This window comes from Butyrivibrio sp. FC2001, from assembly GCF_000424125.1.
In the GTDB taxonomy this organism is placed as follows: domain Bacteria; phylum Bacillota; class Clostridia; order Lachnospirales; family Lachnospiraceae; genus Butyrivibrio.
The window spans coordinates 759,348-817,018 of the sequence record NZ_KE384132.1; the positions used below are offsets into that span (position 1 = coordinate 759,348).

Annotated in this window: 49 protein-coding genes and 1 tRNA gene (2 of these 50 cut by a window edge); 9 read left to right on the forward strand and 41 right to left on the reverse strand. The window is 42.5% G+C overall.

Annotation, left to right across the window (positions count from 1 at the left end):
• The 11 genes from ftsY to G601_RS0117055 all read right to left on the reverse strand — a co-directional run.
• Positions 1-66, reverse strand: partial view of a signal recognition particle-docking protein FtsY gene (gene ftsY / locus G601_RS0117005; RefSeq protein ID WP_026666048.1) — the beginning only. Its footprint begins 849 nt before the window's first position; only the first 66 of its 915 coding nucleotides appear in the window; it begins with the start codon at positions 64-66; the stop codon falls past the left edge of the window.
• Positions 66-3,623 (reverse strand): chromosome segregation protein SMC, encoded by a 3,558-nt coding sequence (smc, locus tag G601_RS0117010; protein WP_026666049.1) that lies wholly within the window; start codon positions 3,621-3,623, stop codon positions 66-68. Before smc ends, ftsY begins: the two co-directional genes overlap by 1 nt.
• Before the next feature lies 1 nt (position 3,624).
• Positions 3,625-4,317, reverse strand: coding sequence for a ribonuclease III (rnc, locus tag G601_RS0117015; protein ID WP_026666050.1), 693 nt, complete (start codon positions 4,315-4,317; stop codon positions 3,625-3,627).
• 107 nt (positions 4,318-4,424) lie between these two features.
• Positions 4,425-4,661, reverse strand: a complete 237-nt coding sequence (acpP, locus tag G601_RS0117020) for an acyl carrier protein (protein WP_026490933.1) — start codon at positions 4,659-4,661, stop codon at positions 4,425-4,427.
• A 107-nt stretch (positions 4,662-4,768) separates the two neighbouring features.
• Positions 4,769-5,779: a phosphate acyltransferase PlsX gene (gene plsX, locus G601_RS0117025; protein ID WP_026490934.1), complete on the reverse strand. Its 1,011-nt coding sequence runs from the start codon at positions 5,777-5,779 to the stop codon at positions 4,769-4,771.
• A 128-nt stretch (positions 5,780-5,907) separates the two neighbouring features.
• A complete protein-coding gene (gene rpmF, locus G601_RS0117030) occupies positions 5,908-6,090 on the reverse strand; it encodes a 50S ribosomal protein L32 (RefSeq protein ID WP_026490935.1) in 183 nt (60 codons plus the stop codon).
• Between the two features lie 150 nt (positions 6,091-6,240).
• The gene (locus G601_RS25355; RefSeq protein ID WP_051205976.1) at positions 6,241-6,852 is read right to left on the reverse strand and encodes a hypothetical protein; all 612 of its coding nucleotides are present in this window, start codon (positions 6,850-6,852) and stop codon (positions 6,241-6,243) included.
• 38 nt (positions 6,853-6,890) lie between these two features.
• Positions 6,891-8,090 carry an ABC transporter permease gene (locus G601_RS0117040; RefSeq protein ID WP_026666051.1) on the reverse strand — a complete coding sequence of 400 codons (1,200 nt, stop codon included), beginning with the start codon at positions 8,088-8,090 and terminating at the stop codon, positions 6,891-6,893.
• Positions 8,083-8,778 (reverse strand): ABC transporter ATP-binding protein, encoded by a 696-nt coding sequence (locus G601_RS0117045; RefSeq protein WP_026490937.1) that lies wholly within the window; start codon positions 8,776-8,778, stop codon positions 8,083-8,085. The genes G601_RS0117040 and G601_RS0117045 overlap by 8 nt, the downstream gene beginning before the upstream one ends.
• Positions 8,775-10,478, reverse strand: a complete 1,704-nt coding sequence (locus G601_RS0117050; RefSeq protein ID WP_026490938.1) for an efflux RND transporter periplasmic adaptor subunit — start codon at positions 10,476-10,478, stop codon at positions 8,775-8,777. Before G601_RS0117050 ends, G601_RS0117045 begins: the two co-directional genes overlap by 4 nt.
• Before the next feature lie 121 nt (positions 10,479-10,599).
• Positions 10,600-11,793: an acetate kinase gene (locus tag G601_RS0117055; protein ID WP_026666052.1), complete on the reverse strand. Its 1,194-nt coding sequence runs from the start codon at positions 11,791-11,793 to the stop codon at positions 10,600-10,602.
• Positions 11,794-11,822: 29 nt separating this feature from the next.
• Here G601_RS0117055 and G601_RS0117060 point away from each other — a divergent pair, with 29 nt between their 5' ends.
• Positions 11,823-13,148, forward strand: coding sequence for a tRNA(Met) cytidine acetate ligase (locus tag G601_RS0117060; RefSeq protein ID WP_026666053.1), 1,326 nt, complete (start codon positions 11,823-11,825; stop codon positions 13,146-13,148).
• Here the strand turns inward: G601_RS0117060 and G601_RS0117065 are convergent.
• Positions 13,117-14,481, reverse strand: a complete 1,365-nt coding sequence (locus G601_RS0117065) for a hypothetical protein (protein ID WP_026490941.1) — start codon at positions 14,479-14,481, stop codon at positions 13,117-13,119. The two genes, G601_RS0117060 and G601_RS0117065, sit on opposite strands and share 32 nt — an antisense overlap.
• Positions 14,482-14,597: 116 nt before the next feature.
• The gene (locus G601_RS25360; RefSeq protein ID WP_051205978.1) at positions 14,598-16,514 is read right to left on the reverse strand and encodes a putative bifunctional diguanylate cyclase/phosphodiesterase; all 1,917 of its coding nucleotides are present in this window, start codon (positions 16,512-16,514) and stop codon (positions 14,598-14,600) included.
• A 305-nt stretch (positions 16,515-16,819) separates the two neighbouring features.
• Between G601_RS25360 and G601_RS25365 the strand changes: the two genes are divergently transcribed.
• Both G601_RS25365 and G601_RS26545 read left to right on the forward strand, forming a co-directional pair.
• Positions 16,820-18,931 (forward strand): Crp/Fnr family transcriptional regulator, encoded by a 2,112-nt coding sequence (locus G601_RS25365; RefSeq protein WP_026666054.1) that lies wholly within the window; start codon positions 16,820-16,822, stop codon positions 18,929-18,931.
• A 29-nt stretch (positions 18,932-18,960) separates the two neighbouring features.
• Positions 18,961-19,131 (forward strand): DUF6472 family protein, encoded by a 171-nt coding sequence (locus tag G601_RS26545; protein WP_196812495.1) that lies wholly within the window; start codon positions 18,961-18,963, stop codon positions 19,129-19,131.
• A gap of 38 nt (positions 19,132-19,169) precedes the next feature.
• Here the strand turns inward: G601_RS26545 and G601_RS0117085 are convergent, their stop codons facing one another.
• The 8 genes from G601_RS0117085 to mscL form a co-directional block, all read right to left on the reverse strand.
• Positions 19,170-20,123 carry an ABC transporter permease gene (locus G601_RS0117085; protein ID WP_026490943.1) on the reverse strand — a complete coding sequence of 318 codons (954 nt, stop codon included), beginning with the start codon at positions 20,121-20,123 and terminating at the stop codon, positions 19,170-19,172.
• A gap of 8 nt (positions 20,124-20,131) precedes the next feature.
• Positions 20,132-21,628, reverse strand: a complete 1,497-nt coding sequence (locus G601_RS0117090) for a sugar ABC transporter ATP-binding protein (protein ID WP_026666055.1) — start codon at positions 21,626-21,628, stop codon at positions 20,132-20,134.
• Between the two features lie 11 nt (positions 21,629-21,639).
• Positions 21,640-22,587, reverse strand: coding sequence for an ABC transporter permease (locus G601_RS0117095; RefSeq protein WP_026490945.1), 948 nt, complete (start codon positions 22,585-22,587; stop codon positions 21,640-21,642).
• A gap of 129 nt (positions 22,588-22,716) precedes the next feature.
• The gene (locus tag G601_RS0117100) at positions 22,717-23,901 is read right to left on the reverse strand and encodes a sugar ABC transporter substrate-binding protein (protein WP_026490946.1); all 1,185 of its coding nucleotides are present in this window, start codon (positions 23,899-23,901) and stop codon (positions 22,717-22,719) included.
• Positions 23,902-23,979: 78 nt separating this feature from the next.
• Positions 23,980-24,432 (reverse strand): hypothetical protein, encoded by a 453-nt coding sequence (locus tag G601_RS0117105; protein ID WP_026490947.1) that lies wholly within the window; start codon positions 24,430-24,432, stop codon positions 23,980-23,982.
• 126 nt (positions 24,433-24,558) lie between these two features.
• Entirely contained in the window at positions 24,559-26,148 is a 1,590-nt protein-coding gene (locus G601_RS0117115; protein WP_026666056.1) for a response regulator transcription factor, read from the reverse strand.
• Positions 26,117-27,940 (reverse strand): cache domain-containing sensor histidine kinase, encoded by a 1,824-nt coding sequence (locus G601_RS23885; protein ID WP_051205980.1) that lies wholly within the window; start codon positions 27,938-27,940, stop codon positions 26,117-26,119. Before G601_RS23885 ends, G601_RS0117115 begins: the two co-directional genes overlap by 32 nt.
• 213 nt (positions 27,941-28,153) lie before the next feature.
• Entirely contained in the window at positions 28,154-28,615 is a 462-nt protein-coding gene (mscL, locus tag G601_RS0117125; protein WP_026490949.1) for a large conductance mechanosensitive channel protein MscL, read from the reverse strand.
• Between the two features lie 156 nt (positions 28,616-28,771).
• On the opposite strand from mscL, the gene G601_RS0117130 reads away from it, so the two are divergent.
• A tRNA-Gly gene (locus G601_RS0117130) sits at positions 28,772-28,842 on the forward strand.
• Positions 28,843-29,096: 254 nt separating this feature from the next.
• Here the strand turns inward: G601_RS0117130 and G601_RS23890 are convergent.
• From G601_RS23890 to G601_RS0117150, 3 genes are all read right to left on the reverse strand, one after another.
• The gene (locus G601_RS23890) at positions 29,097-29,699 is read right to left on the reverse strand and encodes a 4'-phosphopantetheinyl transferase family protein (RefSeq protein WP_051200566.1); all 603 of its coding nucleotides are present in this window, start codon (positions 29,697-29,699) and stop codon (positions 29,097-29,099) included.
• 411 nt (positions 29,700-30,110) lie between these two features.
• A complete protein-coding gene (locus tag G601_RS0117140; protein WP_026666057.1) occupies positions 30,111-30,851 on the reverse strand; it encodes a hypothetical protein in 741 nt (246 codons plus the stop codon).
• Between the two features lie 101 nt (positions 30,852-30,952).
• The gene (locus tag G601_RS0117150) at positions 30,953-31,990 is read right to left on the reverse strand and encodes a DUF3089 domain-containing protein (RefSeq protein WP_035790854.1); all 1,038 of its coding nucleotides are present in this window, start codon (positions 31,988-31,990) and stop codon (positions 30,953-30,955) included.
• 349 nt (positions 31,991-32,339) lie between these two features.
• Here G601_RS0117150 and G601_RS25370 point away from each other — a divergent pair, with 349 nt between their 5' ends.
• Positions 32,340-33,605, forward strand: a complete 1,266-nt coding sequence (locus G601_RS25370) for a hypothetical protein (protein ID WP_051205983.1) — start codon at positions 32,340-32,342, stop codon at positions 33,603-33,605.
• 91 nt (positions 33,606-33,696) lie between these two features.
• On the opposite strand, the gene G601_RS0117160 is transcribed toward G601_RS25370, so the two are convergent.
• The 12 genes from G601_RS0117160 to G601_RS0117215 form a co-directional block, all read right to left on the reverse strand.
• A complete protein-coding gene (locus G601_RS0117160) occupies positions 33,697-35,526 on the reverse strand; it encodes an amylosucrase (RefSeq protein ID WP_026490952.1) in 1,830 nt (609 codons plus the stop codon).
• Between the two features lie 345 nt (positions 35,527-35,871).
• A complete protein-coding gene (locus G601_RS0117165) occupies positions 35,872-36,345 on the reverse strand; it encodes an LPXTG cell wall anchor domain-containing protein (protein ID WP_155834559.1) in 474 nt (157 codons plus the stop codon).
• 23 nt (positions 36,346-36,368) lie between these two features.
• Positions 36,369-37,175: a class B sortase gene (locus G601_RS23900; RefSeq protein ID WP_051200571.1), complete on the reverse strand. Its 807-nt coding sequence runs from the start codon at positions 37,173-37,175 to the stop codon at positions 36,369-36,371.
• Positions 37,176-37,241: 66 nt separating this feature from the next.
• Positions 37,242-38,417 carry a pectin acetylesterase-family hydrolase gene (locus tag G601_RS0117175; RefSeq protein ID WP_026666060.1) on the reverse strand — a complete coding sequence of 392 codons (1,176 nt, stop codon included), beginning with the start codon at positions 38,415-38,417 and terminating at the stop codon, positions 37,242-37,244.
• The gene (locus tag G601_RS0117180) at positions 38,414-39,133 is read right to left on the reverse strand and encodes a DUF6320 domain-containing protein (protein WP_026490955.1); all 720 of its coding nucleotides are present in this window, start codon (positions 39,131-39,133) and stop codon (positions 38,414-38,416) included. The genes G601_RS0117175 and G601_RS0117180 overlap by 4 nt, the downstream gene beginning before the upstream one ends.
• Complete coding sequence (locus tag G601_RS0117185) at positions 39,133-40,434, reverse strand: hypothetical protein (protein WP_026490956.1); 1,302 nt, start codon at positions 40,432-40,434, stop codon at positions 39,133-39,135. The genes G601_RS0117180 and G601_RS0117185 overlap by 1 nt, the downstream gene beginning before the upstream one ends.
• A 19-nt stretch (positions 40,435-40,453) precedes the next feature.
• Complete coding sequence (locus tag G601_RS23905) at positions 40,454-43,138, reverse strand: right-handed parallel beta-helix repeat-containing protein (RefSeq protein ID WP_081673580.1); 2,685 nt, start codon at positions 43,136-43,138, stop codon at positions 40,454-40,456.
• 97 nt (positions 43,139-43,235) lie between these two features.
• A complete protein-coding gene (locus G601_RS25375) occupies positions 43,236-44,387 on the reverse strand; it encodes a GGDEF domain-containing protein (RefSeq protein ID WP_051200574.1) in 1,152 nt (383 codons plus the stop codon).
• 41 nt (positions 44,388-44,428) lie between these two features.
• Positions 44,429-44,701, reverse strand: a complete 273-nt coding sequence (locus G601_RS0117200; protein WP_026490957.1) for a hypothetical protein — start codon at positions 44,699-44,701, stop codon at positions 44,429-44,431.
• Between the two features lie 117 nt (positions 44,702-44,818).
• Positions 44,819-45,517 carry a YggS family pyridoxal phosphate-dependent enzyme gene (locus tag G601_RS0117205; RefSeq protein WP_035790856.1) on the reverse strand — a complete coding sequence of 233 codons (699 nt, stop codon included), beginning with the start codon at positions 45,515-45,517 and terminating at the stop codon, positions 44,819-44,821.
• A gap of 100 nt (positions 45,518-45,617) precedes the next feature.
• Complete coding sequence (locus G601_RS0117210; protein WP_026490959.1) at positions 45,618-46,226, reverse strand: NUDIX hydrolase; 609 nt, start codon at positions 46,224-46,226, stop codon at positions 45,618-45,620.
• A 14-nt stretch (positions 46,227-46,240) separates the two neighbouring features.
• Entirely contained in the window at positions 46,241-46,837 is a 597-nt protein-coding gene (locus G601_RS0117215; protein WP_026666062.1) for a manganese efflux pump MntP, read from the reverse strand.
• A 125-nt stretch (positions 46,838-46,962) separates the two neighbouring features.
• Between G601_RS0117215 and G601_RS0117220 the strand changes: the two genes are divergently transcribed.
• Complete coding sequence (locus G601_RS0117220) at positions 46,963-48,072, forward strand: cation diffusion facilitator family transporter (RefSeq protein WP_026666063.1); 1,110 nt, start codon at positions 46,963-46,965, stop codon at positions 48,070-48,072.
• 51 nt (positions 48,073-48,123) lie between these two features.
• Here the strand turns inward: G601_RS0117220 and G601_RS0117225 are convergent, their stop codons facing one another.
• Complete coding sequence (locus G601_RS0117225) at positions 48,124-48,348, reverse strand: hypothetical protein (protein ID WP_026490962.1); 225 nt, start codon at positions 48,346-48,348, stop codon at positions 48,124-48,126.
• A 165-nt stretch (positions 48,349-48,513) separates the two neighbouring features.
• Between G601_RS0117225 and G601_RS23915 the strand changes: the two genes are divergently transcribed.
• Both G601_RS23915 and G601_RS0117235 read left to right on the forward strand, forming a co-directional pair.
• The gene (locus tag G601_RS23915) at positions 48,514-48,768 is read left to right on the forward strand and encodes a DUF6465 family protein (RefSeq protein ID WP_035790860.1); all 255 of its coding nucleotides are present in this window, start codon (positions 48,514-48,516) and stop codon (positions 48,766-48,768) included.
• Positions 48,769-48,780: 12 nt separating this feature from the next.
• Positions 48,781-49,545, forward strand: coding sequence for a ParA family protein (locus G601_RS0117235; protein ID WP_026666064.1), 765 nt, complete (start codon positions 48,781-48,783; stop codon positions 49,543-49,545).
• Between the two features lie 75 nt (positions 49,546-49,620).
• Here the strand turns inward: G601_RS0117235 and G601_RS0117240 are convergent, their stop codons facing one another.
• Positions 49,621-50,982: a sodium-dependent transporter gene (locus G601_RS0117240; RefSeq protein WP_026666065.1), complete on the reverse strand. Its 1,362-nt coding sequence runs from the start codon at positions 50,980-50,982 to the stop codon at positions 49,621-49,623.
• Between the two features lie 81 nt (positions 50,983-51,063).
• Here G601_RS0117240 and G601_RS0117245 point away from each other — a divergent pair, with 81 nt between their 5' ends.
• Positions 51,064-51,807, forward strand: a complete 744-nt coding sequence (locus G601_RS0117245; protein WP_026490965.1) for a helix-turn-helix domain-containing protein — start codon at positions 51,064-51,066, stop codon at positions 51,805-51,807.
• A 19-nt stretch (positions 51,808-51,826) separates the two neighbouring features.
• On the opposite strand, the gene G601_RS0117250 is transcribed toward G601_RS0117245, so the two are convergent.
• The 3 genes from G601_RS0117250 to G601_RS0117260 form a co-directional block, all read right to left on the reverse strand.
• The gene (locus tag G601_RS0117250) at positions 51,827-53,599 is read right to left on the reverse strand and encodes an MATE family efflux transporter (protein WP_026666066.1); all 1,773 of its coding nucleotides are present in this window, start codon (positions 53,597-53,599) and stop codon (positions 51,827-51,829) included.
• A gap of 198 nt (positions 53,600-53,797) precedes the next feature.
• Positions 53,798-57,364, reverse strand: a complete 3,567-nt coding sequence (locus G601_RS25380; protein ID WP_051205987.1) for a carbohydrate binding domain-containing protein — start codon at positions 57,362-57,364, stop codon at positions 53,798-53,800.
• Between the two features lie 176 nt (positions 57,365-57,540).
• Positions 57,541-57,671, reverse strand: partial view of a DUF3298 and DUF4163 domain-containing protein gene (locus G601_RS0117260; RefSeq protein ID WP_026666067.1) — the 3' end only. It continues 1,729 nt past the right edge of the window; only the last 131 of its 1,860 coding nucleotides appear in the window; its start codon lies beyond the right edge, outside the window — the gene reads right to left on this strand; it ends in the stop codon at positions 57,541-57,543.

The window sequence follows — 57,671 nt, forward strand, 5'->3', positions numbered from 1 at the left end:
CTTGACCACACCTTCTTTAGTTTTAGTAAGACCATTTGACAGCCTTGCAAAAAAGCCATTTGCCATTAGTCAGTTAGCTCCTTATCAATCAAATTAACGCTGACAAGCGTGGATACGCCCTTCTCCTGCATGGTAATACCGTAGAGTCTGTCAGCACTTTCCATTGTACCACGCCTATGGGTAATTACAACAAACTGCGTGGACTTAAGTTTATGCAGATAATGTGCGAATCTTACGACGTTATTCTCATCAAGCGCAGCCTCGATCTCGTCAAGCAGACAGAAGGGGGAAGGCTTGAGGTTCTGAATAGCAAACAAAAGTGCAATTGCTGCCAGAGCCTTCTCACCACCGGAGAGCTGCATCATGTTAACAAGCTTCTTTCCCGGGGGCTGAGCGTTGATTCTGATTCCTGCCTCAAGGATGTCAACATCCTCAACGAGCTCCAGAGTTCCCTTACCGCCTCCAAACATCTCCTTGAATACCTTATCAAACTCTGTCTGGATCTTGGTGAACTCCTCCATGAACTGCTTTCTCATGGATTCATCGAGCTCTGCGATAATCTCTCTAAGCTGCTGCTCGGCTGCAACAAGGTCATCGTGCTGGGTCTTCATAAAGGTGTATCTCTCCATGAGTACCCTGTAGTCCTCGATAGCGTTTACATTTACGTCCCCAAGTTTTCTTATTGCATCCTTTAAGCTGCTAATCTGCTTCTTCATGGCAGAAACATCTGTCATGTTCTCATCACGCATGGATGCTGCATCTGTAAGGGTAATCTCATACTCATCCCACATGTAATTGATCTGAGTTTCGATTGCTTCCTTAGCGCGCTCGCATCTTGCGCCAAGTCTTGTAACCTCTTTATCGAGGCCGTTCATTGTCTGATTAAGCTCTTCTGTAAGCTTGAAGAAATTCTTCTGGGAAGCTGTGAGCTCTTCCTTCCTTGCTCTCTTTTCATCAAGCTCCTTGCTGACATCAGTCTGCACATCCTTGGAGCTCTCGATCGTGAGCTTGATCTCTTCAATATCCTTCTTCCTCTGAGTAAGGATTTCGTCATTCTTCTTAATGGATTCAAGTATCTCATCAAGAGCTGCCTTCTCAGTATCAATCTCACCGTTTATACGATCGAGATTCTGCTGTTCGAAGGTCTCCTTCTGAAGGATCTTCTCATATTCAATATCCCAGGAGGAAACATTCTCTGATTCCTTTTCCTCCTCAGCATGAAGAGCTTCAAGCCTGGCCTGATACTCAGTAACCTTGGCCGACTCATCCTTCTCGGTCTTCTCTGAGAGCTCGAGAGCATTCTTATACTCATCGCGCTCGGTCTTTATTTCAACCATGAGCTGCTCGATGTTCTCGCTCTCAGCCTTAAGGTCTGAATAGTCACCCTTCTGCTGGTTCTGTCTCTCCTTCTCATTCTCAACATTTATTCTTGCAGTATTCTGCTCGATAAATTTGCTCTGGAGAGCAGTTCTCAGCTCCTCTATTGCTGTACGAAGCTCATTTCTGCGCTTCTTGGTATCATCAATCTCCTTCTGGAAAAGAGCGATGTCATCCTTGCACTTCTTAATGCTCTTCTCAAGGTCCTCCATCTCACGTCTTCTACCAAGGAGATTGGAGTTATTACGGAAGGTACCACCACTTATGGCACCGCCGGGAACAAGAAGCTCTCCTTCAAGGGTAACCATTCTGATTGTGTACTTATATTTTCTTGCGATAAGAACCGCGTTATCTACTGTATCTACAACTACGATTCTTCCAAGCATCGCCTTTGCAACGCTTCTGTATTTATCCTCTGTATCTACAAGCTCATCAGCCATGCCGAGGACGCCCTTTTCATTAAGAGCCTCCTGAGCCTTGAATTCCTGGGGCTCACGAATACTTGTCAGAGGAAGAAAGGTCGCACGACCTGCCCTTGATTTCTTAAGGTATTCGATCATATCCTTAGCAGTATCCTCATCATCGGTAACGATGTTCTGGATATTACCGCCAAGAGCGATCTCAATAGCCGTCTCATACTTGGGCTGTGTCTTAATGATATCTGCAACAACACCGATGATTCCCGGGTTGTCATCCTTTTTCTCCATGACCTTCTTAACACTGCCGCCGTATCCCTCATAGCGCTCTGTAAGGTTACTGAGTGCTTCAAGCTTGGACTTCTGCTGTGTGTAAAGGTTCTGTACATCACGAAGCTTGGTATCCTTCTGAGTGAGCTTATCCCTTATTCCATCAAGCTCATTCTGAGAATCCTTCTGCTTCATATTCATTGTGCGGATTTCTTCAGTGATCTGATCGAATTCAGCCTGGAGCTTCTTGATTATCTCCTCCTGCTGTGACTCATCGGAACGGGCCTTGACCAGCTTACCTGTAAGCTCCGCCTTGCGAATGTTTATCTGCTCCTGTCTTGTATCAAGGGAGCTGAGCTTGGACTTTATAGTAGAGCGGTCAGACAGAGTCTGAATGATCTTGCTCTTGCAGTTCTCGATCTCATTGTTGATATCGCTTATTTGCGCGATGATTCCGTCCAGCTTCTTTCTTGCTTCCTGTCTGTCAGCAGAGAGAGCTTCAAGCTCCTTGTCGATCTCATTCTTTCCAAGAAGGACCTTCTCCTTTTCCTTCTCCTTATCAGCGATCTTAGCTTCCTCGTCAGCCTTTCTCTTGGCAAAGTGCTCCGCATCACTTGTAGCGAAACGAATCTGCTCATTCATGATACCGATCTGACCTTCGAGTTTTTCTCTCATTACGGAAGTATCGGTGATCTTGGCTCTTGCCTCTTCAATATCATGATCAAGTGTCTCAAGCTCAGTCTGAATCTCCTCGTACTGATGCTTGGTATCCTCGTATTTTGCCTTAGCTTCATCCAGGTTCTTGGATGCTATCTTGAGGTTAGCCTCTGAATCCTCCAGGTTCTTTTTCTGAGCCTGATTATCCAAAAGGAACATATTAACATCAAGAGTCTTAAGCTCTTCCTTGTGCTTTAAGTAAACCTTTGCAACCTCAGACTGCTTCTCCAAAGGCTCTACCTGTTTCTCAAGCTCAGAGAGAATGTCGTTTACACGAGTGAGGTTCTGCTTTTCCTGCTCAAGCTTTTTAACCGCAGTATCCTTGCGGGACTTGAACTTAACGATACCTGCAGCCTCATCAAAAAGGTTACGTCTGTCCTCAGGCTTACTGGACAAAATCTGATCGATCTGACCCTGTCCGATGATAGAGTAGCCCTCTTTACCGATACCGGTATCAAAGAACAGCTCATTTACATCCTTAAGTCTGCAAGTATTGCCATTAATCATATATTCACTCTCTCCGGAGCGATAAAGCCTTCTGGAGACAGTTACTTCATCATATTCGATAGGAAGCGCATGATCTGAATTATCAAGCGTGATAGCGACATAAGCGTAGCCCAAGGGTTTCCTGAGCTCCGTTCCTGCAAAGATTACGTCTGTCATGGTACCGCCACGAAGCTGCTTGATTCTCTGTTCTCCGAGAACCCATCTTACAGCGTCCGCGACGTTACTCTTACCTGAACCGTTAGGTCCAACAATTCCTGATATTCCGTTGTGGAATTCAAGTTTTATCTTATTTGCAAATGACTTAAAGCCATGAATTTCGATGCTTTTTAAATACATGCTACTCTTTTTTCAATTCCAGGATTGCCTGATATGCAGCCTTCTGCTCGGCTGACTTCTTGGTCCTTCCTGACCCCTCTCCCAATTTTTTATCACCTACGTAGACCGCAGCCTCAAATATTTTATCATGTTCAGGACCTTTTTCGCCACAAATTTCATAGCGCAGCTCTAAAGCACTGTCTCTCTGGACAATTTCCTGAAGCACAGACTTGCTGTCGTAGAAGATCTGCTTTTCCTCGGGGTTGTTCAAAATAAATTTCTCTATATGAGCCCTGGCAGCATCAATTCCGCTGTCAAGGTAAATAGCTCCAATAATAGCCTCCATAACATCAGCTATGATGGACTCTCTGTGGCGACCGCCTGTAGCCTCTTCGCCCTTACCCAGAATGAGATACTTTTCAAGATGAACTTCTGCAGCACAATATGCAAGAGCAGGCTCACATACCATGGATGCTCTCATCTTTGTCATCTCACCCTCTTTTTTATCCGGGTATTTCATATATAAGTAGTCACTTGAAACAAGCTCAAGGACAGCGTCACCGAGGAACTCAAGTCTCTCGTAATCCCCGCGCTTGTTTATTTTCTGCTCATTGGCATAAGAGCTGTGTGTCAGTGCCTGAAGCAAAAGATTTTTATCCTTAAAATGATATCCGATGCTATTCTGTAATTCATCAAGTTCATTATCGCCTATCATAGTTATCTCCTATACAAGAAATATCTTTTTATAAACAAAATGATATGATGCAGAGCAAACAAAGCCCTGCCTCATACCACCATCATTTCGAAAAAATCATTTATAGATCAGCCTTCATTTCTGGCTTTCTTCAGAAGCTCTACTGCCTCACCAACTGTTGAAATCTTCTCAGCAAGTTCAGCGTCGATTTTTACATCAAACTCATCCTCGATTCCCATGATGATCTGGAAAACATCAAGTGAATCAGCACCAAGATCGTCAGTGAATGTTGAATCCATTGTGATCTCGTTCACATCAACATTAAGTACATTGGCAATAACTTCCTTAAGCTTTTCGAATTCCATAACTTCTCCATTCCTTCTATAACGAATTCACAGATGTAAATCTGTGTTCTAAAACTATAATACGATTTGCAGTATCTTTACAAGTACTTTCTTTAAATAATTGCCGATTATGAATCTGCTGTGATGGATTCTCTGATCTTCTCAGCAATATTCTGCTCTTTGAAGGTTACGCACTGTAAAATACTGTTCTTAACCTCGATCGCGTTAGCGCTTCCGTGGGTCTTAACAACAAGTCCCTCAAGACCAAGCATGGGTGCTCCGCCGTAGCGATCCATATCATAGTCCTTAAGAACTGACTTAAGTGCGGGCTTGATCAAAAGTCCGCCGATCTTGGATCTAAGGTCACTCATAAGTCCCTTCTTAACAACCTTAAGAAGTGTCTTGGCAACGCCTTCATACATCTTAAGAACAACGTTACCGGTAAATGCCTCGCAGACAATTACATCAGCTGCTCCGCTGGGAATATCCCTGGCCTCTACAGAACCGATGAAGTTGATATCGGGACAATTCTTAAGAAGCGGGAAGGTCTCTTTAACAAGAGCGTTACCCTTCTCCTCCTCAGCACCAATATTCACGATGCCGACTCTGGGATTGGCGATTCCACATACATTCTGCATGTAGATTGTTCCCATCTTGGCAAACTGAACCAGGTGTGAAGGTCTTGCATCAACATTAGCCCCACAGTCAATCAAAAGTGATACGCCGTTTTCAGTAGGAATAAGTGGTGCAAGAGGTGATCTCTCCACTCCCTTTATTCTTCCGACTATAACCTGTCCGCCTACAAGAGTAGCTCCTGTACTACCTGCGGAAACATAAGCATCGCACTCTCCGTGCTTTACAAGGAACATGGCCTTAACTATAGAAGAATCCTTCTTAGTTCTGATAGCCATAACCGGAGGCTCAGCCATCTCGATTACTTCCTCTGCATTAACAACTTCCATTCTATCTTTATCATAAGAATATTTTGAAAGCTCGTCCTTAACTATCTGTTCCTTACCAACAAGAAAAATCTTGAGTTTATCGGATTCGTTAAGTGCATCAACTGCGCCCTTTACTATTTCAAAAGGGGCATTATCTCCTCCCATTGCGTCTACCGCAACTCTTACTAATTCTGCCATCATTACTCCCCAAAAAGTATTAGTTTTCTGTTAAAACATCCACTGAAAAGTTTACTAGAAAATAGCATAAAAAGCAACAAACCCGAGACTTTAAAAAGTCTCGGGTTTGAAAAAGATCTAATTGATTATCAATCTTCGTTAGCTACAACGCTCTTCTTGTTGTAGTAGCCACATTTCTTGCAAACCTTGTGAGGCTGCATAAGCGCGCCACAGTGGCTGCACTTAACCAGTGTGGGAGCAGTCATTTTCCAGTTTGCTCTTCTCTGGTCTCTGTGACCCTTTGAAGATTTATTCTTCGGGCAGATAGACATTCGGTAACACCTCCTTACAGCGTTATATCAATAACCACGAAAGTGATCATTCATTGCATTTGTTAACACACTTAAAATATTATATGCACACTTGCCTTTATTGTCAACAAAGATTTTATTAATTCTATATTCAAGGCCTGTCTGTGGAAACTATCTTCCTTCGTAACGACCAAAGAGAAGGTAATGTCTGTAATACTGGGAAAGGTTGTCACCATAGGCTGCAGACACGTCAGTGTTCTTGGTTCTGTAGCTTGCAGGATTAAATGTAGCGTTACCCTGACGACCTTCCTTCATACCATACTTCACAAAATGAGTAAGAAGTGCATTAGCATCATTACCGATGGCAGCCTGAAGGTCCGCATTGTTATTATAATAATATGTAGCATCAAATACTCCTGCAAGATCCGCTGCGGTAAGGGCCTCTCCTGTCACACATTTATATGTATAGGAAGAAATAAGGCCGTCCTTATACAACATTTTCATCGCCTCAGCAGGGACATTCATTGTCTTATCAAAATAGAAATGATTAACAGCACCTTCATTTATCTGCTCATATTTAAGAGCAAGTCTGAGCTGTCTGTAAACACCGTTTGCATCGGTATTTTTAGTCATTGCAGGTGCAAGGAGTTCCTCTCCTGTGTAGCACTTTTTAAGATCTGCGGCACTGGCGCTTATAGAAAAGGCTGTGCTTGCAATACCAAATGACATAGTGATCCCAAGAACCGATATCCCCAGCTTTTTTAAGATTTTCATTGATTTCATACCTTATCTCCTCCACTTTCTATGTATTAACAATATCATCATTCACTTCTAAGTGCATCAATAGGATTGAGCTGGCTTGCTCTCTTGGCAGGCATCCATCCAAAGATAATGCCGACTGCCGCTGAGAATCCCGTTCCAAGAGCTATTGCACTGTACGAAATTCGAAAATCGATTTTCATTAGTACAGCTCCAACAAATGCAATAAGCAGGCCCAGGCCTATTCCAATTATTCCTCCTATCATGGACAGAACAATCGATTCAATAAGAAACTGCATCTGTATTCTCACAGGCTCAGCTCCAAGAGCCTTTCTTAATCCAATCTCCTTCGTTCTCTCAGAGACTGATACCAGCATCATGTTCATGATACCAATTCCACCTACCACAAGGGCTATAGATGCGATTCCCGCCAGCATGGCAGTCATCATATCCGTAACGGTACTCATGGTATCCATGAGGCTCTCCATATTAATAATGGAATAGCTGTTATCTGCATCATTGTATATGCCATCAAGAACAGATCTCAGATTATCCTCGGCAGTAGTACTTTCATAGCCTTCAGCAATGTAAACCTCTACGCTGGATACGTTCTGCTTTCCGCTCATTCTAAGAACATTCTTATAAGGAACTATTACAGTACCATCCCTGTCGCTGGTGTCATACATGGCACTGAAAAGGCTCTCATCGTCTTTTCTTACACCTACAACTATGTACTCATAGCCATTTAGCTTAAACTGTCTGCCAAGTACATCCGGCGTCTTGAAAACATTTTTGGCAAAATCAGCATCAACAATGCACACCTTGACGTCACCGTTCATATCGTCATTATTAAATATGCGTCCTCTGTCGAGAATGTCATTATGTTCAAAGTAAACTACATCATATCCGGAAATTGAGACCTTATCATAAACCTCATTTCCAAGGCTTGCTGCGCCGTTCATCGAAGCTGTGGGAGCTATTCCCGAAACACCCTCCGTGCCCCTCAGTCTGTCGAGGTCACTCTCAGAAAGTCCCTGTTTTAGAGCGGTTCCAACTGCATTTACATTAAGGGTTCCCGCACCAAGATCTGAAAGCTTCCCGATAACCGAGTCGGTTGCTCCCTTTACCATAGTGACAAGTCCGATTACAGAGGCAACACCTATCACTATACCAAGCATAGTCAGAAATGATCTTAGCTTGTTTGCTTTTATATTCTGCAAAGACATCCTAAAGCTTTGCTTAACTACTGATAAATTAAGCATCTGTCAGATCTCCTTCACTCAGCTCTCCATCAAGAATCCTTACAATTCTTGATGCATGCTCTGCTATATGTCTGTCATGGGTTATCATTATTATAGTTCTGCCCTCTTCATTTAGCTGATGGAAAAGCTCAATGATCTGGGCACCGGTCTTTTGATCCAGGGCTCCCGTGGGCTCATCTGCAAGAAGTATAGTCGGGTTAGCCGCAAGTGCTCTTGCTATGGCAACTCTCTGCTGCTGTCCTCCGGATAGCTGATTGGGAAAATACTCCATTTTATCCCCCAGCTGAACCTTTTCAAGCATCTCTCTTACTCTCTCCCTTCGCTGCTTTTCAGGCATATTGGCATAGATAAGAGGGAGCTCGACATTTTCAAAGGCAGTCTGTCTCTGCAGAAGCTGAAACTGCTGAAAAATGAATCCAACCTCCTTATTCCTGATCTGGGCAAGGGATGCTTCATCCTGATCTGCAATCTTTTTGCCACTGAGATAATATTCACCCTCTGTAGGAACATCAAGACAGCCTATTATGTTCATAAGCGTAGACTTACCGGAACCTGAAGGGCCAAGAATAGCAAGGAACTCACCTCTGTCAACGGTAAGGTCAATCCCCTTAAGAACTCTCGAGGTACCACTTCCAAGAACATAGTCCTTTATGATTCCTTTCATTCTGAGAATCTCATTATCACTCATCGTCTTCCACCCATCCGGCCCATGCCATAGGCTCCATACATAGCATTCTGATTCTCAAGAATTACTTCACCCTCTGATAATCCTTCTACTATCTGCACATAGGTTCCATCTGTTGCACCTGTGGTAACAGTCTTCTTTACAGGATTTTTCCCGTCTCCCTTTACAAGAACATAGGAAGAACCATCCTCATTATCACTTACGGCTGCACTGGGCACTGCGAGCACCTGCTTAAGATCATTAACAGCAAGGCGGATTTCCACGCTCATTCCGCTTTTAATATCATCATCAGCATCAAAATCAACCTCTGCCTCAAAGTAGGAAACGCCATTTTCTATTGTTGCTGTCTTGGATATATGGTTAAGGGCGCCGGTATATTTCTTATCAAGCGCATTAACATCGATCTCGACCTCTTTACCCTCTGTTACTCCCAGGGTGTCATACTCATTGATCTTGATATCGACCTTCATCTTGTCAAAATTGGTAATGACCGCAAGCTTTGTTGATAATGTTGTTGCATCGCCCACCTTAACAGGGACATCTGTAATTATTCCGCTTGTTGCCGCCTTAACCTCACAGTCATTTAACTGTCTCTGATAATTCTCAAGTCTGACCTCATTTACGCTGTCATCACCCTGAAGCTTTGCCTGCTCTATCTTAAGGGCATAGGCTTCAAGCTGCTGACGTGAGCTTGTAACTGCAGCGTTGTAGTTATCAACAGCGTTAAGATAGCTCTGCTGTGCCTGCAGAAGCTGATCAAAAAAATTGGTAAGACTGTTCTGCTCGTTTATCTTTGCAGCCTCATAGCTTGCAAGAGTATCGTTATAGCTGGTCCATGCATTTTCAAGCAAAAGCGATGCCTGATCCTTTTGATTATTAGCTGAATCAACAACATCCTGCGCTGATTCAACCGCCTTCTTGGCAGCATCTCTTGCTGATCTTGCGCTCTCTAAGGCAGTCTTATTAGCTGCACTTTTATCTGATTTATATTTATCCTTTGCATCGGATACGTCATCCTTTGCATCCTCGTAGTCCTTCTTTGCATCGGAAAGCTTACCATCAGCATCGGAAACATTGCCCTCCGCCTGCTCAAGGGAAAGCTGGTTATTTCTTACGTTATTGTAGGAGTTATCAAGACTTGCAATAGCATTAAGCATGGTTCCTGATAAGCCCTGATTATTCAGTTCAACCTCATTGTTATAGTTCTCCTGAGCTGAAACGAGCTGCGCGTATGAGTTATCTATAGCCTGCTCAGCGCTGAGTATTGTTGAATTGAGGTCGTTATCAAGATTGTATTTATAATCGCTGTAGCTCTTCTGAGCCTCCTTAAGAGACAGGGAAGCTGATTCCTCGGTTGATGTCATGGTAGCTTCAAGTTCCTTCACAGACTCCTCAATAGAGCTGGGATCAAGCTTCATTATCACATCGCCCTTTTTAACCTCATCTCCCTCTTCCACAAGAATTTCCTTTACCTTGGGTCCGGCAACATCGGGATAAACATTCATCTCATCAACCGGTGCTATGGTTCCCGTAAAGCTGTGATAGGTCTTTATATCGCGGAGCTGGGCTGTATCCTCAATGAACATCCCGTTATCTCCGCTCTTGGGCATAAGAAAAAGCCCGGCAACAAGCGCAATAGCAGCGACTATCACAACGGGCTTAAACCATTTCTTTTTTCTGATATCCAAAACTTTTTTCAACATTGCTAACTAAACCTCCCCACAAAAGCATTGCATTTCTATTATATCCGAGAAATAGAGTGTGTACAATATAAAACGCTCCCTTTGGACAAGTCCTTAGGGAGCGTATCTTGATCATTTTATATTATTTGCAAAGCTCGTTAGTGTCTCTTGCGATTGCAAGCTCTTCGTTTGTAGGAACTACGAGAACTTTAATCTTTGAATCAGGAGTTGATACCTCCTTATCCTTACCATGAACCTCGTTAGCCTCCTTATCAAGCTTAACGCCAAGGAAACCAAGTCTCTCACATATAATGCTTCTTACAAGAGGTCCGTTCTCACCTACACCTGCTGTAAAGCAGATGCAGTCTACACCGTCCATAGCTGCTGCATAGGAGCCAATGTATTTTGCTACTCTGTAGCAGAAGGTGTTGATCGCACGGATGCAGCCCTTGTCGCCCTTGAAGTAACCGTCCTCAAGATCTCTGAAGTCTGAAGATACATCTCCTGAAAGGCCGTAAACGCCGGACTTTTTGTTGAGAATATTCTCTGCCTCAGCAACATCACAGCCCTCTTTTTTCATAATGAACTCAACAACTGAAGGGTCAATGTCACCACTTCTGGTACCCATGATAAGACCTTCAAGGGGAGTAAGACCCATGGAAGTATCTACGCACTTACCGTTCTTAACTGCTGATACGGATGCACCGTTACCAAGGTGGCATACGATTGTCTTAAGCTCGCTGTAATCCTTACCAAGCATCTCAGCTGCTCTCTTACTTACATAAGAATGGCTTGTTCCGTGGAAGCCGTATCTGCGGATCTTGTACTTTTCATATAAAGAGTAAGGAATACCGTAAAGGTAAGCCTCCTCAGGCATTGTCTGATGGAATGCTGTGTCGAATACTGCAACCATAGGTACTCCGGGCATTGACTTCTGGCATGCTCTGATACCGATCAGGTTAGCAGGATTGTGAAGAGGTGCAAGATCTGAAACCTCCTCGATAGCCTTGATAACTTCCTCGTCGATGACAACTGACTTAGTGAACTTCTCACCGCCGTGTACGATTCTGTGACCTACAGCTCCGATCTCATCAAGAGAAGCGATAACGCCTGTGTCCTTGTTTGTAAGAGCCTCGATAACAAGCTCGATTGCACGGTTGTGATCCGGAATAGCTGTGTCATTTGTAATCTTATCGCCATCACCGGGAGTGAACACTATTCTGCCATCGATGCCGATTCTCTCACAAATACCTTTCCCCAATACATTCTCTGTTTCTGAATCAATAAGCTGGAATTTAAGTGATGAGCTTCCGCAATTGATAACCAGTATTTTCATTATGAAACCTCCATGATAATATATTTTTTATGAAGACTGTAGGAATTATTGCCGAATTTAATCCATTCCACAAAGGACATGAATATCTGATCCGTACTCTGAAAAAAGAGACCGGGTCTGATTATGCTGTCATCGTAATGAGTGGGGATTATACTCAGCGAGGAGCTCCCGCAATCCTCGATAAATATACAAGAACAAAAATGGCCCTTCTGGGAGGAGCCGACCTTGTATTAGAATTGCCTATTTATTATAGCACATCCAGCGCAGAATTTTTCGCCGGAGGTGCCGTTTCTATATTAAATAATATCGGAGTGACAAACTGCCTTGGATTTGGCTCAGAATCAGGGGATATTTCCGCCATAAAAAAAGTGGCCGGGGTGCTTGCTGATGAGCCTGAAGGGTTCTCCGGTCTTCTTAAGGATAACCTTAGAAGCGGCATGAACTACGCTGCCGCAAGGGCCGCTGCTCTAAATAAATATTTATCTAAAGAAAGCGAAAGTGATACAGTAATCACTTCACTTATTTCAAACCCCAATGACATTCTTGCAACAGAATATGTGAAGGCCCTGATTCTTCAAAAGAGCACTGTCACACCTTACGCCATTAAGCGTGTAGGCGCTTCTTATGATGCCGAAGCACTCTCTTCCGACAGTGCCGGGTTTTCTTCCGCGAAGGCTATAAGAGCTGCTCTTGAAGGTAACGCTCCTGATACAGACGCGGGCGTTAATAATCAGGATCTTCTTTCAAGTGAGGACTCCTTAAGAGCCCTCTCTAACATGCCGGAGGAAGTATGTGCATATATTAAAGCTCTACATTCTGAGGGAGAATTAAAGCTCACCACACTGGATGATTTTTCAGAGCTTCTTCACTACAAGCTCATCTTAGAGAAAAATGCTGGCTATACCAGATATCTTGATGTAAATTCCGATCTCTCTGATAAAATAGCCGGAGCCATCAATGGCTTTACCACTTTTTCAGATTTTGTAATGAAGCTTAAGTCCAAGAACCTTACCTACACAAGGATAAACAGAGCACTTCTACACATTCTCCTTGGTATGGCTTCAGATAAGCTTGATGTCTACAGCGCAGACAGAAGCGCCTTTACTTCCTATGCACGAATACTTGGCTTTAACAAAACCGCTTCACCCTTACTAAAAAAAATACAGGAATGCTCTCGCATTCCTGTTATATCTACTCTCTCTGATGCATATAAGGCTCTTGACGAAAAGGCCTATATGCTTCTTAGCGATACCGTTTCGGCATCAAATATTTATGACCTCGTAAGAGGGTGCTCGCCGATTAACGAATATTCAAAGGCGCCCATCATTCTGGTTTCTGATATGCATAAGGACTAAACGCCTGAACATTCTCACTTCCGTAAAGGGCATCTTCATCAATGTCAAAGCTCGGAACAGCATTAAGTGCACTTGTGCCTGCTGTTTCAGCCTTCATCTGATTTTTCTTTATCTCCTTAACATACTCAATCTCATATCCGATGGTTTTTGCAAGGAACAACAGACCTCCAAGCTCCTGAACATCATAATCCTGATAGGCAATTCTGGCGTTCTCTTCAATCTTTTCCCTGACCATTGTCTTAGGATATGCCTTTAAGAGATCAACTGCCATGGGGAAATATGCTTCATCGACATCATTTAAGCACTGAAAGAGGAAATCCATTCCGGGCAGTCTCAGCTCTCTGTCGAGGCTTTTCAGAATGCGTATTCCGTTGCAGACAGCATATTCATTCTGGTAGTTTTCCATAGTTGTATAGGTCTGAAGTATTACCTTATTTTTTCTTACAGCCTTCACCGCCTTTGCTATCTCAGCATCAGTTAAGACTCTTTCAAAAATATCATCATCTATATGTCCGCTTTTGGTAACAGGTTCAAAGATCAGTGGCCTCTCTTTTCCATCAATAACCTCCGTTCTGTTTCCGGCATTAAGCTTCTCCCACTGATAACGAACTGAGCCCCAGTCCGCCTTGGAAAGCTCTTCCTTTGGACGATCAAGAGCTGTTTCAAATTTGTTCCTTGCCTTTATGGGCATTTTCTTAAAGTACTCGCCTCTGCTCTCAAAAAATGCTTCTATATCTGCCTTTACTGAAGGAAGCTTACCTCTAAGCGGAAGGCTTATCATCGTTCCGTCAATAGCATAGAGCATATTCATTTCTTTGTTATATCCACAGATAAGGTCAATCGGATAGTAGCCACCAAGAATGCAAACCCACTTATCATCCTCGCTTACCTTAATAGATTTTATCTTCTTACCATTTTCATCAACAAATGGATGAAAGGTCTGACTCGCTATGATATCGGAAATCTGACTTTGTCTGTACATCCTGCCAAAATGCGGCATCTTGCCGTCTGCACTTACTATTAAGTCATAATCGTTTGTTTTCCTGGGTAATACATCTTCAACGGGAAGTTCCTTTTCATTCTCCTCCATTCCCATATGATCGGTATCCATAGCAATAAACGTCCATACAGAAATCATGGGAACAAAGAAACAGAAGGATATAATACCTACCTCATCGCTATTGGTAACCATGCTGAGCAGCACTGAAATAATCGACGAACTAATGGCTGCAAAGGTTTCCACGCCTACAACAGTCTTTAAAATAATCCTGCTTATCCTATTCCTTTCGGCATAGCTTACCCTCTCGGCCTTTTTTACTAAATAATCAAACATAATAAAACTCCAACTTACTAATACAAACTCTACGATTATAGCAGATATAGCTTCATTAATCGAGACCACAAAAAGGGCCGCAAAGCTGCGACCCTGAGTATCAGTATATGAAGTTTTCACCCTGCGGTGACCTGATCCGGAAAGATTTCAGACGGCATGGGCTTTGCAAAATAGAAGCCCTGGATCATCTCGCAGTGAAGCTTTCTGATGTAATCGTACTGCTCCTGAGTTTCAACGCCCTCTACCACGATCTTAAGGCCAAGGCGCTTAGCCATTTGAACTACGGATTCAAGGACGATCATGCCCTTTTCGCTATTCTCGATGTTCCTTAAGAAATACATATCAATCTTAACTATATCAACAGGCATATCCTTGAACATATTGAGATTGGAATAGCCGCTTCCAAAGTCATCCATCATGATAATAAAGCCATTTTCACGGAGCTTATTTAGCATATTTATGATGTTTTCCATGTTGTCGTTAAATGCACTCTCTGTAAGCTCGATCTTAATAAGGCTGTGATCGATATCATATTTGTCAACAATCCTTACAATCTCTTCAACTATACCGTGGTGATCAACATCAACTCTTGAGAAGTTAACTGACACGGGAACCACATCCATTCCCTGATTCATCCACTCCCTGAGTATCCTGCAGACCTCCTCCAGAACATAAAGGTCAAGCTCAGTAATAAAGCCGTTCTTTTCAAGAATCGGAATAAAGTCCCCGGGATTTATCATCTGATTTTTGCCATCTATCCAGCGTACAAGCGCCTCTGCGCTAACTCTTCTGCGGGACATGGTATCACATACGGGCTGCAGATATACCTTGAACTCTTTATCCTGGATTGCTCCTCTTACGCGCTGCTCAACCGATTTTCTATGCTCGTCCTCACGTCTTATGTCAGCATCATAAAAGGCAACATTGGTCTTAAAGTTACCGGAAACCCACTTCAAAGCATAGCCTGCATGATCAAGCATTTTATCAATGTCTTTATCACCCTCTTCGAGCCTGTAAACACCAGCATAGAAGGAAACCGCATAATCAAGACCTGTCATAGGATTAATTATGGCATCCGACAGATCCATATCACTGATGGTGTTAACGGTTATCTCCTCATGGGTCAGAATTGCAAAGGTATCACCACCAATTCTTCCGCACACGGATTTTTTCTCTGCAGTATCGACACAGCTCTTAACGCTCTCAGCCAAAAGCAAAAGAATCCTGTCCCCATTTTCCATACCGGTTCTCTCATTGAGCTCCTGCATGTGATATACCTGGATCTTCACCATGGCATAGCCAACCATATCCTGCTTATGCATAAGCTCATCGCAGGAACGTATAAAGCCTATTTTGTTATTTAGTCCCGTTAGCTCATCAACTGTGACATCGACAAAGCAGAACACAACAATCGTCATCGCTACAGCCAAAGCTATGATAAGTCCCGTTAGAGACTGCTCCGGTAAAAATCCCTGATAAATAAGGTTAAAGATCGTGATAAAGAAAACAGTGAAAAGAAGTCTTCTTCTGACGCGGCCAAGATACCTTTTATGCCTGAAGGCACAAACGCCGACCATGCTCGCACAGATAATATAGTAGATAAATGTGACAGGAACACCAATACCGCGACTGTATTCCAGCGTTACCCTGTCCAGCTTAAAGAACAAATCAAAGAAAATATTGCCAAAGGTCGCAAGGAACATCATTATGCCAAGTCCGATGTTCATTTTCCAGGTATTACTGCTCTCACCGCATAGCTCATAAAAGTACCTGGTAGCACTGTAAGGAATCATGTAAAGCACGACAAAGTACGCAATAAGAGCAATATACGTCACATAAAAAGTCTGGGGATTACCTATATTAAGTAGAATTATAGTGAGAGAATCAAGGATGTTGTAGGCAATTGCGCAGCAAATTAAAAGCTTTAAACTAAAGCCAAAATTTTTCATAAGCTTAGGACGGATCCATGCGCATATTAAGCTGGTAAATATTACCATTATTCCGGCAACATCAAACTGATATGAAAACTGCATATATATTCCTCAAGCAACTTATCGCTTTATGGAAAAATAAATGAAGCATTTTTCCTGATAAAAAGCAAAAAAGATGATGGCCCCGTAACGGTTCATCATCTCTCCTCCACCTATAACTATAATATATTATCTGTAATTTAATTTATCAAGGGATTTTTTGATTGATAATAGGATTTTTCGCAGCAGTTTGAAATATATTTACCAAACTTTAATAAATAGCTATCAAAAAATCGTCTATAATATTTTTAATGGTAACTTTAGTTTTGATGGGTTATTATGCACTTTTTTAGGTGTAAAGGAGCATTATGGGGCTTATAACACTTAATCCAAATCAGGTACTCCATAAAACCGGCGACAAGGTCGAAACCCTTGAAATTGTCGTAAAAGGATCTGTCTCCGTAATCATGGAAGGTGAGTCCATCGTTGTCGGTGTAGGTGGCATACTGGGAGCTCCCGAGCATCCCGGCGCAGAATATGTCTATACCTACACAGCACTGGAGGAAACCTCTGTATTTTCATATCCCTTCACTTCTATCGATGACATATTCAAGATCATAGCTTCCAATCCAAAAATATCGCCTATTCTTGCTGCACAGACAGTAAAAATAGCGGTTCTGAGTCTTGATAAGTATAATGAAGATTTTGAAAAAATCCTGGCAGAATACAATCAGCTTGATATAGATCTGGCTGATTATCCCATGATGGCTGTTTCTGTGGGAATGGATGTTGAAGATTTCCCTGAACTTGAAGACATTGAGCCACCTGTAAGGACTCAGGCTCTCTCCGACTGGCAGGAAAAATTCTACCGCACATTAAATGACAACGAAGAGATCATGAAAAAGACCTGCTATGCCCGCTCCGCCGATATTTCAAACGGCTTTATCATGTATGCCCTAGAAGCAATATCTTTTACCGCAGCATGCAGAGAACAGCTTGCTGAGTATAAGCGCGAGTTCCAGAGACAGACTAATAAATTCCGCTCAGCTATGCAGCTTATCAGAGCTAAATCCGATGACATGAAGCGAAACGGCGCAGAGGGCGAGGCTACCCATATTGACATCAAGGATGCACTCAACACCATCCTTCAGTATGCAGATGCTGACGAGACTTCTACCGAGAACTTCCGCAGCATCATCATGGAATTCAAAAATACCAAGAACAGGTATGATACCTCTGACGAGAGTAGAGCTTTAAGAAGAAGTGTTGCAAAGGACTACTACACCATTTACACCTCAGCTTTCCTGCGCAGTCTTAGCGACTCTTCCATTCCTTCAGAGGTCATGATGTTCTTGATGTTCGGCTTTGTGGATGAAGATCTCGCCGGACTTGAGAACACAAGACAGCTCTATGCTCTTATGAAAACCTATAAGCCTGATCCCGAAGGTCGCGTTGTTACTGTGTATGAATGGCTAAAAAAGGTTTATTCCATGGAGCTTGAGCCCTCAAGAAACGAATTTGATGAGGACTATTTCACTGCTCTTCGCACCCTTAAAACCAGCGGCGACATAACCGAAGATCAGATGGAGATGATGAAAACAGATCCCCTTGAGCGGTTAAAGTTCGAGATAAAGAACCTTCTCGCTCTCGGTAACAGAATGAGCTTTGGACGCCCGTCCATGTTTGTGCCTGTATTTGATCAGGAAAATGTCATAAGGCCTCTTGACGTTGCCTACGTAAATACCGAGAAGATCAACGACTTTTATAAATATATCAGATCCATCGATTTTTCACTGTTCTGCAGACAGAGTATCTTTTCAGATCCGGAAATCGGCGTAACCCAGGCATTTATCGATGAAGACGTAACTCCGTATATGATACTTATGCCCAATATGGGAAGCCGCGCTTCTCTCTGGCAGGAAATCGAGGGTAAAAAAAGAAGTACTCCTGCAAGATTTATTATTTCGATTTTTAACACAGAAACCTTTGAAGATGTTATGATACGTCTATGCGGCGAATTCCGCTGGGAGATGTGCAAGACCATACAGGGAGTTCATTGGAACGATGTTACGGATCCTTCCCTTACCTCCATGTACTGCGATTATCTCCAGTTCTATAAAAAGAACCACTCTCTTTCTACAGAGATGAAGGAGAAGCTAAGAACTGACCTTAAGAAGTTCAACAACAACTACAAGAATCTGTTCGTCTCAGAATATATGTGCTATATAAAATTTGAGGCAAACCAGTCACCAAGACTAAATAAGATTTCAAGAGAGATCATTTTCACCTACTGTCCTTTCTCTGCTGAGCTCCGCGAGAAGTTCGCAGATAATCCTCAGTACGGAGAGCTCATTAAGAAATACACGGCTCATATTAACGGACTGATAAGGCCGATCTCCAACATGATAAGAAGGATTCAGAATGACGGCTTCGAGGTGCCACAGGTTCTTAAGGATCAGTATGAATATCTGAAAAAATAATGTTTTAGGAAGGATTTTTATTTATGCAAATGCGCTGTGACGAATGTACTTACTACGAGTACGACGAGGATGATGAGGCCTACTACTGCGGAGTCGATATGGATGAAGACGACTACGCAAGGCTGATGGGTAATTCCAAAAGCGAATGCCCATACTTCCGCAATAACAACGAATATGAGGTTGTTAAACACCAGATGTAAAAAAGCGTACCTGCCCTTTTCGAGCAGGTACGTTTCTTTTATTTTACGATCATTCCGGTTTCCCGATCAGCGAATACTGCAACCATGATAAGGAATACGATACCCATTATAAGCTGCTGGGTCTTGGGCTCAATACCAAGCATTACAAGACCGGCAGTCAGGATTTTGTAGGTCAGTGCGCCAAGGATGATGTTGTAGAACTTAACCTTTGCACCACCGTTTACCGGCATTCCGCCAAGAACCAGAGCGATCATGATCTGTGTCTCAAGCTGATTACCAGCTGTTGATGTAACGGAGCCAACCTTGATACTGTTTATGAAGGCTGCGAGTCCTGTGATCATACCTGCTGCAGCATATACGAGCATCTTGGTTCTCTCTACTCTTACACCTGCGAATCTCGCAGCTGTTTCTCCTGCACCGATTGCCTTAAGTCTGTTACCAAGACCTGTGTACTGGAATACCGCGAAGGCTACCACCAGTATTATCAGTGTAAAGGTCAGATTAAAGGGCATTGTGTTGTAGGATGTGATATTTGACACACCATACACCGGTGTCTTCGTTGTGGCGTAAGCAACAATACCTCTTAAAAGATACATGTTACAGATTGTAACGATAAAGGATGTGATCTTGCGCTTTACATTGAAAAATCCGTTTACAAGACCGATGATTCCTCCTGTCAGAACTCCGCATATGATCGCAAGGATGATGTTAACGTTAGATAAAAAGCAAACAACAACCGAGCACACACCGAGCATTGACCCTTGTGAGAAATCAAGACCACCCATGGTCATTACCATGAATACTCCCACACATGCTATCAGAAGCACATAGGACTGTGATAATAAAAGTTTGAGATTCCCCGCTGTAAACAGCTGGCCCCCTGTAAGAACCGCAAACAAAACAACTATAAATATAAAGCCTGCAAAGGGCATTACATTTCTTATAAAAGCACGCTCCGTGAAGGGAACTGCTACCTTTTTACCGTTTTCCATAAATCCTCCTAAACCATCTTGGCAATGAGATCTGTATCCTTAAGATCTTCTGATCTCATAAACTCTCCGTTCTGCTTTCCGTCCTTCATAATGATGATTCGGTCAGCCATTCCCAGAAGCTCTGAAATCTCTTCAGAGATCATGATGATTGACTTTCCGTCTTTTCTCATGTGACTCATCATCTGGTAAATCGTAGCCTTTACCTTGACGTCAATGCCTCGGGTAGGTGAATCGAGGATGATAATGTCGGAATTCTTTCCTATCCATCTTGCCAGAACAACCTTCTGCTTATTACCTCCTGAAAGAGCTGACATAAACTGATGAACACCTTCCATCTTTGTACTCATCTGCTTTGCATATTTTTCAGCAAAGGCCTTCTCGTCCCTGGCGTGAAGGATATGGTTCCTTTTAAGCTCCTCAAGAGACGGCAGACAGATGTTGTCCTGAATCGTGTCGTTAATTACAAGTGACTCGTTATCTCTGTCCTTGGAGGCGTAGGCGATGCTGTTATCTATGGCAGTTTTTATGTCATTTATCTCTGTTCCGTTTGCAAGATAGACATTGCCCTCTCTGTCATAGGAAGCACCGAATAGTGCTTTTCCAACCTCATGCATTCCACACTCGGACAGGCCTCCTATTCCAATGATCTCTCCCTTGTGGAGCTCGATGTTAAAGTCATCTATCTCTCCGGGAACAGTCAGGTGCTCGCCCCTTAGAACAACCTCATCTGATATCTTAGTGCCGTAGTCTGTTCGATAATAGTTATTACTCATCTCACGGCCTACCATGAGCTTTTTAAGATCGTCAGTGTCAACCTCGCTGCTTTTTACTGTATCGATGAGGACGCCGTCTCTAAGTACGCTTATGTTGTCAGACTGCTCAATTACTTCGTCAAGGTCATGAGATATGAAAATAACACATCTTCCGTCATCCTTTGTCTGCTTCATAACCTTGAAAAGCTCTTTACGTCCCTTTTCTCCAAGGGCTGTAGTCGTCTCATCAACCACGAGGATCTGAGGCTTAAAGTGAGTTGCCTTAACAATCTCTATGAGCTTTCTGTCCTCGAAGTTATATTTATCGATGACGTCCGTAGCTTTGATGTAATTAAAGCCGTAGGAGTTTAAAAGCTCCTGAGCCTTCCTGTTCATTGCGTTAGTATTTTTAACACAGAGGCTTGTAAATTCCTTTTCTTTTCCAAGAAAGATATTCTCAGCAACGGTAAGGCCGGACAGGGTTCCTATCTCCTGAACTATTATGGCAACGCCCTGGTAGTTTCCATCCACCTGATTCTTTGCATTTACCTCTGTTCCATTCAAGGTAAAGGTTCCGGAATCCTTGTGATAAATTCCCGTAAGACAGGATGTGAAGGTAGACTTTCCTGATCCGTTTTCGCCTATCAGCGCATGCACTTCTCCCTTGTAGAAGTCGAGAGTGACATGGTCGATAGCATGAGTAACACCAAAATTTTTGTCGATTTTCTCGGCATGAAGTAAAACTTCGCTCATGTCTTTCTCCTTTACTTAACTACTGCGCCCTTAACAGGCTTGATTGTCATTGTTACGATTGCAAGAAGAACGATACCGGTTACGATGTTCTGAACTGTTGTGGGTGCTCCGAGAGCAACGAAGCCCTGGAAAAGGAGCTGGATAATAAACTCGCCGACAACAATTGCAACTACCGGATGCCCGTACTTTTTAAATGCAAGGCCGAAGAAGGTTCCCATAAGAGGCGGGAAGTTTCGGCTCATTGACTGAAGGTTGGATGCACTTGTCATGGAAGTTCCGTAGGAAATTGTAAGGATTGATTCCACGCCTACGAAGAATCCACAAAGGACAAAGGCAACTACCTTGTATCTGTCAACGTCCACACCCATGTTTTTCGCAACAACCTCGTTAGAGCCTATTGCATAGGTGTATGTTCCTATCTTGGTATACTTTAAAATGAAACCGCATAAGAAAAATGCTAAAAGAGCAAGTATAAGATTTCCCGGATAATCGCCGAAGGCTCTGTACTGCGGAGCAAGTATTGCCTCCTTGCCGTTTGTCGCAAAGATCGATAACGCCTCGTAAACCAGTGATAAGCCTGCTGTTACGATAAGGGATGAAATTCTGAATTTAATATATACAAGTCCGTTGAGGAGACCTACAAGCACTCCGCTTATCATGGGAGCAATGAGGAGTCCTGCATAACCGAAACGTTCGCTCATATTTACTGCAAGCACCGATGAAAGCACGATGTTTGCGCCGACACTCATATCGAAGGGACCCATTACACAGATAAAATACAGTCCGCAACCACCTACTGCATAATACAGGGCGGTCTTAAGATAAGTCTGTAATTTGTTAAAATCTCCGAAAGTCTGTGGTGCCAGAGCTTTAAAGAAAGCCCAGAAGACAAAAGCTATCAAAGCCAGAAGAAGCATTCCATACCACTGGCTCTGTTTGAATTTTTGAAACTTACTCATAAAATCCTCCCGCAAGAGTCACGAATTATATGTCTCTTTTTTCATAGGATACACCGTATCTTCTGGATGGCAGAAAATACGGCATATCCAATTTAAATCTTTATAGATATGGCTTTTATACTAAAATTCTTAGTTGCTGTGACGTGTGATAACATCGTCAATTGAAAGATTTGTAGCTGCCTTGTTGAGCTCATCAAAGCTGTAGTCTGCCATTGCTGCAAGCTCTTCATCTGTATAAGGATCATCCTTTACGAAATACTTCTCGTAATTTGCATAATCATCAGGAGATGATACATACAGATACGGGAAAAGGATCTCATAACCGAAGGTTCCTTCTTCCTTCACATAGTTGCCCTTAACTGCGTTAAGAACGAGATAGTATGCGAAAAGAGGATCACAGAAGTGTCCGCCTGACTCTGCGAACATTCCGCCAGACTTAAGCTGATCTGCGAGGTCATCAAGGAAGTCTGTTGATACAACGTCGATCTTGCCTGTAAGACCTTCGTTTGCATAAGCACCGATAGAACCTACAAGAGGATCACCGCCGCCACCTGCAACGATAAGAGCGTCCATACCGGGATTTGAGTTGTAAAGTGACATAGCTGCTGCAGCACCTTCTTCAGAAGATGTGTTAGCGTAAACGGGCTCAGTCATTGTAGCCTGATCATCGGGATGAGCTGAATTCCACTCTTCGATTGCCTGCTGATATCCCTGCCATCTAAGCTGGAATGTAGCATCACCAACTGTCCATGCTTCAAGACCGATGGTTCTGTCGCCCTTTTCAAGAAGGAGATTTACAAGTGTGTAGCCGTTTGTAACCTCATCCTCATGAACAGCACCAACATAGTACTTGGAGTTACATGCTGTCTTATAAACCTCAGGGCTGTTTTCCTGGGAAATGATACGGAAGAACTGTGCGATATATACGCCATTCTCTGTACATGTATTGATTGCTGATGTCATCTCGGAATCAGCTGAGTTACAGATGATAATACCCTTACAGCCTGCTGCACAAAGCTGCTCAACAGAAGCTGTAACCTGCTCTGATACGTGTCCCTGGTCAACATACTGAACTTCAACGCCTGTAGCCTTTGCAGCCTTATCAACGATCTTTTTGCACTGGCTTCCGAGAACGTCTGTAGAACTCCAGATTGAAACACCGATCTTAATGTCGGATGAACCTGAGCCTGAACCAGCATCAGATGCCCCGCCGGTACCACCGCCACCTGCAGCTTTTCCGCATCCTGTCATCAGAGATGATGCCACAACACCTGCCATGAGCAGTGCTCCCAACTTCCTAAAATTCTTTTTCATAGATCTGTTGCCCTCCTTTTAGAAATAAAAACATATATTTGACCGGTCCGTGCCATCCGCGGAACCGATTTGATACCTTTACTTCTTTAACCCCTTAACCTCAAAGGTCTTGCTCTTCTCATTTCCAAAGACAACTCCTGCAGACTGTGCCGCAGTGTCGTCATAGGATACTGAAACTATTACCTGCTCCCCATTTGAAAGACCTGAGTTTTTATCGATATTGAAAGATATTGAAGAAACTGCATTGATATATTTTGTAAGCTCTGAGAGATCCTCTATCTCATCGAGCTCCTTTATCCTGTCCTCTCCGCCTACCATCTCTGTCTCTAATCCGTCGTAGTCCACATTCACATAGGCGGTTCCCTCGCCATTATTCCCATCAAATGTGACTGTGACATAATCGAGGATATTGGTTATTCCATCCTCTGTATCTATTCCCTGATATTTCTGAGCTCCACAGCCGGAAGTCATCAGCATGAATGCGATTCCCGCGCCGGCAATAAAAGCTGTAATTTTCCTGATTCTAAACACCTTTGTTTCCTCCCATATAGAAAATAACCTCGCAAACTAACTCGTTTACGAGGTTATTGTAACAATTATATTTTTCTGTCATTAGCACAATTTCGAAAAACTTACTATCACTATTTTGAAAATCTGCTAGCACAAAACTTTTTTCCTGTATTCCGTGGGGCTGGTTCCCTCAAACCTTCTGAACACACGGCTAAAGTAATTGTAGTCATCATAGCCAACTTTAAACGAGATAACTTCAAGCTTATTTCCCTTATCCTTCATGAGCTGTTTTGCCTGATCCATTCTGCATCTTGTAATGAAAGCCGTGATAGTCTCATTGTATTTTTGTGAAAACTTCCTTGATAGATAGCTTGGCTCCACAAAGAACATTTCCGCAAGGTCAGACAAGGACAGATGCTCCATATAGTGCTGCTTGATATAATCATGGACGCTCTCAACCTGACGACTAATGGAATTATCCTCCACCGCACCGACACCTGACGCAATGCTGAGGGCCAGTTCAATATTTTCAAGGACTATTCCCTTATTAAGGGACCTGAGGCCGTAGTTTATCGCGTCCTGAACCTCCTCATAGGTTCTGCCGTCACTTCCTTTGTCACTGTCTGCAATGGTGTTTATAACTCTTGTGGTAAACTGCGTAACATCCAAAAGACTCCAACCGGAGATGTCACATTTTTTAAGTCCGGCTGTTTCCATGATCGCGAACTTGGCCTGTCTTGTATCATGGTTATTGATATGACCTGAAATCAGTGACTCAAGCCTTCCGGAATACTTATCCTGAGACACATTTGTCTTCTTACTTCCCCTGCACATAACAATGCTGTGCTCTTTTCCAAATGGTCTTGTAACAAGCTCTGCGATCATCTCCCTGTACACAGTGGCTATATCATCAAGAGAGCTTGCTCTGTCATGAATTACTGCCGTGACAGGCCCCTGCTTCTCAATTGGAAAGGCTTCCAGAATCTTATTCGCAATGAGCTTTAGTCTACCCGGTGTGGCGTTAAGCTCTATTATGAATTCATTTACCTTATCCGTGTAGTTAAAGACGATTGTTCTCTCGTTTCCAATGATTTCCCTGAGCTTTGCCTTCAGGTCATAGGACATCCTTAAGACATCCTTTTCATAGCTCTGTTTCAATATCTCGACATCGTGGAACTTAACGAGAATCGTCGACATCTCTGAAAAGACTCTGGTGCTTGGAACATGGAATTCCTTGCCGGGTCTAAAGAGCTTCCCGTTTAAAAGTGATGAAAACTCATCGTCCTCTAAAAATGATGACACATAGTTTTCCCTTAAAAGGCTGTCCTCCTTTACTGCCATCTCAGCCCTTCTCTCCTCTAAGGTCTTAAGAGCTTTGCTTAAGGAATCAACAAGCTGCTCCCTGCTCACGGGCTTAAGAAGATAGTCTATTCCCCCTGACATGAATACGCCCTTTACCTTTTTGAAGTCGTCATAGCCGCTTACAGCAAGGGTTATGATATCCGGGTAATCCTTATGGATCCTGTCTAAAAGCTCAAGGCCGCTTAAAAACGGCATGTTTATATCAGTTATGACAATGTCCGGCTTTTCCTCAGGTATTCTCTCCAAAACCTCATCGCCATCGCAGGCAGGTTCAAGAAAATCAATCGAGTAGTCCTCCCACGGTAGCATTCTTCTTATATTTTCGCGACTCCACAGCTCATCATCAGCTGACAATACCTTGTATTTCTTCCCCAATTTCTTCCTCCTCTTTTGCTATAGGCAAAACGATAACTGCCTTTGTTCCATCCTCCGCTACACTTTCGTAATGTATTCCATATTCGCTTCCATAGACACTCTTTACTCTGGCATTTACATTCATGATTCCGATGGATCTTCCCATTTCGATCCTGCCTATATCAGCCTTACTAAGCTCCTCATTCATGGCCTCAGCATCCATTCCGGCGCCGTTGTCATTTATGGTTATTACAAGCTTTCCATCCTTGTGCTTTGCTGAAATAATCAGCTCCTTATCCTTACGGCGACTCTTTCTTAAGCCGTGCTGAATTGCGTTTTCAACAATAGGCTGCAGGGTAATTCTTGGAATGCTGTCCCTTAGCGTATCCGACTCGATTTTGTATGTGTACTTTATTGAGTTTCCTGTTCTGACATCCATTACATACAGATAGTTCCTGACATGGGCCATCTCCTGCTGAAGAGTTGACTGGGTATCTGATATGTCCAGACTATATCTGAAAATCGCCGAGAGCGACTGGCAAAGTCCGCTAACCAGAGTGCAGTCCTGGGATGCAGCAATTCCGCTCATGGTATCAAGTGTATTGTATAAAAAGTGAGGATTTATCTGTGCCTGAAGCACCTTGTACTGAGTGCGCTCCATTAAAACCTTCGCCTCATACTCCTCCTGAACCATGGTCTGGATGCGGTCAAGCATCTCATTAAACTCTTCGCCCATGACCTTCAGCTCTTCGCTCCAACCATCTGTCTTCGCACGAAGCTCGGTATCTCCATCCTTTATTCGGATTATAGTCCTGTTAAGCTTGGCAACAGGTCTGTAGATAAAGCTCGAAATAAGCGTTCCGAGAAACAGTGTTACAAGCAGAATGATTATGGCAATTACCAGGAGCATCCTTGCAAGAGCGCTCTGAGTCTGCAGCATAAGCGACTGCGGGGTCAGCATGTATATGCACATGTTGTATTTTTCAGAGGGTCTGTTATTTAGATAAAAGTCTCCGTACTCATCATCAAGCTCTGCGCCTATCTGAGAATCCGTGGCTATGTTCTTTGTAAGCTCCGAAAAAATCCTGCTCTCTTCCTTGGTTGTATTTCCAACCTTTGCAATTGGTGTGTCGCCATTTGGCTGCAGCCATACATACACATCTCTTGAGGAAATATACTTACTCATGATGTCTGATAAGTTCTGCGTATTAAAATCGCATACCAGGTAGCCGAGCTGCGATCTGTCATCATCATAGGTGTGAAGCTTCAAGCAAAATCTCAGCACATCCTTGTCTGCTTCCTCGTTATAATATCCGGAAAGCATAAGTACGTAGTTGTCTGAATTTATATAGCTTTTTAAATGGGATACATTTACATACTGATCGGTATTGTATAGATCACGCGGATAATTATAGGGCTGCTTCCTCCAGGAGCTTACCAGATTGTCGTCATTGTCATAGATATACATGGCAAGAAGCTGGTCTGAGACTTCGAAGCGCCCCTCAGAAAGATGCCAGGCCTTCCAGTAATAATTCAGAAGCCTTCTTCGTTTTGCATGAGAGTATCTCATGTCGTAAAGCATTTCACTTTCCGAATAGATGGTCTGCATTTTTACTGTAAGGCTGTGAATATAAGAATTTAACTCAGTTTCGATTCGCTGAAGAGTTTCATCATTGTTAAGAAGGCTCTCCCTACGGATCTGATTCCTGGATGTAAGCTCAAAAGCCACTGTCTGCGCGATAATCGCAAACAGAGTACACCCAATGACCAGACCAAGAATAGCCTGACGCATCGTCCATTTTACTTTTTTCATTCCCTTTTATTCCCCAATAAAACCGCTCCGCTAAAAACGGTGTGTAATTCTATCCCCATAGAATTATGCATTAAAGTTTACGTAAAAAAATGATATCACAAATACTTCCGCAAAGTCTCCAAAAATTAGTTTCCATTTTTGTGCAAAAAAACGGAAGCATACCTTTTTATATGCTTCCGTCCTGAAAATTCATTATATATAGCTCTTTGATTCTTACTTAAGATCTGATGTACAGCAAGGACATTTTGTAGCCTTGATGTTGATCTCGCTCTGGCAGTGAGGGCAGATCTTGGTTGTAGGAGCTTCTTCTTCCTTCTCCTTCTTAACCTTATCGCTGAGCTTGTTAAGAGACTTAACAATGCAGAAAATAACAAGCGCCATAAGCAGGAAATTGATAATTGCTGTGATGAACACACCGTAGTTAAGTGTAGCTGCTCCTGCCTCCTGAGCTGCTGCAAGTGAAGCGTACTTTGTTCCATCAAGTGTGATGAACCAGTTTGAGAAATCAATTCCACCTGTGAGTACACTGATGACAGGCATGATAATGTCATTAACAAGTGAATTTATAATCCCCTGAAAAGCTCCACCAATGATGACACCGACTGCCAGGTCCATTACGTTTCCACGCATTATGAACTCACGAAATTCATTTGCAAAACCCTTACTTTTTTCAATAGCTTTACTCTTATCTACCACTGTTTTTTCCTCCCCTATTTATTTTGGAAACTAATTTCAAACCACTTGAAATTATACCACATATTAAGTAAGATAAAGAAGGATTTTCACTGAAGAGTTTCCAGTAATAAGACATATAATTTAATCAGATATCATGCAGGACTAGTACATCGGTAGTATGTCAGCTTCCCAAGCTGAAGAGGCGGGTTCGACTCCCGTGTTCTGCTTATAAACAGGGGAAAAGCTGGCGCCTTGTCACGGGAAACGCCAGCTTTTTTGTGTTTTGAAGAAAAGTTTCTATTTCTTATGAGGGAGTTTCAAGAGGTTTGTTCCTCTTGATGGTTTATATATTACTCTCAAATTCGTAAAAGAAAGTGATAAGTCTGTGTTTATTTTGTGAAATCAATAATGGATTTTTTAACATATAAAAAAGCCTGAACCCAGATATTTTCTGAGGTTTCAGGCTTCTAATCATAAATTCTTAATTGTGTTCTTTAATAACAAATGTGAACATTTCTTTTGAAGCTACGCTGATAACATAATTCTCTGCATAAGAAAAGCTTTCAATATTCCAGCCATCCATAAGGGCTTCGTCCGCTCTTGGATCAATATGGAAGCCTTTCCCCTCTGCCTTTATTATTGCCTCAACCGATGTCCAGCTTTTTGCAAGAATCATCTGTTTTTCTTCACCCGATGCATCATTTACAACCTTTTCGTAATATATCGGAGGAAGGACTCTTTTCAAGACGTCAGGCTTAACCCTCGCTATGCGTTCAATATCTGCTCCAACAGGATAGTCGGAAACTGCAAGAATAACATAATCTCCGCTGTGGGATAAGCTGAATTCCTTCTCTCCGTTTTTGAGCATAGGCTTTCCATACTCATTGAAGGTCAGCTGTTCATCACTTGTTACTCCCAGATATTTGTACAGCAAATAACCTGCGCATAATTCCTGCTTATTTACTCTTTTCACCTTGGCTCTTTCATACTTGTTCCTGTAGTGGGTGGTTATGGTGTTTAGGATTTCTGATTCAGGTTCTTTGAGATTGTTGATGTTTATGGTATGGATAGTTATTGTGTTCATGTCTTTTTGTTTTTTCTTTATATTCCTATATTATTAGGTCTTTTTAGAATTCTCTTTATTTTTGAACGTTTTACTGTTAATTACCCTTCGTAAAACAAACAATCAAAGGCAGCTTTACGTCTATTGGATGCTTTTCACGAAATCAGGATGAACAAAGCATTTCAAAAGTTAACGTTATTTCGCACACAGTAAGTCTATTATTCTTGTAATAGTATTACCGGTGTAATTTTCTTGATATTCAATCCAATGAAGAGTCATGAAACCTATGATAATTCAATCTATAAGTAAGCATAAGACCAAACCGGTGTAACCGCCTATCAAAAACAATTCTTTATTCCGCAAATCGATACGCCAGTTTACAGTCTTAAGATTTCATAGACGTAACGCCAGACAAAAATATGGATTGAAACATCAATTCCCGGACTTCAGCATATCCTTCAATCCTTCAATAAGCTTGTCCTGCTCTTCTTCGGTGAGGATATCGTCGATATCCAGGTCCTTACCGGTCCTATCCTTATAGATTTCATCAAAGGTCTTATTCTGGTCCTCAGGATCAAAGTCCACATCCTTGGCGTGGCTCTTTAAAGGTGAATCATCCGGAAGCGCCATGTAAGCCACATTGTGCTGCATCCACTCATAGGCCATGTCGGAAGCTTCTCTGTAGCTCTTCATATCACGACCATGAACAGGACTTGTATCTATAAGTGCCTGACATATTATGGTCATGTCAGCCATGTTATTTATCTTGTAGGAATCGAAAATCGTCCAGTTGTCAGTTCTGTAAACTGCCTTGTAGGTCTCTGAATCATAGACAAAAGTGTAGTTTGTGCCGCTTCCGTCTGTGTCTGTAAGATTGATATCGGAGGTTGATGTAAGAATTCCAGTCTCTTCAGAAATTCTTTCGGCGGTATCTTTAGTATCTTCAACTATATCTGAATCCAGATTGGAATCCTCATCAGAATCTGTGCCCTCATCAACATCTTCAACTTCAACAGTATTGGAATCCGCATCAGAATTACGCTCACTTCCAATTGATTCAAATAAACCAGCATTATTCTGCGCGTCTTCTGAAGTACCGCATCCCAACATGACAGTACTCATCAGCAGCACCGCTGCATATACTCTGTATCTTTTCCCTCTAAATATTCCCATATTTCCCCTGAACATATCTCCTTAATAATTCTTTGTTTTTCCCGACAATTCGCATATTGGTTTTATTCTTTTCATCAAGCTCTTCATTAAGCTGTGTTAACTTATGCTGCATCATCCATTGCCTTTTCAAGAAAGGCCTTTGTACGCTTCTGCACATTCTCCTGAAGGTTTACAAAGAAAAGGAAATTATCATAGAGATGCAGGCATCCGTCAGAGAAAATATCCAGTACCTTGGGATACTGATTCATATCAATATCAGTCACAACAAGTGATCCTCTGTTGGGATCAATATAAGCTCCGTATTTTCCCACCTGAACAGATGTGATAGCCCCTGTCACCGAATCCTGCGTCACAGAGCCTTTATTAAGTGACTTATCAGCCTTTTTACTGTCAGTTCTCCAGTTGAGCGGATTTATTGAAATCATCTTCTCACCGGTAGGTAAAATAAAGGAACCAGTAACATTTCCATCCTCACACTCATAGCTGATGACTACGCCTGTATCTGTCTCTCCCTTTGCAGGAACAATCTGAGGATACTTATCAATCATCTCCTGAGTCATGGGCCAGCCTATCGCATATACTGCGATGAGATTATCGCGGAGACTCTTTGCTCTCTCACCCTCGCCGCCATAGAACTCTTCGAGAAGTCTGTAGCACATCTCTGCTCCCTGTGAAAAACCGGCAAGAATAAGCGGTCTTCCGTTATTCTTATGCTCTAAGTAGTACTTAAATGCTGCAGCAACATCCATGAAGGCATTTTTCTTCGCCTGCTCTTTATCTGCCCCCTCTTCCATGGTATACACATTCATAGCAATCTGCCTGTAATATGGAGCATAAATCCTTGCAGTATTTGCATAAATGGCCTGCTGCTGATTCATTGCATTTCTGAACCTGGTCTTAAACTCCGGCGTGATAGATGAATTGACCTCGCTTACAACATCCACTGTTGGTGCGATGATGAAAACATCAACCTCATTTTCAGGATAGGCACCATCATACAGCCAGTTTTCAGCCTTGGAATAATCAAGAGAGCTCGTAAATGGGACCACTCTCGCAGCAGAAGCTGTTATCCCTGAAGGAACCAGCATTGTTACAGCTACTAAAACAGTAATCAGTACACTAAAAATTCTCTTATTCATTTTTCCCCCTCAAAAAACAGCGTAAGGGTCAAAAATTAAATTTTGCCCCTTACTAAGATACGAATTGTCTTAAGTGCAACAAAAATGTGTATATCTAAAACAATTGTATTACATTATTCTTTTATAAAACAGACCTGTTTTCACATATATTCATCAAACACGCCTGTTATAAACACAAAAAGTTCACAAAATTATCCCTAACATCTTATTAACCCTGGCCGATATATAAGATAGCAAGGGATATGCCGAATATCAAAGGATGGAGTTCTAATGGTATTTGGCGTAATTTTTTATAGAAGTATCCGGTAGTAAAGGTCTCCATCATTCTTAGAGGAAGGAGGACATGCACATGCTAGAGCTCTCAAAGGTTAAGCAGGTTCAGAATATAGGTACATACAATTACAACAGTTCAAATTCCGCATCAAAAGCAAAAGCTGGAACGACAAGTACTAATGGTACTAATATAACAACCAGCAAAGTATCTGGTGCCAAAGAGGTCACCAAGACACAGAAAACCAACGTTCCCGCAAAAACAAACAAAGCTCAAAGCTCTGCTAACAAGCCTAAAACTCAGAGCTTTCAGGCTCATCTTAATAATGCCGCAGCTACTCCTCAGTTAACCTCTAACTCAGACTATACAGCTGAAGAATGGGATGCTCAGAGAAAAAAGAACAGCGCAATAAGTAAGCTCCAAAAGACAGATGCTGACGTTGCCGCCCTTGAAAGAGTTGCTCCTAACGCCTCAGAAGAAGTAAAGAGTGCATGGATGGATGCGTCAGAAGAAACCGGCACAAATGGCCTTGGCTATGACGAGGATCCTTCCAAGAATACAGCAACAAGGCTTTATGCTGAGATAAACAACAGCGCAAAAATGACTGATAACAGCGTATCAGGTGTTCAGGATATCCTGGGTGGAACAGTCGATTCAGCAATTGATGCTGTCTCCTCTGCTAAGCAGGATAGAGTAAATATGACAGGTGATGATTCAGATACTGCTGATAAAGAAGTAGAGTTTTATGATGAGCTCTTAGAGAACCTGAACGGAATTAAAGATGGCACCTATGAGCCCTCTGATAAAAGTACCTTTGATAGAATGAATAAAAATAATATGGCGATTTTCCCCGTAGATGACAGCCCGTCTGCATCTGCTATGGATATACCTGACAGATACTCCGAGAATTATTTCTTCCACAGTACCACATCAAGTGATGAAAACGGAGTCGAGTTTGAGCTTAAAGCTAAATATCCTGCTGATTATGATCCTACAAATCCTAAGATTGAAGTTTATTCATCATATGACGGCAAGGAGAATCTATATGAAGTAGATGTAAATAGTGTAAATCCTGAAACTGCATCACAGACTGAGCTATATGGATTATTCGCATACGTTGAGGATGATAAGAACATACCTCGAACCATAGATCCCAACTCATCTGATCTGTACTACAGTGCACTGGATAGAAAGCTGGAAGTAATTCATCAGGATGATTCAAAAAATGTTAACTCAAACAATGATACGGAACTTGCCGCAACAATGAACACTTTCAGAACTATGGATAATCTTTCTTATTGGGATAAAAAAGAATTACTTGAAAGTGTATATAACGAAGGTTGATTTAAAAATAGCCTATGCACCAATTTGCGCATAGGCCTATTTTATTACTATTGGTTACGCAGCTTTTTGTTCTTCCCTATAACTTCTGGGCCTATCTCTTATATGTCATGCAAAGCCACAAGAAATCGTGAGCAGGAACGGTGACGTTCTTCGCATCGAATCTCTTGCCTGTCATGAGGTTCTTGTAAGGGCCCTCCTCGTTGATATAGGCAAGTTCATCATAGTCGCCGAAGTTAAAGAGCGCTATCAGCTTTTCATTCTCGTAATATCTTCCGATTCCAAGTACATGATTATTGTAGGTCTCAACGATCCACGCATCAGCTTTACTGTCGAATACGCGGTGCTTTTTCCTTATTTTGGCCAGCTTCGTTATGCCGTTAAAAAGAGCATTCTCTCTTGTGCCCTTTTTCCTGCGCTTCTTGGCGTTATCCCAGTTGAAGTCGCCGCGGTGAAGGTATCTGGAGTCAGACCACTTAACAGGATCCTTGTGATAGTCGTAGTCGTTAAGCTGACCTATCTCATCTCCGCTGTAAAGAACAGGAATGCCGCTTTGTGTGAACAGGAAGGCATGGAGCATGATGTCCAGTCTTATAGCCCAGTCCAATTTATTTAAATTCATCTCATACTCAGCAGCCTCGATTCCGCAAAGGGAAGCTGTAGTTCCGCAGAGTCTTGCATCACCGAGCTTGGGATCATCGTTATAGAGCTCTCCTCTGGAGGAGGACTCATACAAGGCACCTCTCAAATAATCGTTCAGGTACTTTTTGTGTGAAACCTGCTCAATCTTAAACTGTCTCAAATAGTCATAATCAAGTCCCCAGCCGATGTCATCATGGCATCTTAGGTAATTTAGGAAAATGTACTGCTTGGGAAGATTGAATACAAGCCCCAGCTGATGCTTTAAAAGTCTGACATCCTTAGTTGCAACCGTATGCCAGGTGCTGGCCATTGTCGTAACATTGTATAGCATCTGACACTCAGGCTTTTCAGGAGTTCCAAAGTAAGGAACAACCTTAGAGGGTTCCATTACAACCTCGCCAAGGAGTATTGTTCCGGGACACACTATCTTAGCCGCTATCTGCATGAGCCTTACAAGTATATGTACCTGCGGAAGGTTTCTGCAGCTTGTTCCAACGGTCTTCCATATATAGGGAACCGCATCAAGGCGGATGATATCAACGCCCTGATTACATAAAAACAGCATGTTGGCAGTCATGTCGTTAAAGACTGTGGGATTTCTGTAATTAAGGTCCCACTGATATGGATAAAAGGTGGTCATAACGACTTTTCCTGCTTCAGAACACCAGATAAAATTACCGGGAGCCGTCTGAGGAAAAACCTCCGGAACGGTCTCTTCATAATCATTGGGCTCATTCCAGTCATCGAAGAAGAAATATCTTTCCTGAAACTCCCTCTCTCCGCGCCTTGCTCTTACAGCCCACTCATGATCCTCACTTGTGTGGTTCATGACAAAATCGAGACATACACTCATGCCTCTCTTATGGCATTCATGAGAAAGCTCAGCCAGATCCTCCATTGTTCCAAGCTCTGGATTAACCTTCCTGAAATCAGAAACAGCGTAGCCACCGTCACTTCTATCCTTCGGGCTCTCCAGAAGCGGCATCAAATGGATATAGTTAACGCCACAGGATTCCACATAATCAAGGTGACTCTGTACGCCCTTAAGTGTTCCTCCAAAACAGCCTGTATACATGAGCATTCCAAGCATATCGCAGCCGGTATACCAGCCGGGATCCGCTTCCTTTTTAATATCCCACTCTTTGAGCTCCTTGCTTCTGTTGTCGTAAAACTCGCGAAGCATCTTCACAAAGTACTGATAGGCCTGCTCATCATTGCTATAAAGCTCATTGTAAAGCCATTTTAATTCATCCTGATATTCTGCAAATCTCTTATAAAACATCTTAGATTATCCCCTCTTAAAAATAATTGCTATATTTAAGATATCACATAACCTCATAAAATAGAATTTCGCTTGCGAAATTCTCGCGCGAGTGTGCATCCTTGCGGAGCGCTTTTTTATGAAATAAAAAAGCCATCGGCTACGCGATGGCTTAGTCTTTAAGTCATTCTTCCGGAGCCGTCCTCGGAATGAACCAACAGATGACTGCCGCAATTAAAATTAAAATAGATGCTACAATATGTACCATAGAAATCCCCCCCTCAATAAATGGTCTTTCTAGAATCACTATAACAAATAATTAATAGTCTGTTTATTGGCATTTTATATGATTTTGTGATTCCTCTTTTACGCATTTTTGCCAAAACCTTTTCCTGCCACAAGAGCTGTTAAGAAAATCGAAAAGCTGGCAAGCATTCCAATAAATGTTATGAGTATTCTGTCGTCATCTCCGGTCTTGGGGAGATCCGTGGTCTGCGTGGTAGACACAGGCGTTACCGTAGTTCCTGTTGATGCAGCGCTTGACGCAGCTGAGGATGCCGTACTACTTGCTGAAGAAGCTGCGCTTGAGCTCTTTGAAGCTGCACTGCTGGATGAAGCTGATGAGCTTGCCGATGAGGATGAAGTCGAAGAAGCCGCATCCGCAGCACTTCCCTCCATGGTATAATCCACATTCTTGGAATCAGACTCTTCCTGCAAAAGTCCGGCATTATAATTATCCTTTATATCCACCGTTACAGCGCCTGCCTTAATAGCAGATACAGGTGTCATCATAAGCATGCAGCACATCGGAATAACTATAAGCATTTTAATCTTTTTCATTCGTATCACCACACCTTTCAAAATCATCCAACTCTCTTGGCAACCACCAGTAATCTTCCGTTTTTCATGGTATAGTCACAGGTGGAAAGAGTCAGCAGCTGATCCCCATAGGAAGCGGTTGCAGCTATTTTGTGCATTGATCTGGCCTTTAAGTTCGCCACGTAACTATCAAAGGTTTCCTTGTTATCTATATGAATATAATCTGCGTAATTAAATCCGTTTTTCTCACCGTTAGCTGTGGTATCAACAACAGCGATAACCTCATAGAACCTCTGCTCAGAGGGAGTATCAAGCTCAACTGCCTGATGCTTTCTTAGATATGCATCATCCTTGTAGTACTTTAGGGTTCCGAAAAGAGCCCCTGATTTCATGTTGTGTCCGTGTATCAGAAGGTGGTTATCGGACAGGTCAAAGCTGCATCTTTTATCCAAAACCAGAAGACCGTTTCTGTCTTCATTCCCGAAGAAGTCATGCTGAAGATAATAGTCATTATCCCCATCTCTATACATGATCGGATAATCAATCTCAGACCCGTTCACTCGGAGCCAGCCCGTGAGGTCCTTATTCTTTTTGTAAAGGTATTCGATTTTGAGGGAAACAAGATTCGTGTTTTGCTCTTCAGGAGACTCATTTATAGCGTCCATAGCAGCCTTGGATTCCGAAACTGAGACCGCTGCCATAGCCTGTACCTTTTTCATGTTAGCGCTGCTAACCTGCTCCTGATATATCTCTACAGCAAAAATACCTGTCACTACCAGAAAGGTAATACAGGATAACGTAAGGATAGTATTTCTGATTGTCTGTTTTATTTTCCCCCTACGCCTTCGCATAAGCACAAATCCCCATACCAAATTATTATTTTACAAAGATTATTTCGGCATAAGGGGGTAAAAAGTTTAGTCCAAAAGTAAATTCATTCCAATGTCATAGACATTCCCATTCACTGCATCGTAGAGCCATCTGGCCATGCTGACATCATCCTGGGTAAAGCGTGTAAAATAGGGTTCTCTGACCGCAGTATGAACAGTACCGCCCTTGGTAACAATCGGAAGTGTCCAGTTATTTATGTACATCCCAAAGGAAGGAGAAAGAGCCTTGAGCTCATGCACCATCTCCTTTAACTGACCCAGATATGCATCCTGAACATCGGAATCCGTCTTATAGGTCTTGTTGGTAATGTCGTTATAATAAGCCGTAAGGACATAATCCCTCGTGGAGCTCGAGTACAGATAGCGCAGCTTATCACCATATTTTGCATACAGATTCCTGTACCAGCTAAGGGTTATATTATCCGACTTTATCGCATCACATATATGCTCCGGAGCCTTCCAGACATTTCTCGCTGTATACTCCCACTTGGAGTATAGAAGAAGCGCACTGTCCGAAAGCAGTGTCACGTCCTTTACCTCAGGATACCAGTCCCTAAGAATTTCATCTGTAAGGGCAGGCACGGTAAATGCTCCGGCGCTGTTACCTGCAATAAGAAGCTGCTCGGGAGTCTCAAAAAGCTGCTTTGAAATTTTCATGGACTCCAGGAAATTACGATAGCCATGGAAATGCAGTACATGCTGTTCGTGATCCTCACCCTCATAGGGGAAGTCATTATCACCAACATGAAAATCGCCCGTAGCATAAGCAATATCGATAATGCTCCAGTCCCTGAAGGGATTTTCAGGGTCCTTGAGATTCATTATGCCAAGGTCTATATTCATAATCTGCGTCAAAGGACGAAGGTTATTCCAATAATAGTTCGGAAGATCGGCAGCAACCTTGCCACCTGTGATGGGTCTTGCCGCAGTGTACTCGTCATACGCTACGCCGCCACCTGAAAAGAAAATACATAGTTTTTTAGGATCAGCTATTTTTACATAGATATGGTATCCTGATCCATCTCCTGATAAGCCCATGGGAATAATGACCCTGTACCACTTTTTCTCCTCCGGCTCCTTAGGAAGCTCCGGTGCTATAAGGTCACGATCCACCATCGTTTTATCTATGGAATTCTCTAGAAAATCTCCTATTTGCTGCCCTAACTGCTGTTTTCGGAGTATTCGTTTTTCCTTATAATTCATACGTTGAACATCCTCTGCGTTGCACTTCGAAGTTCTCTGAATCTGAATAAAACTGTTGCAATAAGAGCTATGGCAAAGCCGGCTATAACAAATACTGCAGCGTAAGGAAGCTTGTTTTCACCGTTCCAGATAAAGATCATCTGGAGAAAGGCCATAACTGCATCAATTACGATATAAATAATATATTCCTCAAATCTTAGCTTCATGAATTTGGCGATGATCCAGCTAAGTATCGTATGTCCCACCAGGCAGAAGGGAATCATCCAGGTGACACTCCAGCCGTAGAAACCGGTCTGTTTATCAATGTAATAATCGACTATGATCGCCACGATAACTTCCACGGTTAAGACCTTCAGAATGTTGTACCGATATCTCATTATTGCCAGGATATCAAGCCACAGCACAATGCTTCCAAGCACCACCATTCCCGTCCATGACACGGCATCTCCGAAGAGATACTTGATCGCGGCACACATTACAATGGTAACAGCCAGTAAAAAGGTACAGATTTTCACGAAGGTAACTCCGCTGATCCTTCTCTCAGGAAGGGTCGGATAAGGAGCCTCATCATCCTCTGAAAATTCGTCGATGTCATACATCTTCTCATCGATTCCTGTTCTGAGTACGTCCTGCCTTCCGAGAATCTTACCCTCACACAAAGGACAGCAGGACTTATTTCCCCTTATTACAATTTTACATTTCGGGCAATAATACATTACTTACTCTCCTTTGTTTTCTTTTCATGAACAGGGATATCAAAATCGTTGGTACTAAGCTCAACGCCAAGTCCCTCCGCCGTCAGTCTTCTGCACAGATTCAGCATTGTGGGATGTGATGTAAATGCAGAGCACTCTCCAAACACCATCCTATCGCCGAAGCTGCATATAGTGATCTGCTCCTTAGCTGCAGTCATAAAGGCTGAAAATCTGTCGATAAACGGTGTTACTTCCGTTGGCATTTTTATAAGTCCCATATTGGAAATTGATGTTGTAACACCCTTCTTGGCTGCGGCATCAAAACGCCCTATGGCATAGTCCTTAATGAAAAGCGGAACAACCTTGATCGCTATATTATGCTCAAGTGCCGCATAGGAATTCATGGTTGAATTTACTCTGGTGGGCTCAAGCTGCTGCTTAAAGGCATCATCCACCTCTTCTATTACGCTCTCAAGAGTTCCATCATAGTCATAGGGATCGAACTTTATGCTGATAACGCCAAAAAAGTTTCTTGCTGTGTAGGACTGAAAATACTGCCTTAAGTTAACAGGAACACTTACAACTATCGGCTTTTTCTTCTGAGCCTCAGACATTGTATCTATTATGGCCAGAATGTAAATCGAGGTACTAAGAATTCCTACTGTTGTACCATAATTCACTGCCAGCTCTTTAAATCTCTCAGCTGACACGCAGGCTTCAACTATGTGGGATTCATTGTTACTGTCAATCTCACCATGAAGCTGGTAGGCGTTGTTTCTTGCCAGTGTCTTAAGCTGTTTTAATCCCTTCTGATTGCGATAGTAATGAGTAAATGCGTCCTTGTTTCTCTCCTCCAGAGAGGCTATCTCCTCAGCGAAGAACCCTGTATCCACATGAAAATCATGGGCAATCTCAAGATATCTTGTGATCATTCTTCTAAAGAACATGAAAGCACCGGTTCCGTCTGCCAGAACATGGAACATCTCTATGCTTATTCTTCTCTTGTAATAAAAAACTCTGTATAAAAGGTTCTTTTTTCCGGGAAGATAAAGCGGACTACAGGCAGGAAGATGCTCCTCCTCAACAGTACAGGACAGATTACTGTCCTCAAGGTAGTACCAGAAAAGTCCCCTCCTCAGGACACAGTTAAAGAAAGGGTATTCGACGATAGATTCATCAAGTGCCCTTTGTAGAATGACAGGATCTATTTCCTCCAATAGCTCGCAGGAAATACGAAATACTCTCGTATTTGCTCCGCGAACCGTGGAGGGAATGATCTTTGCTGCATTATCAAGTTTGTACCAGTTTGCACGTTTTTCCATTATATATATAAATCTAATGTCACAGATTCTCTACAATCTCAGTGACAGGCTCAATCGGAGCTGTCTTTACTCTGTAAATGACGTCCTCAAGTGAGATAAATTTTTTCTCCTGTATAAATTTCAGATATTTTGGTGTAAGTCTCATTGTGATCCTGGGCTCTAAAGCCTTGTTGACCCTTGTGCTTATGGCCTTGCAGGCATCCGTGGGATCGTGAGCCATGCTCTTACTAAGTACACACAGAAGTGTTCCAACTGTCTGAGCAAGTCCGCTCATATTGGGATCCCGACTTACATCAATTGACTGCAGGGAGTTTACACTCCATCTTTTCCTCTCAGAGTATATACCATATTCGCAGTCTACCTCAACAAGCTTCTGGGTTTTCATATCCCTCAGCCACGCAGTATTACCTCTTACGAATATATCCTGAACCTGGAAAAGTGTTCCATTATAAGGGAAGGTTATATTCTCACAGCCTGTCATGGTGATGTCAGCCTGAACCCTTACAATCTCGTCTTCCTTTTCAGCAGCCTCCCAGCTGCCCTCTCCCTCAGGACCGGTCTCAAAATCTCCCCAGGGTGAAGTCTCAGGCTCTACCTCAGAAAACTCCCTCTGAGAAATTCTTTTTCTTGCGCGGCCTTCAAGGCGGTGCTTATCATGATGATATATTGCGCGGCCTCCCATGGTAGGATAAGCCACTGTAAAGCGGTCTCCCGCACCCTCTTCGAAGGGTCCGCAAAGTGGATGGATACTTCTTTTCCTTCCAAAATAATCCGTATCAAGAATAATCTCTGTGCCGTCGTTATTTTCAAAAAGCTGCTCAGGCTCAAATGCCTCGCCGAGAACCTTCGTGGAGATCATGGAGGTCATGCTCCGTGGCAGATACTCGTAGAGATTGGTATGGAGTCTGAACTGTCCATCCTCCTCTGATACCATGATCCTGACGGTGTGATTGTTCTCAATATATGCACCCTTCTCACTATCGCAGGGCTGCGCTCCGTTAAAGAATGCATTGCCGCCTGTGTAGATAGGAAGATGATCGTAGTATCTGTCATTTTCACCGGGAGTAGCAAAGTCTCCTGACATGGGTTTTAATGTGGCAAGATACTTCTCTCTTGTGGGATATCCGTCATAGGGCTTGGTTCCGCAGATAAAGTTGTAAAGATTAAGGGACTCAAAGCCTACGGAATGAACATAGTCCCTGAGATCCTGCCTTATTTCCTTCTGTACGAAGATGTTGTTATAGAATCTTGCATCTCCGTGAAGTATCGTCATAAAGCCCGCAATCTTAGTGGAATGCGGAACATGATAAGGCGTGTATCTGCAGCTCTGGAATCTCTTACCACCATTATCCGTGCCCTCTCCAACAAATGAAAATGAGCCATAGAAAAGGTTATGCACAAGAGCAATTCCCTGGGTACTGAGTCTGCAGGAAATATCCGAGAGCATAATGTTGTGGTCAACAAGGGTAGGTCCATGGGAAACCTCGATAAAGACATCCTCTCCCAGCGCAAGACCGTTTGTAATCTCGCAACCTTCCGGAGGCGTGTTGTCATGGAAGAAGTTCTGGGTGACTCTCGTTCCCTGAGCCTGCCAGTCAAGCCACAGACCTCTCGTACAATGATGAATGTGATTTCTTCTGAAAATCGTATCAATAGCAGCATGCATCTTAATGCCGCCAATCTCAGCGCCATCAACATCATGCTTATTATTTATCCTGTAGATGTGATTATCCTCAATAATACTGAAAATACCGCCTAGGTGACCCACAATACCTGTCTGTCCGCAGTCATGGATCTCACACCTTCTGATAATATGTGAGCCTATAGTTTCCTTATCCCAGCCCTCATTTACAGCCTGGCAGACAGCATCTCTTTCCGTCTGAGTGCCGTCCTTTATATAAGTCTTTGTCCACTTGTTATTGTTATTAGGCTGCAGATATTTTCCAAGTGAAATACCTGAGCACTTGGACTCTGATATCTCGCAGTCCTCGATTATCCAGCCCTTTGACCAGTGAGGTCCTATAAGACCGTCCTGATATGCCGTAGGCGGAGCCCACTGAGTAGCTGCCTGCCTCAGTGCAAAGCCTGAAACAGTTATATAATTTATGCCGTTTTCAAGTGGCATGAAGCAGTTTCTTCTGACAGTGATCTCGACATTTTCTTCGTTTGGATTCTTTCCATGAAAATTGGCAAAGATAACCGTATTATCCATGTCCTGAGCCGTGTACCAGGCATATACGCTAAACTCCGGATCCCAGGAATCCTTACGCACTTCAGGCTTCTCAACACCGGTAAGTGTCTCGGATTCATACATGGATTTACCGTTCAGGAACACTTCACCTGTATGGTTAATCTTCCCGGGAATACACCAGTCACCTTCCAGGATCGTAGTATATGGATTGTAATTACCAAACATATTGTTCGGGATACTTACCTTCCATACATCTCCGTTAAAGAGCTCCCACTCCTTTATCTCCTCGGCTCCGGTAATAACGGCGCCCTGAGGCTCAGTAGTACAGTAGACAATAGGATTATCTTTTGTACCGCCGTGAGCAGGATGAACATATTCTCTGTAAATGCCCGGTGCAACTATTACAATATCACCAGGCTGCGCAATGTCAGCAGCTTCCTGAATAAAGCGGAATGGATGATTTCTCGTTCCGTCGCCACTTCGAACTACGCTTTGTGAAACATAAATCTGCATGGCAATACCCCCATAATTAAGAATAATTTATACAAACAATTATAGCAGATATGTAAGGAAAAGGGCTGCCGATTTGCTATACGGCAGCCCGAAAATTTTACTCATTTCTAGCATGTTTCATATGGTAAAGGTCCGTATCCGCTCTTGCTATCAGTGATGGAATCGGAACTGGTGATGCAAAATCATATTCAGCAATTCCGACACAGACAGACAGGTTATAGGGTGCTCCCGCCTTCTCATTCAATATACGAACGCTTGACCTTATTTTGTCAGAGAGCCAGTTGACCTCGCCCTTATACTCTGTTTCAGCGATGATAATAAACTCATCTCCGCCATATCTCGATACAAAGAAGCGGTTTCTGTGTGCCTGACATGCTTCCTTCATTGCTGTTGCCACACGGACCAGAGCCTTATCACCCTCCACATGCCCGTAGGTGTCATTTATCTCCTTGAAATGGTCAACATCGATGATCATCAGATAAAGTGAAAGTCCGGGAGACGGTGCTTTCATTTTTCTCATAAGGTATCTCTGCATCTGGTGACGGTTATTTACCTGAGTGAGTGAATCCATGGATACCAGATTCTCAATAGAAGTAAGATAAACAATCAGCACAGAAAGTGTTGCGCCATAGCACATGATCGGTGTAGTAAGGAAAATCGACTGCAGAGCGCCGCACACAAGAGGCAGGATAGGGAAAATACCTACTACAAAATAAAGGCTGTTATCAAGGTAACGCTCCTGGGTGTAGGCTCTATAGAAGCCCTTTGCAGAGGAATACAGCATATATCCTGTAGGAATAAGCAGGAATATCGCGTAAAGCGGACCATACTTAAGGGTTCCGTTTTCATCAAAATAGAACACGTAACCTCTGAAGGAGCCGAATATTATCATTATTATCGCTGCAAGCATTGGAATCGAGCTGCGAATCAAGGATCTCGCCGTGACTATATTCTTGTTTTGCTGAAGAAGCTCACAGTATATGAACCAGCAAAAGCTGCAGCCCACAATGAATCCGTATGGAATAATAGTAATAATATACATTCCGCTTTCGTTCACAGGAAATACATCGCCCTCAAACAGCGCCCACACTGCATCGGACAGAAAGTAACCCATCATAATCCAAATCATGCGTCTTATTACTATTGTTGAAATCTGACGATCTATGCCCTGATTGATTTTAACAAGAACAAGCCCCAAAATAAGCATGCAGGCTATATTAGCCTCTGCATAGTAAAAAACTTCTGTCACTTGAAGCCCCCTAAAAACTTTATTTCGTAAAACACGATATATTATGCACCGTTGGCCACAGCCTTAAGTGCCTCGAATTCCGATTCAAAAACTCCGCCCATCTGTTCAAGCTCATTCCAGGTATACCAGGAGCCTGAAAGCTGAATGCCATTAATGGAAACATCTGTCACAACAACCATAAACGGCTTGTGATTTATGACAATATAAGCCGTCCTGTTCATGCCAAGTGGTGCCACAAAAACATGACCGGTATCTATCAGATGATTGATCTGATCCAGTGTGAGATTTTTTGTAAGAGGCATTGTTCTAAGCATCAGACAGCTCCGACGAAGTATTTGGCTAAAAAAATGATTAAAAAGCCCTACAATTATTCTAAAGTCCAAGCGGTATATTATCAATTAAATGAATATGAAAAATTGGTAAACTCGCTATCACTTTTTAGAGTAATCTCTCTCACCGAATATTCCGGTTCCAACCCTTACAAAGGTTGCTCCCTCTTCGATTGCAACCTCGTAATCACCGGTCATACCCATTGAAAGGGTATCCAGCTGTGTTCCTTCAATATTCTCAGCCTTCAGAGCTTCCAGAAGTTCTCGCAGGCCCTTAAAATATACCCTGTTTGATTCCGGGTCATCTGTATAAGGAGCAATGGTCATAAGACCACGGACACGTACATGAGGAAGCTTTGCTATTGTTCTTACAAACTCGGGAGTCTCCTCCGGAGTGAGTCCAAACTTTGTGTCCTCAGCTGCCATATTTACCTCGCAGAGAACATCCATTACAAGGTCATTTTTTGCTGCCTGCTTCTCTATCTCCTCAGCCAGGCTGAGCTTATCAACGGAGTGGATCATATCCACCTTTCCGGGAAGATACTTTACCTTGTTGGTCTGAAGGTGTCCTATCATGTGCCAATGAAGAGGCTCTTTTATCTCCTCGGTTTTATCCCTTATCTCCTGAACCTTATTCTCGCCGAAAACTGTTATTCCGCAGTCCATAGCCTGCCTTATGTCAGATACTGGCTTGGTCTTACTTACAGCAATAAGTGTAACCTCGCTTCTGTCGCGACCGCTTCTGTCACAGGCGGCCTGTATTTTCTTTTCTACGTCCTGTAGATTCTCTCTTATTGACATTTTTCTCCCTTCTCCCCTCATCCGTCACTTCGTGCCAACTTCTCCCCAAGGGAGAAGGCAGATGATTTAACCATCTGGCGCTACAGCCACTTTGTGAAACTTATTTTTGCAAAAATGCGAACGGATCCTCATCATGTAAGAAGTGCTGGAGCTGATAGGCTGCAAGAATTGCCACGTGCTCCTCCCTGAGAATTCTTCTCACTTCGTCTCTGTCTGCTATAACTACCTGAATCTCTTCGCTGGCCTCCTGATATTTGTCTGTAATCTTGCCGTCAGCATATCCAAACACCATCGCTACGGATTCATCGGTCATTCCAACTGATGAAAAGCGGGGAAGCTCGTACATAGGATCCACATCAAGGGGATGGAAATCAAGTCCTGTCTCCTCATGAAGCTCCCTTACTGCAGCTTCCTTGTAGTCCTCGCCGGGCTCGCAAAGCCCTGCCGGAAATTCATAAATATAAGTATCTATGGGATATCTGTACTGTCTTACGAGTACAACCTTATCCTTATTTTCTCCGCAGAGTGCATAGATTGATACACCATCAGCCACGTTTTTACCTGTGGTTATCATCAGATCATCCTTTGTTTTTGACCTTGATGCCACATAGTAATTAGCCTGATGTCCTTTATCATTTTCACCCTTTACATGGAAAAGATTCACAAATCTGTTTTCTGTAAGCTGTTCAACAGAATTGATTGTTGCCATTTTTCATTATCTCCTTAAATGCCCAAAATTCCTTTTACGAATATTTCTATTCCAATGCCGATAAGAATGAGTCCGCCTACAATGGTAGCTCTTCCCGCAAGCTTAAGTCCGAATTTTCTTCCAAGGCGGAGTCCTATTCTGCATATAACAAAGGTCATCGCTCCGATAATAAGCGACGAAGCAACTGCCTCTGCTACCCCGTAGTCTGAAATCGTAAAGCCTACTGATAGCGCATCTATCGCTGTGGCAATGCCCTGAATCATAAGGAGCTTAAAGGTTAAGGGCTCCTTCTCTACAGGTTCATCGCTCTTTTGCTCAACAATTCCTTCCTTAAGCATCTTCGCGCCGATATATGAAAGAAGAATCAGGGCAATCCAGGGAATCGAAGCCTGGAACTGAGTGAATAAGGTAGCAATCGTGTGTACACATATCCATCCAAGAAGAGGCATCAGAAACTGAAATCCCGCAAAAGTACCTGCAATTACATTTTTTCTCCTGGGACTCATGGCCGGATCGGCCATTGCATTAGCTATAGATACAGAAAAGGCATCCATCGCAAGTCCTATTCCCAGCAAAATGGAATTACCGATAAGAAGTATTAAATTTGTCATCAAAAATCTCCAACCTTATCTAAAAAAAGTATACTCACAATTATGCACTTCCAAACATGCTAAAGTCAATCAACAGCGGGATTTTTTTATTATCATTCACTGCGCCTTCGCTGTATAATATTTCTATGGAAAACGAAAAGACAAAACTACGATATAAAAAAATATTGCATACCTCCCTCATTGGGATTCTGGTCAATATCGGACTTGTAATAATAAAGTCCATATTCGGAGTGATGGCGGGATCTATCGCTATGCTTATGGATGCCCTGAACAACCTGACTGATGTAGTGAGCTCCGTGGTCACCATAGCAGGCTTAAAGCTCTCCGAGAAGGCACCTGATGAGGACCATCCCATGGGACATGGAAGAATCGAGTATATCAGTGCTGTAATTGTAGCCATAATCATTATCTATGCAGGAGCGACCGCCGGCTTTGAATCCATAAAAAAGATCCTAAAGCCCACTGTTACCAATTATTCAGGCTATAGCATCTTAATTCTTCTCATCACAATTTTCACAAAGTACTCCCTTGGAAACTTTGTAAAGCACCGCGGAGAAGAAAACTCATCTCCCGCCCTTATTGCATCCGGACAGGACGCGATAAATGACTGCATGATTTCACTGGCAGTTCTGGTATCGGCAATCCTGTCTATTTTTGCCCATATACAGATAGATGCATATATAGGTCTTTTAATTGCGCTTTGTATTATCAAAGCCGGTTTTGAGCTTCTTTTAGACGATATGAATGATATCCTGGGAAAACGCGCAGACAGAGAGCTTGCTGACAGACTAAAGGCGTATATTTCAGGCTTTGAAGAGGTTTTAGATGTCCATGATCTTGTTCTCCACAATTATGGTCCCGAGAGACTTATAGGCTCTGTTGTCATTGATGTGGACAGCAATATGACAGCCAATGAGATCTATAAGATAAGTCACCACATAAAGGATGATGTTCTTGATGCCTACAACATTATCCTCAGTGCGATAGGTATATGCGTTGTAAACAGCGAAAGCAATGATATGCGCGATGAGATCATAAGGCGCCTTGAGCATATAGATGGTATATTACAGGTTCATGGAGTTCACATAGATATTGAAGAAAAAAGCATTGATCTGGATGTAATTGTAAGCTTTGATGCACAATACCCTGACGCAGTAGTTGACCACGCAAGGATGCACCTCACTGAGAGCTATCCCGACTACACCATAGACATCCACAGCGACAGAGACATGTAGCTTCCACAAAAAAATCACAGCTTAATAAGACTGTGATTTTATTTTGCATATTTAGTTGCACTTCATGGGAATCAGCTGCAGATTCCCTGTTCCGAAGAATAATGAATTACGGATCATTCCGATCCTGTAAAGATTAAGTACATAAAACATCTTATACATAATTATAGGTAATCCAAATACTCTTATAAGCTCTTCCACTGTAGGCTGATAGCCGTGATTTCTGGAATAGTTTCCAACAAACTCCGCAATTTTCAGTTCAAGTAAACCCATTTTCATACCGTCCTTTCCAAATTTTTTGCCATAAAAAACCCTAATAAAGATGGTAACAAGGTTTTGTTATCAAATTGTGTTCATAATCTTAATAAAAATTGAACGCCAAGTTTCCTCGTATATGTGATAAAATATTAAAAATTCATAAACAACAGCAAAGGGGGATCCATCATGGCCAGACAAAGCAGCGTCAAAAGAGCTCTTGAGGCAACAGGGAGCTTTGCCAGCGCACAGAAAAATATTGTAGTTCAGTTTCAGAACAAGGATCGTAACACAGATGAGCTTTTAAAGCAGATCAAGGAGGATGCCATATTAAAGGGCGTTTCCGAGGCTGATTTCAAAAAGGTTGATGTCTATGTAAAGCCTGAAGAACAGAAAGTATTCTACGTTGTTAACGATGAGGTCAACGGTTCTATTGACTTCTAAGGAGGAGGAAAAATGTCTACAATATTTGTAGTCGCCAATCAAAAAGGCGGTATTGGAAAAAGTACAACAGCAACAAATCTTGCCGGAATTTTGGGGAAGAAGGCAAAGACACTTTTAATAGATGCTGATCCACAGTGCAATAGCACCAGCACCTATGAAGCTAAAATTGAAGACGTCGCAACTCTTTACGACGTAATCATTGACTCAGACAAGCTTCCTATTTCAGAAGCAATTCAGCACACAGAAAACGGAGACATCGTTGCATCCGACCCTCTGCTTGTAAAAGCTGAGAAGATGCTTGACGGTGACCTTGAGGGCTTTTACAGATTGAAGGACGCTCTTGATGAGCTTGAGGGCTACGAATATATCGTTATCGATACTGCCCCTTCACTTAACGTAATTCTCTATAACTGCCTTATCGCCGCTGACAAGGTTATCATTCCCGTAACTGCAGACTCCTATGCCATGCAGGGTATTCAGCAGCTCCACGACACTATCATGTCAGTGAAGAAGCGTCAGAACAAAAATCTGTCTATCGCAGGTCTCCTTCTTGTCAGGTACTCAGGCAGGTCCAATCTTGAAAGAGAAACCCGTGACAACATAGAACAGGTTGCCAAGAAAATGGATACACGTCTGTTTAAGACCGTCATCCGCGAATGCGTAAAGACAAAGGAAGCACAGGAAGCTAAAAAACTCCTTATAGACTACGCCCCCAAGTGCAATACCTGTCTTGATTACATCGATTTTTCAAAAGAGCTTCTTAAGAAATCAAAATAAAAACATTTTTATGTGAACAAAAACTCCGTCTCAAATCTGAGGCGGAGTTCATTTTTTCTATTCATGTAGCTTTAATTAAGGAATAAGTCCCTGAATCAATATAATAAGTATCAATATTGGAAGAACAAACTTAAAATAGTTTTTCAAAAAGGCAGGCATCTGGCGACCTGATCCTGTATTTGTCTCTGCAAGATACTTGTCAAATCCCCAGCCAAATTTAGTTGTACAAAAAAGCAAGAATATAAGTGATCCGCCGGGAAGAAGCAGATTACTTACAATAAAGTCCTCAGAATCAAGGACATCCCTTGCTCCTATGATGTGGAGATCACTCCACACGTTGTAGCCCAGAACACAGGGAATACTTGCGATCAGAATAAATGCACCGTTTACAAGAATAGACTTGCCTCTGCTCCAGCCAAAATTATCTGAAAGGAACGCCACCAGATTCTCAAATACAGCTGTAACAGTTGAAAAGCTTGCAAAGGTCATAAATACAAAGAAAAGTGTTCCCCAAATCCTTCCCATGTTCATATTCATAAATACTCTGGGAAGAGTTATGAAAATAAGTGAAGGCCCCTGACCTGGCTCAACATTAAAGCTGAAGCATGCAGGGAAAATGATAAGTCCGGCTATAAGTGCAACAAAGGTATCAAGCGCACAAATTCTCACTGCTTCTCCTGTAAGAGTATGATCCTTTGACATATAGCTTCCAAATATCTCAATGGCGCCGATTCCAAGGCTTAGTGTAAAGAAGGCCTGGTTCATGGCAGCGCTTATAACCTTTCCTATTCCCACCTCCATAGCTCTGTTCCAGTCGGGAAGAAGGTAAAACTTCACGCCCTCAGCGGCATTACTAAGTGTAAGTGAATGACCTGCAAGAACTATGATAAGAGCAAGAAGTCCAATCATCATAATCTTGTTTACTCTCTCAAGGCCATCAGCAACACCAAGGCTCAGCACTCCAAAGCCAAAAATTACTGTAAGAGCCATGAATATGCCCATCTCCTCAGGATCTGCAAGCATGGAAGTAAATACATCTCCCACATTTTCGGGATCAATCCTTGAAAACTGTCCGGAAGCAAATTTAAAGAAATAGTCGACCATCCAGCCTGATACGGTTGTGTAATACATCATCAGAAGATAACAGCCAAGCATACACAGCCATCCGTGTATATGCCAGTGCTGCCCCTTTTTCTGAAGCTTCTGATATCCACGGACAACCGTCTTACCGCTGGCTCTTCCTATTGCCAGCTCCATGGTCATTACCGGAATTCCCATAAGAACAAGGAACACCAGATAAAAAAGTACAAAAACTGCTCCTCCGTTAGCACCGGCAACATACGGGAATTTCCATACATTTCCTATTCCGATAGCACATCCTGCACTAACTAAAATAAAGCCTAGTCTGGAGCCAAAACTCCCTCTCTCTTCGTTCATTTTTTAATATCCCCTTTTTTATACAAAACTCTATTGTATAATCATATTAAGAAATTACTATTTTATCAACAAAGGTGTACTATGGATTTTCATAAAGCTTGGGAAGAAAACGAAATAAGGTTATCAGAGAACGAGGTAACTCACCGTCAGCAAAACGATGAATACATGTTCTATCAAAGTGTGGCAAATGGTGATATCGACGCCATTCAGGACAATATCGACAATCACAGGTTCCTTGATTCCAACGGAACTGGAACATTATCAAGAGATCCTCTTCAAAATCTAAAATATCACTTTGTAGTCAGTGTTGCGCTCATCACCAGAATCTGTACAGAAAAAGGAATGGAAATGGAACGAGCCTTCAGGCTAAGCGATTTTTATATACAAAAGCTTGACGACATAAGCTCCATACAGGAATTATCCAATCTCCACTCAAAGATGGTAATGGACTACACAGTGCGAATGAAGGACCTTCGCCACAACGCGAATCTCTCAAAGACCACCAATGAATGTCTGAATTACATTTATGCCAATGTAAATGACAGAATAACAATTGATGATCTGGCTGACCATCTGGATACATCCACAAGTCATATTTCAAGGCTTTTTAAGGAAGAGCTCGGGATATCCCCCAGCGATTATATCCGCAATGTAAAGCTCGATAAAGCCAAGAACCTTTTAAGATTCAGCGATTATTCTATTATAGAGATTTCCAACTATCTCTCATTCTCTTCACAAAGTCATTTTAGTAAGCTCTTCTTCGAGGATACCGGAATGACACCAAAAAAATACAGAGAAACCTATTACGGAACAACCTGGAAGTGATACACTTTCAGGTTTTCTTTTATAATTTCAATGTAAGTACATTCAGTCCCAGTACGTTCTGGTAGGTAACATCCTTTGCAAGCTTGTAAACCATACGTATGCCTATGTTCTTAGTAATATCATCTGCATCGTCTATATTATTTCTGGTTGCAGGATCGAACGCTACACAGTCATCCTTTATTCTGAGAATAAGGGTGTCATCCTTTGTAACGGTCTTAATATCGACAGAATGGTTCTTCTTATCCTTGGTAAAACCATGGGCAACAACATTTCCTGCCATTTCTTCCAGGGAAAGTCCTGCGATCATTGATCTTCTGTGATCAATTCCCTTTCTCTCACAAAATTCCTGTACTTTCTCGGAAATTCCTGCCACCTCATCCATTTTGTGGACTGAGAGCTCAAGTACATGATCATCAGGCACACCAAAGTCCTCGGGAAATACCATCAGGTCTACCAGATTTCGAGGTATATGTTTAATATTTACAGCTGCATAAAGGAAAATAATTATTGTAGTCAGTACTCCATTGATAACATTGGCAATATAAACTGCATTCATGCCAATGGAGCCAATCAAAAATGACGCTCCGGCTGCAACACCTATAACACCGTCAACGATTGCAAGTATATTGATAAGAACATTTTTTCCTGATGCCTGTGCATAGCATGTAAAATGCATACACAGTATAGAAAACGGCATACAAAGTGGAAGAATCCTAAATCCCCACGCTGTCATCAGATAAACCGGCTGCGTAGGATCATGATAGAAAATATTGGTGAACGGAACGGCAAATGCTATAATTCCTGCACTAACAGCGCATTGTATCAGCATATATTTTGTCAGCATAACCTTCATGATTTCTGTGAGTGCATGCTTATCCTCTTCACCCATGCCTATACTTATGAGTAATCGTGAAACAGCAAGCATGCCACCCGGAATTGCCCAGAAAAGTCCCATAAAGTTGTTCGCAGTACCGAAAGCAGAAATACCGGCGCTTCCAACATACGCTGCAAGAAGTGCGTTTACGATCAAACCTCTTCCGGCCTGATATATATATGAAAGGCCACTGGGAATACCCTTGGTAAATACTTTGAAAGTTTTCTTTATATTAAATGCGGAAATAGCAAAACCGATATAGGATTTCCCTGACATGAAGTACAAAGCTTCAACCAGACAGAACACCCACATTCCAAGTGAAGAAGCAAGTGACAGTCCAAAGGCTTCCATCCTGAGCACCTGGACAAATAAATAATTAAAGAATAAGTTTGCAAATATAAATGTCACACTGGCTACTACCGATAGTCTCTGCCTGTTTTCAAGGGAGAGAAATACTGTCAGCTGATTTCCAACAATAAATGGAATTATACCTATAGCCTGACCTAAAAGGTACCTTCCAAAAAAAGGGATAACGTTTTCATCCTGTGTGAACATGTAGACCATGGGAGTAGTTCCAATAGCTACCAGCACCAGTGAAATAACTATAGATAGCAAAGCGGTAATAGTTATGTCTCCGGTAAAAATTGCCTTGACTTCATCTCTGTCATTCTGTCCAATATATTTACCACATATAATCGCAGCACCACCTACAAAGACTGAACTGAGTGCCGAAATCAGCTGGTTTAATGGTGCATATAGTCCTACTGCAGTCATTGCATCTATGCCTATGTAATTAGTCGCAAAGTAACTGGAAACAATTGCGTTTACACTTCCTATAAGCGCAAACATGATCTGAACCGGCAAAAGATGAAGCATCAGCCTTGATATCATTTTTGCGTTTCCACTTTTTTTACTCATAATAGCCCCTGGTCATAAGAAAATAGACAATAATTACATTAAAATTTTACCATGCAACATTTATAAAAATGCGATTTAAAGAATTTTTTAATGAAAGATTTAGATTTACATAGCAAAAGGCACTTTGACATTTCTGCCAAAGTGCCTCCGCCGTATTTTTTTAACAAAGTATAGGGAGTTTTTGTATATGAAAAGCTGTTATTTTCGTACGAAGGTTACATCTGTAAGCCCCGCATCCTTAAAGAGATTAACAACTTTCTCATAGCTTTCATCATCATTTGCCCAAATGATAACCTTGAAGTCCTTGTTAAGCTTGCAATTCTTGAAAGCGTACTTCTCGATCTTCTTAAGCTTATTACCTTTTACAGTAATGCTTCTGAGCTTTTTACAGCCGCTGAATGCACTCTTTCCTATGGTCTTAACATTCTTACCAAGTGTTACCTTCCTGAGCTTTTTATTGCCCTTGAATGCATTCTTGGCAAGCTTGGTTACCTTAAGCTTTGTTCCGTCAATAACAACTGATGAAGGAACTGTTACATTCTTACCTGCTGACTCAGGGTTCTGCTTGTAGCTGACACTCTTTTTACCGATCACTGTGTAAATTGAGTTCTTTGTAACCCTGATTTCACCCTTTTCAGCCTTGCCGTTGTTATTAACCTTTGTCTGCTCTTTTGTCTCATCCTGCTTAGCCTCTACAGTATCAGTTGCCTTCTGAGACTTATCTGTCGTAGTCTGCTCCTCCTTATTTTCTACTGCAGGAGTTTCCTCCGGCTCTTTAGAGGGCTGCTCTGAGGGCTCTTCAGAAGGATTTTCTACAGGCTCCTCAGAGCTATTAAGTTTATCGAACTCTTCCTTTGTCAGCTCGACAAGTTCAATATCATCAACATAAACATCGTGCCTGCTCTGGATTCTCACACCACCTATTGAACCAAAGGTAATGTTGAATCTAGTCTTTGTATCAGTAGCATTAGTCATCTGGAATGCATGAGAGAATGTCTTCCACTCACTTCCAACCTCTACTTCACCTGTTCCGCTATAGTTAGCCCAGTCGCCACCATTCTGCTGCAGGCAGTACTTGATAATTCTGTCCATAGTGGACTTTGCCTTAAATGATACATAGTAGTATTTGCCTTCTTCAATCTTAAGGCCGTCCTGGTTAAGCTGGATGTACCAGTCGTTGCTTTCTCCTGTATCTTCGATTGTAATTGCAAATGCATTTTCATTGCCGTTCATGCTGTCGATGACATAGTTAGCCTTTGCTGCATTGTCAATATAGGGAGACCAACCAGCTATTCCTGCGCTGAAGGAGCCATTCTTAAGAAGTGCCTTCTCTGTCAGGAATACATCATCCAGGTAATAGGTTCCGGGCTTTGTAAATGAAAACTCAATGTCAGACTCTTCTCTTGTAAGGTCCTTGTCGAGATTTATTATCCTGCTAAAGGTTGTCTTCTCAGTAGTAAGCTCAGGCACAAACTCCTCACCGACTACATTTACTCTAAGGCCATCTGCTTCTCCTCCATCATGATAAGCACTGAAGGAAAGGTCGTACTGTCCCTTTATAAGAGGTGCCAGATCAGACTGTGAAATCTTTACAGGATCAGCTTCTGTTGCGCCTTCCGGAACCTCAATCTTAACCATGAGCTGTCTGTCATTTTTCTTATTTGTTACGGAAATCTGAGCTGCATCTTCCTCATCAAATTCCCAGTAGCCAAGTCTCTTTTCACCCTGGTCGAAGGAGCCGTTATAAACATAGTTTCCATCCGGACGGATAACCTTCTCGTTGTCCTCCTTAACCTCTTCCCCTGACTTGTGAATAAGCTTAACGTTCTTGATTGTTACAGGTGCTACGGAGCCCTGATTACCAAGATTGAACTCCAGTGAACCGTTAGGATCTGTCTTTTCGTTCATTGTAAACTCGTATGTGTAATGTGCCTCGCCTGTTGTTATGGCAAAGGGTGTATCCTGCATGTATCTTGTCCAGCCTTTGTCAGGGCCTTCAACATCTACAACAATCTTTCTATCCTCTGTAGCATACGCATCAAAGGAGAGCTCGTAATCCCATCCCTTATACATGGGTATACCTGTCTGCTTAAGCTGGATTGCATAGTCCACTGATCCATTTGCAGAAGGTGTGATTGTAACAGCATTATTTTCTACAACTGCTGTTGATCCATCAGCATCAGACTCTGTATGAAGAACCCAGTTACTATTAGAATCACCGGTCTCATCGCTTTCAATACTCTCTGTGAAGCTGCCGTTTAATACGTAGTTACCCTCTTCATCTGCTTCTCTGTAAACTACAGGCTCCTTTTCAGGACGCTTTGCCTCATTTTCACCCTGCTCATATTCGCTCTCATCCTTCTGATAAACACGAACATAATCAATGGCATATTCCTTGTCATTTATAGCGTCAAGGTCAGGATCTCCTACCCACGAGCCGCCTACTGCAAGGTTCAGTATAATATAGAAGTTCTGGTCGAAGGGTGCAGGATATGTGATCTGATTATCATCATCTGTTCCTGTGTACCAGTCGCTTGTCTCATAGACCTGCTCATCATCTACAAACCATGTGATCTTACCGGGCTCCCAGTCAACTCTGAATACATGATAGTCATCTGAAAAGCTGCTGTCTGTAAGTGTCTTTGTACCCTGGTTTTCTTTATGACCATTTCCGGAGTTATATCCATAATGAATGGTGTGATAGGACTTATCTGTGTTCTGTCCCATAACCTCCATGATGTCGATCTCACCGCACTTAGGCCACTGTCCATAAAGGCCCTCGTCTGTAGCCATAAGCCAGAATGCAGGAAGGAAGCCCTTTCCTTCAGGAACCTTGGCTCTTGCTTCAAAACGTCCATAGGTAAAGTCGTGCTTACCCTGGGTTGTAATTCTTCCGGATGTGATCTCGCTCTCTGTTCCTAATGAGCTGCCGGACTTGCCGCTTCCCTTTATGAGGATTTTGCTGCCGCCGTACCATTTCCATCCATTAGTATCAAGAAGACTTATCTCACTGACTCTGTCAATATCAGATGCAGCATCCATTGAAAATACATATTTATGTCCCGGAATAAGCTTTAAGCCTCTCTGCTGTAGCTGTACATTCCAGTTTTCGTTGCCTGCATTATCTATTTTGATATTGATACTTCCGTCTTCAAAATTGTAAGTTCCTTCAGCGGGAGCTGTTATACCCATATTCCATGTATCCGGGTTATCCAAGCCTCCGGCAAGAATATTTACTTCCTCACCCTCAGTTACATCAACAAGGGAGATATTTTTAAGAGTAACCTCTGCCTTTGAATCAAAAGCCTCTGTATTATCAGGAAAATCATCTGCAGCATTAACCGCTCCGAAATTAATCTGAAGCGCAATTGACTCAGACTCTTCCATATCTTCTCCGACATCAACCCCCACATTGAATGTCTCGAAGGTTCTCTCAGAGGACTCCTCCGATCCCTCCTCTGCTGCTTCACCTGCAACATATTTAGGAATGATATGAAGCGAGCCATCCTTAACCGCAATATTCCCACCATCCAGTGATGTATATCTCTGCCATTCTGAGTTGACCCAGCCCGGATCATGCTCTTCCACATTCCAGTCTGCTGTGTTTAAGCTTTCGCCATCAAACTCATCGCTCCATACCAGAGAATAGCCATCACCTGTGTCTGCAGGCTCTTCCTCAGCCCTTGCAGTAAGCGGAATGCTTGTAACAGTCAAGGCTGTTGCCATTGCCATAGCAACCATTCTTCCCCATTTTCTTTTTCCCATGTCCTTCTCCTTCCAAACTCAATTGATGAATATATCCTATTGAATTTTAGAAAGAGTTTATATCAAATTTATGCTTTTTTTATAATTTTCATATCGGCGCCAAAAGTAACAAAAAATGACATGGAAGTCTGCTCTGTAACAGATATCCATGTCATTCACATTTTTATAGTTTATGCTCAGCCTGCATATATGAGGCCTTCAAACAGATCATCGATATTTCCCTCCGGAAGGGCTGCAGGATAATCAAAGGATGTATATGTAAGTCTTATGATCTTACCACCGTCGATAGTAAAATCCATGTACGTTT

What these genes read in the sequence shown, in the direction of transcription:
- G601_RS0117245 (WP_026490965.1), top strand. Translation starts at nt 51,064, where the DNA reads ATGGATTTTCATAAAGCTTGGGAAGAAAACGAAATAAGGTTATCAGAG.
- G601_RS23885 (WP_051205980.1), bottom strand. Translation starts at nt 27,940, where the DNA reads ATGAAAAAAGTAAAATGGACGATGCGTCAGGCTATTCTTGGTCTGGTC.
- G601_RS25355 (WP_051205976.1), bottom strand. Translation starts at nt 6,852, where the DNA reads ATGAAATCAATGAAAATCTTAAAAAAGCTGGGGATATCGGTTCTTGGG.
- G601_RS25360 (WP_051205978.1), bottom strand. Translation starts at nt 16,514, where the DNA reads ATGCAGTTTTCATATCAGTTTGATGTTGCCGGAATAATGGTAATATTT.
- G601_RS0117210 (WP_026490959.1), bottom strand. Translation starts at nt 46,226, where the DNA reads ATGGCAACAATCAATTCTGTTGAACAGCTTACAGAAAACAGATTTGTG.
- G601_RS0117165 (WP_155834559.1), bottom strand. Translation starts at nt 36,345, where the DNA reads ATGAAAAAGATTAAAATGCTTATAGTTATTCCGATGTGCTGCATGCTT.
- rnc (WP_026666050.1), bottom strand. Translation starts at nt 4,317, where the DNA reads ATGATAGGCGATAATGAACTTGATGAATTACAGAATAGCATCGGATAT.
- G601_RS0117220 (WP_026666063.1), top strand. Translation starts at nt 46,963, where the DNA reads ATGGAAAACGAAAAGACAAAACTACGATATAAAAAAATATTGCATACC.
- G601_RS0117150 (WP_035790854.1), bottom strand. Translation starts at nt 31,990, where the DNA reads ATGAATAAGAGAATTTTTAGTGTACTGATTACTGTTTTAGTAGCTGTA.
- G601_RS0117180 (WP_026490955.1), bottom strand. Translation starts at nt 39,133, where the DNA reads ATGTATTATTGCCCGAAATGTAAAATTGTAATAAGGGGAAATAAGTCC.
- G601_RS0117215 (WP_026666062.1), bottom strand. Translation starts at nt 46,837, where the DNA reads ATGACAAATTTAATACTTCTTATCGGTAATTCCATTTTGCTGGGAATA.
- G601_RS26545 (WP_196812495.1), top strand. Translation starts at nt 18,961, where the DNA reads ATGCGCTGTGACGAATGTACTTACTACGAGTACGACGAGGATGATGAG.
- G601_RS0117040 (WP_026666051.1), bottom strand. Translation starts at nt 8,090, where the DNA reads ATGCTTAATTTATCAGTAGTTAAGCAAAGCTTTAGGATGTCTTTGCAG.
- G601_RS0117050 (WP_026490938.1), bottom strand. Translation starts at nt 10,478, where the DNA reads ATGTTGAAAAAAGTTTTGGATATCAGAAAAAAGAAATGGTTTAAGCCC.
- G601_RS25370 (WP_051205983.1), top strand. Translation starts at nt 32,340, where the DNA reads ATGCTAGAGCTCTCAAAGGTTAAGCAGGTTCAGAATATAGGTACATAC.
- plsX (WP_026490934.1), bottom strand. Translation starts at nt 5,779, where the DNA reads ATGGCAGAATTAGTAAGAGTTGCGGTAGACGCAATGGGAGGAGATAAT.
- G601_RS0117240 (WP_026666065.1), bottom strand. Translation starts at nt 50,982, where the DNA reads ATGAACGAAGAGAGAGGGAGTTTTGGCTCCAGACTAGGCTTTATTTTA.
- G601_RS0117225 (WP_026490962.1), bottom strand. Translation starts at nt 48,348, where the DNA reads ATGAAAATGGGTTTACTTGAACTGAAAATTGCGGAGTTTGTTGGAAAC.
- G601_RS0117175 (WP_026666060.1), bottom strand. Translation starts at nt 38,417, where the DNA reads ATGAATTATAAGGAAAAACGAATACTCCGAAAACAGCAGTTAGGGCAG.
- G601_RS0117235 (WP_026666064.1), top strand. Translation starts at nt 48,781, where the DNA reads ATGTCTACAATATTTGTAGTCGCCAATCAAAAAGGCGGTATTGGAAAA.
- G601_RS23915 (WP_035790860.1), top strand. Translation starts at nt 48,514, where the DNA reads ATGGCCAGACAAAGCAGCGTCAAAAGAGCTCTTGAGGCAACAGGGAGC.
- G601_RS0117140 (WP_026666057.1), bottom strand. Translation starts at nt 30,851, where the DNA reads ATGGGAATATTTAGAGGGAAAAGATACAGAGTATATGCAGCGGTGCTG.
- G601_RS0117065 (WP_026490941.1), bottom strand. Translation starts at nt 14,481, where the DNA reads ATGTTTGATTATTTAGTAAAAAAGGCCGAGAGGGTAAGCTATGCCGAA.
- G601_RS0117095 (WP_026490945.1), bottom strand. Translation starts at nt 22,587, where the DNA reads ATGAGTAAGTTTCAAAAATTCAAACAGAGCCAGTGGTATGGAATGCTT.
- G601_RS0117250 (WP_026666066.1), bottom strand. Translation starts at nt 53,599, where the DNA reads ATGAGTAAAAAAAGTGGAAACGCAAAAATGATATCAAGGCTGATGCTT.
- G601_RS25380 (WP_051205987.1), bottom strand. Translation starts at nt 57,364, where the DNA reads ATGGGAAAAAGAAAATGGGGAAGAATGGTTGCTATGGCAATGGCAACA.
- G601_RS23905 (WP_081673580.1), bottom strand. Translation starts at nt 43,138, where the DNA reads ATGCAGATTTATGTTTCACAAAGCGTAGTTCGAAGTGGCGACGGAACG.
- G601_RS0117200 (WP_026490957.1), bottom strand. Translation starts at nt 44,701, where the DNA reads ATGCTTAGAACAATGCCTCTTACAAAAAATCTCACACTGGATCAGATC.
- G601_RS0117160 (WP_026490952.1), bottom strand. Translation starts at nt 35,526, where the DNA reads ATGTTTTATAAGAGATTTGCAGAATATCAGGATGAATTAAAATGGCTT.
- G601_RS0117090 (WP_026666055.1), bottom strand. Translation starts at nt 21,628, where the DNA reads ATGAGCGAAGTTTTACTTCATGCCGAGAAAATCGACAAAAATTTTGGT.
- G601_RS0117100 (WP_026490946.1), bottom strand. Translation starts at nt 23,901, where the DNA reads ATGAAAAAGAATTTTAGGAAGTTGGGAGCACTGCTCATGGCAGGTGTT.
- G601_RS0117045 (WP_026490937.1), bottom strand. Translation starts at nt 8,778, where the DNA reads ATGAGTGATAATGAGATTCTCAGAATGAAAGGAATCATAAAGGACTAT.
- G601_RS0117085 (WP_026490943.1), bottom strand. Translation starts at nt 20,123, where the DNA reads ATGGAAAACGGTAAAAAGGTAGCAGTTCCCTTCACGGAGCGTGCTTTT.
- G601_RS23900 (WP_051200571.1), bottom strand. Translation starts at nt 37,175, where the DNA reads ATGCGAAGGCGTAGGGGGAAAATAAAACAGACAATCAGAAATACTATC.
- G601_RS25365 (WP_026666054.1), top strand. Translation starts at nt 16,820, where the DNA reads ATGGGGCTTATAACACTTAATCCAAATCAGGTACTCCATAAAACCGGC.
- smc (WP_026666049.1), bottom strand. Translation starts at nt 3,623, where the DNA reads ATGTATTTAAAAAGCATCGAAATTCATGGCTTTAAGTCATTTGCAAAT.
- rpmF (WP_026490935.1), bottom strand. Translation starts at nt 6,090, where the DNA reads ATGTCTATCTGCCCGAAGAATAAATCTTCAAAGGGTCACAGAGACCAG.
- G601_RS0117055 (WP_026666052.1), bottom strand. Translation starts at nt 11,793, where the DNA reads ATGAAAATACTGGTTATCAATTGCGGAAGCTCATCACTTAAATTCCAG.
- acpP (WP_026490933.1), bottom strand. Translation starts at nt 4,661, where the DNA reads ATGGAATTCGAAAAGCTTAAGGAAGTTATTGCCAATGTACTTAATGTT.
- G601_RS0117205 (WP_035790856.1), bottom strand. Translation starts at nt 45,517, where the DNA reads ATGTCAATAAGAGAGAATCTACAGGACGTAGAAAAGAAAATACAGGCC.
- G601_RS0117185 (WP_026490956.1), bottom strand. Translation starts at nt 40,434, where the DNA reads ATGGAAAAACGTGCAAACTGGTACAAACTTGATAATGCAGCAAAGATC.
- G601_RS0117060 (WP_026666053.1), top strand. Translation starts at nt 11,823, where the DNA reads ATGAAGACTGTAGGAATTATTGCCGAATTTAATCCATTCCACAAAGGA.
- G601_RS23890 (WP_051200566.1), bottom strand. Translation starts at nt 29,699, where the DNA reads ATGAACACAATAACTATCCATACCATAAACATCAACAATCTCAAAGAA.